The 54,712-nt window shown below is 42.4% G+C and carries 35 protein-coding genes (1 of these 35 running past the window's edge); 21 read left to right on the forward strand and 14 right to left on the reverse strand.

Features of this window, described 5'->3' with window-relative positions; genetic code table 11:
* Together O9X84_RS14860 and O9X84_RS14865 are read right to left on the reverse strand one after the other, a co-directional pair.
* Positions 1 to 2,088, reverse strand: partial view of a TonB-dependent receptor gene (locus O9X84_RS14860; RefSeq protein ID WP_269520486.1) — the 5' portion only. Its footprint begins 657 nt before the window's first position; only the first 2,088 of its 2,745 coding nucleotides appear in the window; its start codon is at positions 2,086 to 2,088; its stop codon lies off the left edge, out of view.
* An 11-nt stretch (positions 2,089 to 2,099) separates the two neighbouring features.
* Complete coding sequence (locus O9X84_RS14865; RefSeq protein ID WP_269520487.1) at positions 2,100 to 3,167, reverse strand: Ca2+-dependent phosphoinositide-specific phospholipase C; 1,068 nt, start codon at positions 3,165 to 3,167, stop codon at positions 2,100 to 2,102.
* 198 nt (positions 3,168 to 3,365) lie between these two features.
* Between O9X84_RS14865 and O9X84_RS14870 the strand changes: the two genes are divergently transcribed.
* A complete protein-coding gene (locus O9X84_RS14870; RefSeq protein WP_269520488.1) occupies positions 3,366 to 5,168 on the forward strand; it encodes a metallophosphoesterase family protein in 1,803 nt (600 codons plus the stop codon).
* Positions 5,169 to 5,296: 128 nt separating this feature from the next.
* On the opposite strand, the gene O9X84_RS14875 is transcribed toward O9X84_RS14870, so the two are convergent.
* Complete coding sequence (locus O9X84_RS14875) at positions 5,297 to 6,070, reverse strand: ThuA domain-containing protein (protein WP_269520489.1); 774 nt, start codon at positions 6,068 to 6,070, stop codon at positions 5,297 to 5,299.
* Positions 6,071 to 6,526: 456 nt separating this feature from the next.
* On the opposite strand from O9X84_RS14875, the gene O9X84_RS14880 reads away from it, so the two are divergent.
* Complete coding sequence (locus tag O9X84_RS14880) at positions 6,527 to 7,702, forward strand: Gfo/Idh/MocA family protein (RefSeq protein WP_269520490.1); 1,176 nt, start codon at positions 6,527 to 6,529, stop codon at positions 7,700 to 7,702.
* 63 nt (positions 7,703 to 7,765) lie between these two features.
* Here the strand turns inward: O9X84_RS14880 and O9X84_RS14885 are convergent, their stop codons facing one another.
* Together O9X84_RS14885 and O9X84_RS14890 are read right to left on the reverse strand one after the other, a co-directional pair.
* Positions 7,766 to 9,679: an endo-1,4-beta-xylanase gene (locus O9X84_RS14885; protein ID WP_269520491.1), complete on the reverse strand. Its 1,914-nt coding sequence runs from the start codon at positions 9,677 to 9,679 to the stop codon at positions 7,766 to 7,768.
* A 111-nt stretch (positions 9,680 to 9,790) separates the two neighbouring features.
* Positions 9,791 to 10,558 (reverse strand): AraC family transcriptional regulator, encoded by a 768-nt coding sequence (locus tag O9X84_RS14890; protein WP_269520492.1) that lies wholly within the window; start codon positions 10,556 to 10,558, stop codon positions 9,791 to 9,793.
* Positions 10,559 to 10,745: 187 nt separating this feature from the next.
* Between O9X84_RS14890 and O9X84_RS14895 the strand changes: the two genes are divergently transcribed.
* The 8 genes from O9X84_RS14895 to O9X84_RS14930 all read left to right on the forward strand — a co-directional run bounded on the left by O9X84_RS14895 (position 10,746) and on the right by O9X84_RS14930 (position 23,225).
* Positions 10,746 to 11,801, forward strand: coding sequence for a sugar phosphate isomerase/epimerase family protein (locus tag O9X84_RS14895; RefSeq protein WP_269520493.1), 1,056 nt, complete (start codon positions 10,746 to 10,748; stop codon positions 11,799 to 11,801).
* 11 nt (positions 11,802 to 11,812) lie between these two features.
* The gene (locus O9X84_RS14900; RefSeq protein ID WP_269520494.1) at positions 11,813 to 13,048 is read left to right on the forward strand and encodes an MFS transporter; all 1,236 of its coding nucleotides are present in this window, start codon (positions 11,813 to 11,815) and stop codon (positions 13,046 to 13,048) included.
* Between the two features lie 9 nt (positions 13,049 to 13,057).
* The gene (locus O9X84_RS14905) at positions 13,058 to 13,669 is read left to right on the forward strand and encodes a gluconate 2-dehydrogenase subunit 3 family protein (protein ID WP_269520495.1); all 612 of its coding nucleotides are present in this window, start codon (positions 13,058 to 13,060) and stop codon (positions 13,667 to 13,669) included.
* Between the two features lie 17 nt (positions 13,670 to 13,686).
* Complete coding sequence (locus tag O9X84_RS14910; protein ID WP_269520496.1) at positions 13,687 to 15,420, forward strand: GMC oxidoreductase; 1,734 nt, start codon at positions 13,687 to 13,689, stop codon at positions 15,418 to 15,420.
* A gap of 84 nt (positions 15,421 to 15,504) precedes the next feature.
* Positions 15,505 to 18,531 carry a TonB-dependent receptor gene (locus tag O9X84_RS14915; protein WP_269520497.1) on the forward strand — a complete coding sequence of 1,009 codons (3,027 nt, stop codon included), beginning with the start codon at positions 15,505 to 15,507 and terminating at the stop codon, positions 18,529 to 18,531.
* Positions 18,532 to 18,677: 146 nt separating this feature from the next.
* The gene (locus O9X84_RS14920; RefSeq protein WP_269520498.1) at positions 18,678 to 20,273 is read left to right on the forward strand and encodes a tryptophan halogenase family protein; all 1,596 of its coding nucleotides are present in this window, start codon (positions 18,678 to 18,680) and stop codon (positions 20,271 to 20,273) included.
* 257 nt (positions 20,274 to 20,530) lie between these two features.
* Positions 20,531 to 21,715: a hypothetical protein gene (locus O9X84_RS14925; RefSeq protein ID WP_269520499.1), complete on the forward strand. Its 1,185-nt coding sequence runs from the start codon at positions 20,531 to 20,533 to the stop codon at positions 21,713 to 21,715.
* On the forward strand, positions 21,702 to 23,225 hold the full coding sequence (locus tag O9X84_RS14930; protein WP_269520500.1) for a tryptophan halogenase family protein: 1,524 nt from the start codon (positions 21,702 to 21,704) through the stop codon (positions 23,223 to 23,225). Before O9X84_RS14925 ends, O9X84_RS14930 begins: the two co-directional genes overlap by 14 nt.
* Positions 23,226 to 23,259: 34 nt before the next feature.
* Here O9X84_RS14930 and O9X84_RS14935 read toward each other — a convergent pair whose 3' ends face one another.
* The 4 genes from O9X84_RS14935 to O9X84_RS14950 form a co-directional block, all read right to left on the reverse strand.
* Complete coding sequence (locus O9X84_RS14935; protein WP_269520501.1) at positions 23,260 to 24,978, reverse strand: GMC oxidoreductase; 1,719 nt, start codon at positions 24,976 to 24,978, stop codon at positions 23,260 to 23,262.
* Entirely contained in the window at positions 24,975 to 25,535 is a 561-nt protein-coding gene (locus O9X84_RS14940) for a gluconate 2-dehydrogenase subunit 3 family protein (RefSeq protein WP_269520502.1), read from the reverse strand. Before O9X84_RS14940 ends, O9X84_RS14935 begins: the two co-directional genes overlap by 4 nt.
* A gap of 265 nt (positions 25,536 to 25,800) precedes the next feature.
* The gene (locus O9X84_RS14945) at positions 25,801 to 27,459 is read right to left on the reverse strand and encodes a LamG-like jellyroll fold domain-containing protein (protein WP_269520503.1); all 1,659 of its coding nucleotides are present in this window, start codon (positions 27,457 to 27,459) and stop codon (positions 25,801 to 25,803) included.
* Positions 27,456 to 28,016, reverse strand: coding sequence for a sigma-70 family RNA polymerase sigma factor (locus O9X84_RS14950; RefSeq protein WP_269520504.1), 561 nt, complete (start codon positions 28,014 to 28,016; stop codon positions 27,456 to 27,458). The genes O9X84_RS14945 and O9X84_RS14950 overlap by 4 nt, the downstream gene beginning before the upstream one ends.
* Before the next feature lie 224 nt (positions 28,017 to 28,240).
* Between O9X84_RS14950 and O9X84_RS14955 the strand changes: the two genes are divergently transcribed.
* The 4 genes from O9X84_RS14955 (at position 28,241) to O9X84_RS14970 (ending at position 37,921) form a co-directional block, all read left to right on the forward strand.
* Positions 28,241 to 31,084, forward strand: coding sequence for an alpha-L-rhamnosidase (locus O9X84_RS14955; protein ID WP_269520505.1), 2,844 nt, complete (start codon positions 28,241 to 28,243; stop codon positions 31,082 to 31,084).
* Positions 31,085 to 31,134: 50 nt separating this feature from the next.
* Positions 31,135 to 33,492: an alpha-L-rhamnosidase-related protein gene (locus tag O9X84_RS14960; RefSeq protein WP_269520506.1), complete on the forward strand. Its 2,358-nt coding sequence runs from the start codon at positions 31,135 to 31,137 to the stop codon at positions 33,490 to 33,492.
* Between the two features lie 14 nt (positions 33,493 to 33,506).
* The gene (locus O9X84_RS14965; protein WP_269520507.1) at positions 33,507 to 36,548 is read left to right on the forward strand and encodes a sulfatase-like hydrolase/transferase; all 3,042 of its coding nucleotides are present in this window, start codon (positions 33,507 to 33,509) and stop codon (positions 36,546 to 36,548) included.
* 113 nt (positions 36,549 to 36,661) lie between these two features.
* Entirely contained in the window at positions 36,662 to 37,921 is a 1,260-nt protein-coding gene (locus O9X84_RS14970; protein WP_269520508.1) for a glycoside hydrolase family 88 protein, read from the forward strand.
* A gap of 165 nt (positions 37,922 to 38,086) precedes the next feature.
* On the opposite strand, the gene O9X84_RS14975 is transcribed toward O9X84_RS14970, so the two are convergent.
* Both O9X84_RS14975 and O9X84_RS14980 read right to left on the reverse strand, forming a co-directional pair.
* A complete protein-coding gene (locus O9X84_RS14975) occupies positions 38,087 to 39,346 on the reverse strand; it encodes a right-handed parallel beta-helix repeat-containing protein (RefSeq protein WP_269520509.1) in 1,260 nt (419 codons plus the stop codon).
* A gap of 30 nt (positions 39,347 to 39,376) precedes the next feature.
* On the reverse strand, positions 39,377 to 40,567 hold the full coding sequence (locus tag O9X84_RS14980; protein WP_269520510.1) for a glycoside hydrolase family 88/105 protein: 1,191 nt from the start codon (positions 40,565 to 40,567) through the stop codon (positions 39,377 to 39,379).
* Positions 40,568 to 41,058: 491 nt separating this feature from the next.
* On the opposite strand from O9X84_RS14980, the gene O9X84_RS14985 reads away from it, so the two are divergent.
* Both O9X84_RS14985 and O9X84_RS14990 read left to right on the forward strand, forming a co-directional pair.
* Positions 41,059 to 42,591 (forward strand): sulfatase-like hydrolase/transferase, encoded by a 1,533-nt coding sequence (locus O9X84_RS14985; RefSeq protein WP_269520511.1) that lies wholly within the window; start codon positions 41,059 to 41,061, stop codon positions 42,589 to 42,591.
* 97 nt (positions 42,592 to 42,688) lie between these two features.
* Positions 42,689 to 44,212: a BNR-4 repeat-containing protein gene (locus tag O9X84_RS14990; RefSeq protein ID WP_269520512.1), complete on the forward strand. Its 1,524-nt coding sequence runs from the start codon at positions 42,689 to 42,691 to the stop codon at positions 44,210 to 44,212.
* A 27-nt stretch (positions 44,213 to 44,239) separates the two neighbouring features.
* Here O9X84_RS14990 and O9X84_RS14995 read toward each other — a convergent pair whose 3' ends face one another.
* Both O9X84_RS14995 and O9X84_RS15000 read right to left on the reverse strand, forming a co-directional pair.
* Positions 44,240 to 45,661 (reverse strand): cellulase family glycosylhydrolase, encoded by a 1,422-nt coding sequence (locus O9X84_RS14995; RefSeq protein WP_269520513.1) that lies wholly within the window; start codon positions 45,659 to 45,661, stop codon positions 44,240 to 44,242.
* A gap of 187 nt (positions 45,662 to 45,848) precedes the next feature.
* Complete coding sequence (locus O9X84_RS15000) at positions 45,849 to 47,333, reverse strand: BNR-4 repeat-containing protein (RefSeq protein WP_269520514.1); 1,485 nt, start codon at positions 47,331 to 47,333, stop codon at positions 45,849 to 45,851.
* Positions 47,334 to 47,620: 287 nt separating this feature from the next.
* On the opposite strand from O9X84_RS15000, the gene O9X84_RS15005 reads away from it, so the two are divergent.
* Positions 47,621 to 49,084 carry a BNR-4 repeat-containing protein gene (locus tag O9X84_RS15005; protein ID WP_332108335.1) on the forward strand — a complete coding sequence of 488 codons (1,464 nt, stop codon included), beginning with the start codon at positions 47,621 to 47,623 and terminating at the stop codon, positions 49,082 to 49,084.
* Positions 49,085 to 49,242: 158 nt separating this feature from the next.
* The gene (locus O9X84_RS15010; protein ID WP_269520516.1) at positions 49,243 to 50,628 is read left to right on the forward strand and encodes a tetratricopeptide repeat protein; all 1,386 of its coding nucleotides are present in this window, start codon (positions 49,243 to 49,245) and stop codon (positions 50,626 to 50,628) included.
* Between the two features lie 497 nt (positions 50,629 to 51,125).
* Here O9X84_RS15010 and O9X84_RS15015 read toward each other — a convergent pair whose 3' ends face one another.
* Positions 51,126 to 52,088 (reverse strand): integron integrase, encoded by a 963-nt coding sequence (locus tag O9X84_RS15015; protein ID WP_269520517.1) that lies wholly within the window; start codon positions 52,086 to 52,088, stop codon positions 51,126 to 51,128.
* 535 nt (positions 52,089 to 52,623) lie between these two features.
* On the opposite strand from O9X84_RS15015, the gene O9X84_RS15020 reads away from it, so the two are divergent.
* The 3 genes from O9X84_RS15020 (at position 52,624) to O9X84_RS15030 (ending at position 54,584) form a co-directional block, all read left to right on the forward strand.
* Complete coding sequence (locus O9X84_RS15020) at positions 52,624 to 52,866, forward strand: hypothetical protein (RefSeq protein ID WP_269520518.1); 243 nt, start codon at positions 52,624 to 52,626, stop codon at positions 52,864 to 52,866.
* Positions 52,867 to 53,323: 457 nt separating this feature from the next.
* Positions 53,324 to 53,995 carry a hypothetical protein gene (locus O9X84_RS15025; protein ID WP_269520519.1) on the forward strand — a complete coding sequence of 224 codons (672 nt, stop codon included), beginning with the start codon at positions 53,324 to 53,326 and terminating at the stop codon, positions 53,993 to 53,995.
* A gap of 136 nt (positions 53,996 to 54,131) precedes the next feature.
* The gene (locus O9X84_RS15030) at positions 54,132 to 54,584 is read left to right on the forward strand and encodes a hypothetical protein (protein WP_269520520.1); all 453 of its coding nucleotides are present in this window, start codon (positions 54,132 to 54,134) and stop codon (positions 54,582 to 54,584) included.
* The last annotated feature ends 128 nt before the right edge of the window (positions 54,585 to 54,712 follow it).

Here is a 54,712-nt window from a genome sequence, read left to right on the forward strand (position 1 = left end):
GACTGAGGCATAACCGACTTCATCAAAGTAATACTCAACACCCGCCTCCATATTGATTGTTTCAAAAGGCTGAAGACTAGGATTACCGGCATTGATACTCAAACCACTTGAACCAAATAATGGGTCAGTATTTACCGTACCTGATACAGATAAACTACCCAGTGTAGGTCGAGTTACGTTTTTCCCTGCGCTCGCTCTCAGAACAAGGCTCTCTGTGTAATACCATGCAACATTCAGTGTAGGTAATAGTCCATCATAGTCCCTTTCTACAGTGACGTATTCACTACCATTCACTATGCCACTAGATTGAATATCGGTATCAAAATAGCGTAAACCAAAACTAGTTCTCAGCTCAGAGTCAGGCAATAGCAGGTCATATTCATAAGTCGCGTATAGCGCCATGGTCTCTTCTACGACTTCATTAGGCGCATCGCTATACATAATGTCGCGTTCAACATCGAACGCGTTTAGCACAGCGCCAACGTCAGTACTTAGCCAATCTTGTTTTTTGTGAATTGAGTTTACATAAACAAATTCAGGGTTAATCACATCGCTTACTTCGCCACTTTGCCAAGCACTTCTTAATGCATTGCCAACTTGTTCTCTGTTGTTGCTGTGTTCGAACTTTTTAAAGGAACCACCAAATTTCAAAGAAGCGTTATCAGACAGCAAGTAATCCGCATCGAGCTTAGCGATATCAAAGCTATTTTCTACCTCGTCTTCCTGAAGGTCTATCTCATGGTAACGAAACTCATTGATATCTGTTGGATCAAATCCATTGATGTAGGTATTGGTGCCATAAAAGCGGTCCTCCCTGTAATCTATGGTCATATCAGCGAAAGATTCTAAGTAGACTTTTGCACTATTACTTTCGTATTCACTTTGCATATGGCCGAGTAGGCCTGAAACCGTAAATGCATCGGTCACATGCCACTGTGCGTTTAGCACCAACTGTGAAATGTCTGTTGTTGCTTGTTGATCGCGACTTTCTGAGTGCAGAGCGGTATTTTCCCACGAAGAATATATAACTTCGTTGTTTTGGTTATATTCTATGTCAGTTAAGCCAGAGCAAAAATTGCGTGCCCCGTCATAGTCTGCACCTGTGCAGCCAAGTGCGGTAGAACTTGAACCTCTGCTTTGTAAGTGAAACTCTCCTCTATCGTTATCAAGTGTGCCGTATAATGCATCGAGTTCAAGCGAGAATGCTTCAGACGGTCTGTATTGAAGTGCCACTGTAGCGCCAACCCGAGTTTGTTCACTATTAAATTGTGAGTATCTACTGCCTCGTGAGAAACGAAGATTGCCGCTATTTACGGCTTCTTGATCTGCTTGTGATAGTGTAGATATGTCGGAGCCTTGGGCGTTGCGAGGCCGCCAACGATAGGTGTTATAACCTTGTTCAGCCGTATCACGCTTGCTAAGTGCCAGTGAGACAAGAGCGCCAAAATCACCCCACGTGTTTGAAACTAAGGCTGCGACCCTCGGGCTTACGTCGTCTGTTAATGAATTATCGCCCGCTTGCGCACTGATTACACTTTTGAATCCATCGTAATTAAATGGTTTCGCGGTATAGAGTTTTACAGTGCCGCCTATGCCGCCTTCATCCATTTCTGCAGAATAGCTCTTCTGAACGTCAATTTGGTTAAATAGTTCGGACGCAAAAATGTTAAAATCAAAAGAACGAGATAAGTTAGTCGTTCCTCTACTGTCCATTGCAGATGAGGATGTACCTAGAGCTTCCATGCCGTTTAATTGCACTTGGGTAAAATCTGCGTTAAGGCCTCGTAGAGATATTTGTCTACCTTCACCAGCTTCACGGGTTATGGTTACGCCTGGTATTCTTTGAATAGATTCCGCTAAATTGAGGCTCGGGAAGTCAGCGATATCTTCAGCAAGAATTGAATCTTGTGAACCTAGCGCGTCCTTTTTTAAATCTTTAGCTTTTATAAGTGAGCCTCGAAAACCACTCACTACAATCTGTTCTATCATTTCATCTTCTGTCTGCTGTGCTTGAGCAGAAAATTGCGTCATGCAGGTGGCAGATAGGACAGCTGTAGCTAAGAGTGTTTTTTTAAAATTAGTATGCATGGGTTTACCTTTTAATTGATCAAATTTTGATGTTTAACAGCGTTAAGTCTTTTCAAGCAGTCATTCTCGAAAGAAACTGAATAACCTCGACGTATGGATTGGGGAGACTGGTTATAGAAATCGCTAGAAATGAACTGAGCCCCACTGGCAAATGCTGCATCTCTTTGCGCTCGCAAGCTTTGTGTAGTTGCCGATAAATCAGCATCAGCACGAGTTCTCACTAGAAAACCATCTTTGACGAGCGCTTGAATGTCTTGCTGACTTTTAACTGGATCATTTCGAATGAATATTGCGGCAGCGTCGGAGTGTTCGGGGACAGAGAGAAACATGCTTTTATTCTGAAGCGTTGAACTCTGTTGAAGATATATCTCTTTTTGAGCTTTATTAGCATCGAATAAAAACAAGAATTTACCTCGAAGTGCCTCAACACTTGGCCAGCCATTCCTTGTTATTGCTGCCCTTAACGTATGGTGGCGGCCCCGAACGCGATCTGGCGTAACTAACTTGCTCCCGAATAAGTGCGCAATTTCGTTGTCTAAGCGCTTATAGTCTGAAATGGAAAAAGCGACGGGGGCCGCCTTACTAAGAAACGCTGGCTGAGACTCTTTCGCATTCACAATAACAGTAATGGGGAAGTGATTAGGGTTAGCTTCTGACCACTTTAAAAGTTGTTTTGCGCAAAGCTGTAAGGTTAAACAATGCGTCATCACATCTACGTGTGGAATATGAAGAACCTTAAACCCAGGTTCTGCCAAAATTTGGCGTTCACTCTCTGAAAACCAATTACTATTGGAAAGTGTTTCTATTTCTGGCGTGTTGTATTGATGCCCATTTGGATCGTTAACCACATCAATTTCAATTTGACGAATTCCTAAATTCAACTGTTCTTGAAGCGAAGGATGAATATAAGAAATCTTCTTTAAAAGTTCAGGTGATACATCTTTTAAAAACTGCCTAGCTTCTGGTGGTAGCGCTTTTTTGTAGCTATTGTGAGAACCAATAATTTGATACTGATCCAGTGATTTCGCGCAAGAATAAGCGCTAAGAACCAGAGTTAAAGAAAGTAAAAGATAACGCATAGGTATACATTCAAAGAGTATTTTGAACGGTAGAGCGGAGTTGTTTGAAAAAGGGGACAGGAAATTTTTGCTAAGAGATAAACTTCACAAAAGTGTCATATAACAAAACTTTTTTATTAAATTTTTTGTGAACCACTGTCCCCATTTAGAGCTAAGCGCTGTTATTAGTATTAATGACTTGCTGAACGGGGCTGCGTTATGAGTAAATATGGAAAAAGAACTAAAGAGATACGAGTATTCAACGTTAGCATATTGAATGTACTGTCATGCGGGTTGCTAGTTATATGTTACTTCTTTGCACTTATTTCTATTAGTGTCGTTGCCAAAAACGAAACTCAGCAGGTAAAGATCGCCTTTATAGCTGATATCCATCTTCATTCACCTGAAGGCGCAGCGGCAACGCTTCCTAAAAGTGCCTTGCCAAAAGACCCTACAAGCCACGCCCCAATATTACTGAGAAGTATGCGCTCTCAATTGAGTTCTACTCGTTTGTTCAATGAAAATATTATGGTGTTTAAAGAAGCGCTTAATGATGTAGTAGAAAGGAATATCAAGTTAGTAGCGTTACCGGGTGATTTCACTGACGACGGTCAGCCAGTAAATATTCTTGCATTAAAGGAAATACTAGACGAGTACCAGCAAAAGTATGGACTACGATTCTTCGCTATCAACGGCAATCACGATCCGGTCAGGCCTTTTACACGTCCTGGCGGCAAACGCGACTTTCTGAGCCGAGAAGGTGCAGAAATCAGTGTTATGAGCCCAGCACATCAAGATTGCGTGTCTGGAAAAAGTGATTTTTGCTCAGAACTACTTAAAGAGTGGGGGTATAAAGAGATTGCTCAATCACTATCTGAACATGGTTTTTCACCTTCGCCTGCAGACAAGTTGTTCGAAACACCATTTAATACGGTAGATTTAGCTAAGCGATATTGGACATGGTGTGATGGCGACGAATTTTGCGTAGATATGCCTGACATGAGCTATTTAGTAGAGCCTGTAGATGGTCTTTGGCTGTTGGCGATAGATGCAAACGTGTATAAGCCAACAGGTAGTTTGAGCAATAAACAATTTGATGGGTCGAGTAACGCCGGTTATGACGCACTAATTGAATATAAACCTCAGCTCGTAAAATGGATCCAACGAGTTGTCGAGCGTGCAAAAGAAAATAATAAAAAGTTGGTTAGCTTTAGCCATTTCCCCATGGCTGATTTCTCAGACAAACAAACGGATAAAATTATCAGTTTTCTAGGCGAAACTGCCATGCAGCTGACTCGCCAACCCTCTAATAATACAACCAGAGTGTTAGAAGCGACTGGCTTAAAGTTACATCTTGGAGGTCATATGCACCTCTTCGATATTAGTCAGTCACCAGACGCTGAATTTACGAATGTGCAAGTGCCTTCCTTAGCAGCTTATCAACCTGGATACACCATAGTAAAGATTGGTAAGGATGGTGAAACTCTAATAGAGACCGTCATCATTCGTGACGTTAAAAATTTCGCAAAATGGTTCCCTGTTTATGAAAACGAGTGGGAATACCTTCAGCGGAGTGGACAAGGGTTATGGGGAAAAGAAAACTTAGAAGCTAGTAGTTTTTTAGATTTTACTGATAATCATTTAAAACAAATTGTGACTAATAGATATCTAAAAGAGTGGCCACCAGAGTTAGTAGAGCTATTTTCATCTAATACAATTGGAGGCCTTGTGGAGATGACTCCATGCTTTTTCAACTATAAAGGAAAGCAAGAGTTTGAAGGGTTCAACGCTATGACTTTGATTTTTGATTTCTACAGGTCGAGAAATGCAGGTGGTTTAGCCCGTTTAGCTTTACCACACCACTTTTATGGCGAACTTTCGCTTTGCTTAAAAAAGCAAGCTCTTAAAAAGCCTTCACAAATTTCAGATGGCAGTAAAGATCTTAAAAGAGGGCTTGAGTTAATTACTAACACGGTCATGTCATCGCGTCAGGATAGACCGACTATCAATGTTGTGTTGTAGTGAAACTTGCCAGTCTAGATGGCAGTTTTATTTCAGTCACCCTTTATACAAAAGGGCAACGACAATTCTTTGTAATTAAATACTCCTAATCCTGCTGATGTCAGTGATTAGGAGTCGTTTAATTACTTCTACTCAATTCCCTTTCCCGTTGCCGCCCAATATATCCCCCCATACAGATGGGATAAAAACACTTCATCTCGGTAGACACCAGGTATATGGCCTAAGGCAGTATAAAAAGAACGACCTCCGTCAAATTCGTGATACCACGCCATAGGATGAAATTCACCCATACCATCTGACTTTTTATCGCCCCAGTCGGCTTTCGGACTATAGGTCGATTCGTCAACGGTAAGCAGGTATTGCAATCCCTCTATGTTGGCGGGTAAGAAGGTATATAGTTCATCTGTCCAAAGGTGCCTATCATTGAACCCTTGCATACCCGGGAATCTATTGTTTTGCTTTACTAACCTCGCTGTCTGGTTTTCTGGGTGTATTTTGAAGTAATGGCCAACGAGTTTTCCGTACCACTCCCAGTTGTACTCTGTGTCTGATGCTGAATGAACACCAACAAAACCTTTCCCACTTTGAATGAAGCGCTTGAAAGCTTGCTGTTGCTCATTATTAAAAATATCCCCTGTGGTATTCATTAACACTATCGCATCGAACTGACTTAAATAATCATCGTTCATTACTAGGCCTGCATACTCGTGCCATTCCAAGCCAAAATCATGACGTGAGGCTAATTCTCTCATGGCAGTCACACCTTCATGAATAGAGCTATGATGCCAACCTGCTGTTTTCGTGAAAAGCAAAACTTTGAATTGCGCTGCATAAGCTGAACTCATAGTCACTAACGATAGACACGCTACCGTAATTATGAATAAGTACTTCCTAATTTTCATGAGGTGATTCCTTCATTTTTTTTTAAATTAAATTATAGAAATATAACAGAAATTATATTTCCGATATTAACGACGACTTTCTCAATTATCAGCTAACAGTAAAGGCAAGTTCAGCTAGTCTAAATGCATGCACATTATTACCGCGCTATGCTGCCATGTAAAAATAATGTTAATAAGGCGTGTTGTGGTTAAGTCACTTGCGAACTGTTTTATTGTTCATCTACATTCGAAAACTCTTAAGCGAAGTGTTAAACCATTGTTAAAAAATGGCATAGCGCTTCATGATCATCCGCAGAGTTATAAACTTTCTTACACTCTACAGCATGAATATTCTATTGGCTCGCTGCGAGGGCTATGACGCTGAAAAATGCGTATTAAAGTCCGATAAATTCGTATCGGCGCATCAATGCTCTGTTTACAATGTGATAACAAAAAATGTAAACAGAGAAAAGCTACATGAGCAAAACGCGCAATAAAGTACGAATGGGCATGGTCGGAGGCGGACAGGGCGCCTTTATTGGTGCAGTGCACCGGTCTGCTGCTGCAATCGATGGCGAGATAGAATTAGTCTGTGGTGCATTCAGTAGCTCCCACGAGAATTGTTTAACAACAGGCAGAGAACTTAACTTGGCGTCTGAGCGCTGTTACTCCGATTTTAATACAATGTTTGCTGCGGAAGCTCAACTGCCGCCTGAAAAACGAATGCAGTTTGTCTCTATAGTCACACCTAACCATTTACATTATGCCGTGGCAAAGGCTGCTATTGAAGCTGGTTTTCATGTGTTATCAGATAAACCCGCAACGTTTACGCTCCAAGAAGCCATTGACTTAAAAGCTATACTTAATCAACACAATGTTTTGTACGGACTCACACATACCTATACCGGGTACCCATTGGTTCGCGAAGCTAAAGACCGAATAGCTCAAGGTGAATTAGGAACAGTCACTAAAGTTGTTGCTGAATATTCACAGGGTTGGTTAGCACAACCGCAAGACTCAAGTAATAAGCAAGCGAGTTGGCGCTTAGACCCTTCTCGGGCCGGTGTCAGTTGCTGTATGGGTGACATAGGGGTGCATGCAGCAAATTTAGCAGAATTTGTTTCTGGTTTGGAAATTACTAGGATGTGTGCTGATTTGTCTCCGGTGGTTAGCGGCCGACAGCTTGACGATGATGGTAATATTTTAATGCGATTTAACAACGGCGCTAAAGGCGTTTTGATCGCAAGTCAAATCAGTGTCGGCGAGGAGAATAACTTAAATATTCGTATTTACGGCACAAAGGCTGGACTAGAATGGCATCAACAAGAACCCAACACCCTTACTATCAGATACAACGATAAGCCTAGCCAAGTTGTTCGTACAGGTGTCGGTGGCTTTAGTCCTGCGGCGGCCGGTTCAATGCGTATTCCAGCCGGCCATCCTGAAGGGTATCTAGAGGCATTCGCAAATTTATACGTTGATTTTGCAAACCAGGTGCGTGAATTTGATAATAGCGACAAGTACGTTAATCTAGCCAGTATAATTCCCGGAATTGATGACGCAATCCGAGGTATGGCATTTATTGAAAATTGCGTCGCCGCTAGTCAAGCAAACGAGGGATGGCTAGAGTTTAAGCTGGCTAATGTTTTATAGTATTTGATAAGCACACGCTTGTTGGTTAAGTTCATCCCGACGTCCAAGTGAGTAGTCTGAGTGCTACTCTACTTGTAGCGTAAAGCGATTAGGTTTATCTGGGCCTAGCTTCATACGTGAAACTGTCTCCTTACCATCTATTTCAACCTTAATAACATAGTCTCCGTAAAACCCTCTCGCTGCGAAGTTACCACTGTCATCAGTCTTACCACTAAAATCGTTCCAAAAAGTGCTATATACAGTGTCATGCCAGGCCTTTTGGTTGAGTTTCGGTGACCAATCACGATGGTACATGGCTGCATTAGGTCGCCAATGCGCACCCGCCCAGAAACCCCATTTTTGAACTCCGACGGTTGCGGGATGACTGAAGAATATCGTTAAGAAGTCACGCGTATAATCTGCCTGCATTTGCTCATCGGACGTATCGATGTCGAACTCTGTTGCGCGTATCATCAAATTTGGAAAGGCTGAGTGATATTTATCTATGATGTCAAAAATTTGAGTTATAGGCGTAGGGGTCGCACTAAAGTGACTTTGCAGGCCGATACCGTGAACTGGCGCATCATTTGAAAGCAAATAGTCGATAGTATTGAAGTAATGGTCTTGATGAACGCTGTTCCTACCGCCACCTGAAATAATAGAATAATCATTAATAAATAGGCGCGCACTAGGATTTTCTCTTTGTGCTTGAGAAAACCAATCAAGCATAACTTGATCACCAAATGCGTCCATTAAATAGTGATTGTCGAAAGGCTCGTTTAAAACGTCCCATTCGTCAATTAGTTCGTGTGTTTTACTGCTTATATCGTGAATGTGGTCTTTAACCACACTTAAAATGTGCGGATTCGCTGCACGAGGGTTAGAATCTGGTAAGAAATGTTGAACCGAGTTAGGCATATTACGTTTTGATGGCCAAACCATAACATGTCCCCGCGTATAGAGTTGGTGGTCCTTTAACCACGCCAGTGCGGCAAGCGCTCTCGATTGGCTAAAGTTATCATTCCACTCTCCAGACCAAGCCCCCCACTTAAGGTTATTTTCTAATCCACTTTGATTAAAGTTCTCTAACAGCTTTGTTCTGTACATTTTGCTATCTTCGTCGTTCATGACTAAATGTCGAGCCGCGGCAACAGAGCCAAAGTGGTATAGATGTTTTTCGAAAGTGACACTTACCTTTGCGTCAGGCAAGGGCTTAGCGTTAGAGTCTTCGACAACTATGGAAAAGTCGCCTTTTCGAAACTTTTCAATTCTTGCTGCAGCATCTCCTCGCCATTTGGCATCTAATTCTCGTCCGACATATGTAGGTTTGGTGACCGGTAAATCACCTATATCAATGCTGTTTCCAAAATTTAACAGACGTATATTGGCTATTTGTACTCTCTGTTTTTTATTGCCGCTGCCAAATCCAAACTTAAGGAATATTTCATTATTATCAAAATTGTCTCGAATGGTCATAGGCAAAAGATATGTCTCCCACTCACCGGAGCTAACGAGTTGATGCATGAGATATTTTGTATAATCTGGGGGCGGAGATTCTACATAAGCGCTCAAAAATCCAGTGCCTGTCTCGTCTGCTGACTCTACCATTCTGAAATAAACAAGTAGCAGTACACTGTCGCCACGGCTTAGAGGCTCGATTATAGGGAAGTTAACCTGTCCATTCCAAAACTGTCCGTTAGGATTATCTACCGATATCTCAATTGCCTTTTTAAATAAAGGGTGATTAACCTCAACGGTGCGAGCATCACCAACCGGTCCCTGATTATCGCCTCTTTCTAAGCCGAAATTTGACTCTGGCAACGCGGGTATTATTGATTTTCCGCCATCAGGAATGTTGAGATTGTCAGGTGAAGCCGATAAAGCTAGTTCTGCAGCAGAGCTTGAAGCACTGTAAAAGCATGGAGCAACCGAAGTGATTAGAAAAAAGACCGCATATGAAAATTGGCTAATTTTATGTTTTATTGTTAATTTAGGCATGAAAGTGCTCTGCTTTTATTTTCTCCTAACAATACTGCTAAACATAAGAACCCGTTACTGATTAATCGGTCGAAAATATTACATATTCGGCGTTGATGTCTCAGAAAAATGTTAACTGCTATCATGTTGGCCCGTTGAATCAAGCACTTGAGATCTTAGCTGAGAAGGCAGAGTTCCAAATAGTAATTTAAACTTTTTACTAAAGTAGCTATGTTCTGTAAATCCACATTGATAGGCAATCTCCATAATGGGTAATGAAGTTTCAATGAGCATTTTTCTTGCATTTTCCAGTCTAACCTCGTTTAAAAGTTGCTTCGGTGTTTTAGATAGATATTTTTTGAATCTGCGCTCCAACGCACTTACTGACAGAAAAGACAGCTTTGCTAATTCATCAATCGAAATATCTCGGTGATAGTTTTCTCTGATAAAGTCTACGGGAGCTTTAATAGCACTGATAGTTGATAGTTCTGACGATGAACGCTCTAACTGATGTGTAAAACCGTAAGAGCCGATTATGTCACCCCGACGATTTAATAATGGGCGTTTGGTGGTTGAGAACCATGCAAATTCACCATCTATCGCTAAGTTTAATTCCACCCTATTTGTTACCAATTCGCCCGCCATTACTTTCTGATCATCTGTCATAAACTGTTTTGCTAGGTGGGGGGGAGAAAAGCATTCATCTGATTTTCCAACGACCTCTGCGAGGGATTTCAGTCCGAATTTATCCAGAAATACCTGATTAACATAGATAATTTTACTATTCTCGTTCTTTAGCCAAAATAGCGTTTCTGGTAGTAGATCGAGTAAATGTATAAGTTGCTTCAATCCGATTTCTTCAAGAAATCTCATATCTACAATTTCTTTATCTGCAATCATTTAATATTTATCCGCGTTCCGAAAAATCAAGAAATAATCATAACGCCGATTATGTTGCATGTATAACCGATTTTATATTACCCCTTGAAAAAGACCCTTGTTAACATCGTTTACATTAATTTTACATATGGTGTATTGATTGGTTAATTGCCAAGTACGCCATTTTCACAGAATTTAAGGATACTCGATGCGAGAGATAAAGGGACCAGGTATTTTCTTAGCGCAATTTGCGTCTGACGAAGCTCCTTTTAATAGCTTAGATAGTATTTGCGAGTGGGCTGCCAGTATTGGCTTTAAAGGCGTTCAAATTCCGACGTGGGATAAGCGCTTATTCAACCTTGAACTAGCTGCTCAGAGTACCGATTATTGCCAAGAAGTAACCGGTATACTTGCAAAGCATGGTCTGACGCTTACCGAGCTATCAACGCACTTGCAAGGGCAGCTTGTTGCCTCGCACCCCGCATACGATGTAATGTTTGACGGTTTTGCCGACGAATCGGTACGTAACAATCCTGAAGCTAGGACGCAGTGGGCTATTAATCAATTACACCTGGCAGCAAAAGCCAGCGGTCGTCTTGGTCTTACGGCGCATGCAAGTTTCTCGGGGGCTCTTTTATGGCAAACATTTTACCCTTGGCCTCAAAGGCCACAAGGTTTAGTGGAAGAAGGGTTTAAAGAATTAGCAAGGCGTTGGAAACCTATATTAAATGCATTCGACGATGTGGGGTGTGACGTTTGTTATGAACTTCATCCTGGCGAGGATTTGCATGACGGGATCACCTTTGAAATGTTTTTAAATGAGGTCGATAACCACCCGCGCGCCAATATTCTTTATGACCCAAGCCATTTCGTTCTTCAACAGCTCGACTACCTTGCATTTATCGACATATATCAAGAGCGCATTAAGGCATTTCATGTCAAAGATGCCGAGTTCATACCCTCTGGCAAAATGGGAGTTTATGGCGGCTATCAACCATGGGTAGATCGTCCAGGACGTTTTCGATCATTAGGCGATGGTCAAATAGACTTCAAAGGTATTTTTTCAAAATTAACAGCAAATGGTTTTGATGGTTGGGCGGTAATGGAATGGGAATGCTGTATTAAGCATCCTGAAGATGGTGCTCGAGAAGGCGCCCAGTTTATAAAAGAGCATATTATTCGGCCAACTGACAAAGCCTTCGATGACTTTGCTGATAGTGGCGCCGACCGTGTTTTGAATCGCAAAATACTTGGTCTTAAATAGGAACACACAAAATGACAAATACGGATATTAGTGGTTCGCAGGCTTCAAGACTGTTTTTGCTTAGCTGTATTGCACTTACCGTTACTGCAATGACATTTGGTATTCGAGCGGGAATTTTAGGTCAATTAGGGGTTGAGTTTGACCTTTCAAATGAACAGCTTGGTTATGTAAACCTAATGGCTTTTTGGGGATTTCCGCTGGCGACGATGTTTGGCGGAGTGTTGTATAACGCGATAGGTGCTAGGGCATTAATTTGGATAGCTTTTGCCTGCCATTTATTAGGATTAGTCCTTACGATATATGCCCAAAGTTTCTGGGGGCTAATGTTGTCATCCTTATTTATTGGTTTTGCAAATGGCTCCGTTGAGGCTGGCTGCAATCCCGTCATCGCTGATTTATTTAAAAATAATAAAACAACCATGCTCAATAAATTTCACGTTTGGTTTCCAGGAGGGATAGTCATTGGTGCTCTCATTTCTTGGTTTATGACCAACGCAGGAATAGGATGGCAATGGCAAATTGCCGTTATGTTGTTGCCCACGTTACTTTATGGTGCGCTATTAATGGGCGCAGTATTTCCTCAGCCTGACAAAGCAATACTGTCGACATCAAGTAATTTTAAGCACCTTCTTACGCCTGTGTATTTTTTCCTAGTGTTTTGTATGACGATTACGGCAACTACCGAATTAGGCACAACACAATGGATTCAAAAAATAATGGGCGAAAACGATGTTCATCCAATGATCATCATGGCCTTGATTTTTGGCATCATGTCAGTGGGTCGATACTTCGCCGGCCCGTTAGTGCATAGGTTTAACCCTAGTGGCGTGCTGCTTTGTTCTGCAATCATTTCTACCGTTGGTCTCTTTCTACTTTCTCAATTGAGTGGTTCGATGATTTACGTTGCAACGATTATTTTTGCTCTTGGCGTTACTTATTTCTGGCCGACCATGATTGGTTGTGTGGCCGAATATCTGCCAAAAACAGGTGCGTTAGGCATGTCATTAATTGGTGGTGCAGGAATGTTTGCTGTGGGTATTTGGAACCCAGTAATCGGCGGCTGGGTTGATGCAGCTGAGGCCAAAGCCATAGCTCAAGGCGCTACGCCAGAGATAGTGGCTACAGTTGCAGGGCCTGCTGTATTGCAGAATTTAATGATATTTCCTTTGGTGTTGATTGTTGCTTACGCCGGTTTTTTCTTCTACATGAAAAACCGTAATAACGCTATTGAGCCTGTAACCAACTGAGAACTATTTATGAATAATGTAAACGAAATCAATCACAGGCGCAGAGCGTTCTTACAAAAACTATCTCATACACTGGGCTCTGCAGCGGCTTTATCTGTTGCTACTGGCTCTGGTATATCAGTAGCATTTGCTTATACACCAAGGGCCGACAGTGCAAATAATCCAGGCCTACTTTTTAGTCAGATGCAGATGCAAATACTCAGTGATATTTGCGCCACTATTTTACCCACTACAACTACAAAAAGTGCTGCAGACGTAGATTGTCACGGCTTTGTAGATCATCAATTAGTGCAGTGTCACAGTGAGCAGCAGCAAAAAATATGTATCGATGCTGTTTCCCTAGTATCCGAGAATGCGCAGTCTGCATATGGCGATGTATTCAGCAATATTAATGAAAAGCAAAGAATTAAAGTATTGGAAGACATCGAAGCACGCACTTCGGCAACACGAGAGCAAAAAGAGCAGTTCAGCTTCTTAAAATCACTCATTGTTTTTGGTTACTTCACATCAGAGGAAGGGATTACCAAAGCCACGAATTTTCAACCCTACCCAGGCGGATTTAAAGGGTCAATTCCGGTTACCGCAGACACTAAGGTCTGGGGTTCGTTGAATTACTACTAAACGAGAAAATAAACGTTATGAATGAGAAATTGTACATAAACGAAACACGCGAACAGTTTGATGTACTTGTCGTTGGCTCTGGAGTGACTGGCGGGTGGGCTGCAAAAGAATTTACCGAGCGTGGCTTCAAAGTCCTAATGATTGAACGTGGCAGAGTTGTTGAGCATAGAAAGGACTATCCAACGGAGGCCAAACCCGCTTGGACTTTTCCCAACAGAACTAAAGTGAATGACTTGCTTACCGAGCAGGAGTACAGCGTCCAGTCCAAGTGCTATGCATTTAACGATACAACTAAACATTTCTTTGGAAATGATCGTGATTTACCGTATTCGACAGAAGACGGTACGGATTTTAATTGGATCCGTGGAAATCAATTGGGCGGAAAATCATTGACATGGCATCGTCAAACCTACCGCATGAGCGACTACGACTTTACAGCAAATAAGAAAGATGGGTATGGAAACGATTGGCCTATTCGTTATAAAGATTTAGAAAAATACTACGGTTATGTAGAAAAATTTGTTGGTATTTCTGGCAACACCGATGGTCTTAAGCAGCTTCCTGATAGCGATTGTTTACCACCTTTTGACATGAAAGTGCCTGAAATAGAAGCTAAAAAGCGTATGGCAGAAAACTTCCCAGATCGCCCAATGGTTATTGGACGGGCTGCGCATTTGTCAAGTCCGTCACAGTTTCACATAGAACAAGGGCGTATGAAGTGTCAAGCAAGAGACGAATGTCAGAAAGGCTGCTCTCTTGGTGCCTATTTTTCAACCCAGAGCTCAACGTTACCAGCCGCTGTTAAGACCGGCAATCTTCATATTGCTCCTAATAGTGTTGTTCACAGTTTAATTTATGATCATGGTAAAAACCGTGTTAGAGGCGTAAAAGTCATTGATGCACAAAGCTTAAGTACCAGAGAGTATTTTGGCAACGTCGTTTTTTTATGTGCATCAACTATTGCGTCAACCCAAGTGCTACTCAACAGTAAGACTAGGGCTCGTCCAAATGGTATTGCGAACAGTTCCGGAGTCACCGGACATTATCTCATGGACCATTGCTACAACGCGCGTGCTCAAGGCAAGTTGCCAGGTTGGGAGGATGAGTATTATTCGGGGCGCCGCCCAACGGGTATCTATGTGCCTAACTTCCAATATACGCCTGAAAAATACAAAAAGAATTATGTTCGTGGATATGCTCTTGGTGGTGAAGCTAATAGGAGTGACTTCAAAGGGAGAGCCACTAACGACGGAATTGGCGCTGATTTTAAAAACTCTCTGACAAAGCCAGGAGCCTGGCATTTCGGATTTTATGCCCAGGGTGAGATGCTTCCGAAATTCGACAATCAAGTATCCCTTAGCTCGAGCAAAACAGATAGGTGGGGCATGCCACAGCTGCATTTCAATGTCCGCTGGTCAGACAACGAAAAAGCGATGATGGATGACTGTGCTATCGAATCGGAGAAAATGCTACGAGCAATAGGTTGTGAAGACATTCAAACTTCCGTCTCGTATCACAATAGCCCTCCCGGCTCAGCGATTCATGAGCTAGGTACGGCAAGAATGGGCCGCGACCCTAAAGATTCAGTGCTCAATGCTTACAACCAAGCACATGATATTCCAAATCTATTTGTTACCGATGGCTCGAGCTATTGCTCGTCGGCGACAGTAAACCCTTCACTCACATTTATGGCGCTGACAGTTAGAGCTGTTGAATTTTGTGTTGAAGAAATGAAACAACGAAGGATCTGATGTTAAAGGTATTGGGTTAAGACCTCATAAACCATTTGAATATAAATGGCACAACAATAAAAACAGGATATCAAAGGACACACAATGGCTAAGAAAATACACACTGGAAGCATTACTAATGCGTTTAAGTACTCATTGGTAGCCTCTGCAATTATTGGCATGACTTCAACATCGTTATGCGCCCAAGAATTACAAGATAAAGAGGAAAGTGATGAGGAGTCACTGGAAATTATTGAAGTAAAAGGGACCAGGGGTGCGCTAATAAACGCACAAAATATGCGACGAGAAGGCGATACATTATTGGATGCGCTTTCTGCATCGGACATTGGCGCTTTACCTGACAGAAGTATTTTAGAAGCAATATCGCGTGTTCCTGGTGTAACGATTGGTCGATTTGCAGCGCCAAATGATCCTGACCACTTTGGTACTGAAGGTAGTGGACTTGTTGTACGTGGGTTAACCCAAGTGCGCAGTGAGTTTAATGGCCGCGATACATTTACAGCAAATTCTGGCCGTTCTTTAAGTTTCGAAGATATTCCTCCAGAGTTAATTGGTAGCGTTGAGGTATTTAAAAACCAAACTGCAGATATGATTGAAGGAGGTATAGCAGGAACTGTCAACCTCATCACTAAAAAGCCATTTGATAATGGCGGTGGGCGCAAAGTTTCAGTATCGGCAGACGTGACGTATGGAGATTTTATTGGCGAGACTACACCGTCATTTTTCGGTTTGTATAGCGACACGATTGATACAAATAATGGACAGTTTGGCTGGCTATTTAATGTGTCACAATCGCAACTGAAAGCGCAATCTGATGGTGTTCAAGTAGGTATCCTAGATCCACACGAAGAATTTGATAATCAATTAGTACCGCGCTCCATGCGCCTTACACGCAAAAAAGATGACCGTGAGCGTGAAGGTTATGCTGGTGTTCTTCAGTTTGAAAGCAATGATGGAAAACTAAACGCGACGGCAGAATTTATTCGTTCAGAATCGAGCCTAGCATGGACCGAGAGCGCGGTTGAATGGGGTGATGACGACTTTAATCGTTCCACTAAACCCGCTCAGGGTACGCAATATGAATTTGGCGACGATGGCGTATTTCAAAGAGGATTTATTACTACCGATGCAGGCTGGCGTGGTGCAGACAATTTACGTCAGCCAGGCGGTCAGTATGGTGGACTGCATCCACTCGTCAGTCGAGCGCGCTTAGACGACTCTCAAGTGCAAGATGTAAATTTAAACGTCGGATATACCCCTAATGATAGTTGGGCATTCAATATTGATTTTCAAAAAGTTACTGCGGAAACACAAATTCAGGACTTCCAAGTTCAAGGCGCTACTTATCTAGTATCTGGCATCGACTTAACTGACGGTAGTATTCCAAGTATCGAATTGCGTAATCCAAACTTTGCAAACGGTACTGAATCACCAAGCGAAAATTATTTTACTGATCCTCAATGGGGTTATCATCGTGCAGCTATGGATCATGTTTCAGATAATGACGGTGAACAAAATAGCTTCAGATTTGATGTGAAACATACATTTAGTGATGGACTTATTACTTCAATTACCAGTGGTGCTCGCTACGCAAAACGGGAGCAAACGTCGAGAGAGTCAACTTATAACTGGGGTAATTTGTCAGTTCCATGGTCGGGTGATACCGGCACAATGTACTGGTTTGATGACGAACGTACAAATTTACCCACGGAAAACATTAGCTTCGAAGACTTTGGTCGAGGCGGTATTCTTGATATAGAGGGCGGCAACAACATAAGAATGCCTGCACTCTCTATTGCAGAAAATTACCGAGATAGTATTAACGGATTAAAAGCTATTTCAGGAGGATGGAGGCCACTTGGCGAGCGTGATGGCGTTATTGCTGGCACTGACTTCTTACCTCAGGAGATCAATGATACATCCGAAACAACTACTGCGCTTTATGCTAAAGCTAATTTTGAAGGTGAACTTGCTAACGGAATGTATTACTCGGGTAATATAGGTTTGCGCTACGTCAAAATTGAAAATGCAACGAGTGGTTCAGTGCAATTCCCTGATAACCGCATAGACGGCCCGCTTGATTTGGATGCTTTACTCATACCGGAACAACAGGCATTTGGCAATAATGCCGCAGTTAGTAAGACTGCGGAAAACGATTATACAAATGTATTGCCTAGCTTAAATATTAAGTTAGATGTTAACGATGAATTTCTAGTTCGCCTTGGAATCTCTGAGGCCATTGCTCTGCCTCAATTGGGTTTATTGCGAAATACAGTAAACATTCGCGGAGATGAAATTATAAGAGAATTCAGTGACACCGAAATAGGTGAGGATGGCCAGCCTGAAGTGATTAGTGCACAGTTCAATCGTTATCTTGCCGATGCCGGTAATCCATTTTTAAAACCTATGGAAGCGTGGAATTATGACCTAACGTTTGAGTGGTATTTTGCAGAAGATGGCAATGTTAATGTCTCTTTGTTCTATAAAGATATCACAAATTACTTTATAAGCGGCTCAACAAACCGTGTGTTTACTAATAATGGTTCTACTCAGACCGTCGAAGTAAACGGTGCAACTAACGGTGAGAAAGGCAAGATTCAAGGGTATGAGCTGTCGTATCAACAATACTATAAAAACCTGCCAGATATACTGCAGGGTTTAGGCACACAGTTTAACTATACTTACGTAAAAGATGAGGGCTCTCCGAATTCTAACCTATCCCCTGATCAGCCTGGTTCGCCAAGTACGGGCGGCGGGGAGTTTGAAGGGTTGCCTCTTGAGGGACTGTCTGAGCATACCTTTAACGCTACCCTGCTGTATCAAAATCACGGGGTTGACGCCCGCTTAGCGTATAACTGGCGTTCGGACTACTTATTGACGACTAGAGATGTTATTACGCAATTGCCTATATTCAGTGAGGCTGCTGGTTTTCTCGACGGTTCTATTTTCTACAACGTTACGGAGAATGTTCAAGCGGGGCTTCAAATGAGTAATCTTCTAAATACCGAGTCGGTAACGCGGATGCAGTATAATGAGGCAGGGGATCAAATAACGAGGGGGGTATTTATTAATGATCGCAGATTTAGCTTTATTGTTAGAGCCAACTTCTAAATTAAAGCTCGACATGCGCTGGTCTATAGCGTAATTAAATCATTAAGCGGGGCAAATTTTAGCTGCCGCGCTTAATTTTTTACGTAATTTTAACCTTTCGTCGTTAGTCATATTCAAAATCTCCTGGAAGTAAAATCGTGTTTTCAATGCCCAATTCAAACATCAAAAAAGTCGTCATATTGGGCGGAGGAACTGCCGGCTGGATGACTGCGGCAGCATTTGCTAAATTGCTACCAAAGAACATTAAGGTCACACTTGTTGAGTCAGAACAGATTGGTACCGTAGGTGTCGGTGAAGCCACCATTCCTCATCTTCGCTATTTTAATCAGCGCCTAGGTATTAATGAAAAGGCGTTTATGCAGGCGACCAACGCAACCTACAAACTTGGCATAGAGTTTTCCAATTGGGGCCAGCAAAGCGACAGGTATATTCATCCATTTGGAGACTATGGACACAGTATAAATGGTATTGCTTTTCATCATATATGGTTATCTCAATTCAGAGCAGGAAACGCAAAGCCGCTTGACGATTATTCTTTGCCTGTTGTTGCCTGCATGGCAGGAAAGTTCGATTTTCCGTTAGCCGATAACAATCATGTTGGTTCAACGTTCTCATACGCGTACCACATAGATGCCTCTGCCTATGCTAAATTTTTACGTAATTTCAGCGAAGGACACGGCGTGCGTCGAAAAGAAGCAAGGATAGTAGACGTAATACTGCGGGCGAGCGACGGAAATATCAGTGAGTTGATATGCGATGACGGTGAGCGCCTTAATGGTGATTTGTTTATTGATTGCTCAGGTTTTAAGGGCATGCTTATTGAGCAAGTACTCAAAGCTGGCTTTGAGGATTGGTCGCACTGGTTGCCGTGTAACAGGGCAGTAGCTGTAGCGAGTAGCGCAAGCGAAGCCCCCTTGCCATACACTAAAGCGATAGCAAGAGATGCTGGCTGGCAATGGCGGATCCCTTTACAGCATCGTACTGGAAACGGTCATGTATTTTGCGATTCGTTCGTAAACACTGATCATGCTTTAAATACACTACTAAACAATCTTGATGGCGACGTGCTTTCACAACCTAATCATCTGCGCTTTCAGGCCGGTCAGCGAAAACAAGCGTGGAAAGCCAATTGCGTGGCTATTGGTTTGTCTAGCGGCTTTTTAGAACCTCTAGAATCAACAAGTATCTACTTAATCCAAGCGAACATCATGAAGTTGCTGGAACTCTTTCCTCATAAGCCGGATATGCAAATTCAGCGTTGTGAATTTAATCGTTACTTCGATAATGAGATGAGCCGCATCCGAGATTTTTTAATTTTGCATTACAACGCGACTCATCGAGAAGACACAGAATTTTGGCGATATTGTAAAAACATGGTGTTGCCAGATACCCTTCAAGAGCGATTAGATTTGTACAAGCAAACGGGCCACATCATGCCTTACAATCATGGTTTGTTTTTGTCTCCTAGCTGGGTGGCTGTTTTAATGGGACAGCGCATCTATCCAAACAGCGTTGATCCGCGAATAGCTAATTTGCATCCTCAAAAAATTGTCGACATGATGAACGTAATTGAACGCGAGGTAGCTGATTTTACAAAACTAATGCCGACTCACAGCCAAGCGTTAGCAGGCTTATCTAACGTGGATAAACGTGTATCACTCGATTCCGCCTCTCTCTATGGTGCAAACTCTACTCGTGGTAGCTACAAATATGGAAATAAGCGCAGCGAGCATACAGCATGATTAAGCACGTAGGGTTTATCGCTAATTCACCAACTCAATGCGTCAAAGCATGCATAGACGCGCTATATTGCTCAGAGAAGCTAGATACTGCAATTGGCAAATGCGCCATTATTTATCCTCAAAGCGTGCCTAACGTTACACATGGGATTACTTCTTTGTCAGAGCAATCGCTCTCTTTACTGCACACCCAAGGAATAGATACAGAGCAGTTAGTAGATATGTGCGATGGGCTGTTTCACTATTCAGATTGTGTTGTAATGAACGAGCAGACAGCAAATTGGTGCTCAATGGCTCCCTTAGGTGTCACCATGCAAGGTGTTGATTTTCATCATTTACTCGCAAGTGCGCTATCTGAAGGGCGTAACATCGATCAAACGATGGTCAAATACTCTTTGAACAACAACTGCCAGAAAAATAATAAACATGCTCTTCCCGCCTCTGACAAACACGATATTCGCTCTAGCTTAAAAGTAAACCTTTGCGTTAACAGTGACAAGTTACTCCATCTTTTAATTAGAGAGTTACCCAAAGAGCAAAGTAAGCTGATATTTTGCCCTGTTGATGACTTAACGCCCTATTTTCTATCACCAAGTGATAAAGCTCTTCATGAGTTTGACCATAACGTGTTGAAAGCGGTCGGAAATAAATCGCTGAACGCTGATTTCTTTTTCGATTACCGTCATAACAAAACCGTGAAGCATTTTTTAGTAAAACAACCGACGGTATTAGAGCCGGGCATATATGTTAAAGATAGGCATATCATTAAGGTAAAAAAATCATCGAATCGTTGTGAAATATGGTGTGTTGAAAATGAAGATACGCCGATTGAGAAAAGTCTGTCTAGTTTAGGGGTACAAGAAGTAACTCCCATAGCAACAGAAAGCGATATTCAGCAGGGTTTTACAGCGTATTGGCAAGGCAACACTATCAACATTGGAGCGCTCACTCAACTGGAGGATATAGGAGTAAGCTTGCCAAATTGTTTGAGTAGGAAGATTCTGGATCACTGGATTGACAACATGCCCAGTAATGCCACCATGCCTATTATTAGAAAACTGGCAAATCAACAATTTTCTCAGTTTGCCGAAAATCTCGCTTGTTTCGCCTTGATGCCTTTATACACTGATAATGCCAATAATGAGATTTTTGATAACATCTTAGCTGAAACACGAACAAAAACTCTTCATGCAATGCACAGTAGGCTTGGTCTTTTTGGGAAAAGCGGTGCTGAATATTTTGCTGATGTCGATCCCATTCCACGCCAAATATGGACTAACCTCATGTTGTCCTTAGGTATCTGGCCACAACAATTCGACATCGTAACAGCCACTATATCAAACAGTTATGAAGTAATTCAAAGGTTAGCAATGCAAATAGAACGAGCCACTGAACAATTACCTTTTAACGCGCAGCAAGGACGTAATTATCATGCAAAGCAGTAGCACATCATCGCACAATGCAATTAAGAACGTGGTTATTTTAGGTGGTGGTTCAGCAGGTTGGATGACAGCATCAGCATTAGCAAAAATTTTTGCTGAACAACGCCTACAAATTACGTTAATAGAATCAGAAGCCGTTGGGACGGTTTCAGTTGGTGAAGCCACTATTCCACAAATCTCTATTTTCAATCGGTTGCTAGGGCTTGATGAGAATGACTTCGTTAAATATACAAAAGGGACATTTAAACTCGGAATAGAGTTTACTAATTGGCGTGAAAAGGGTCATTCGTACATGCATCCATTTGGCTCTTACGGTCGCAACATGGATGCAATTGAGTTTCATCATTACTGGCTAAAAATGTTCAAGCGAGGTCAAGCTCCCGAGCTTGAAAATTATTCTTTGTTATGCACAGCGGCATACGAAGGTCGATTTAGTCAGCCTCAAGCAGTCAAAAACTCACCTTTGGCAAATATTCCCTATGCGTACCACTTCGACGCCACGTTGTATGCAATGTATTTAAGAGAATTTTCCGAGAAACGCGGTGTAAAACGTATTGAAGCAAAGGTGAAAGACGTATTCACTAGGTCAAGCGATGGCTTTATTGATTCGCTGTTGCTCGATGACGGTCAACGTATTGAAGGAGATCTTTTTATAGATTGTTCAGGGTTTAAAGGTCTGCTCATTGAACAGACTTTAAAAACCGGATTCGAAAGCTATAAGCATTGGCTACCGTGCGATCGTGCAGTTGCAATGCCTTGTTTGGCTACTGATAAAGTCTATCCGTTTACTCGTTCTACGGCGCAAGATGCCGGTTGGACATGGCGAATTCCTCTACAGCATCGTATTGGCAATGGTTACGTATACCCCAGTGAGTTTGTTAATGACGATAACGCTATTGAAATTTTGCGTGCGCAAATGGAGAGCGAAGCGATTGCAGAACCTAACCAACTTCGGTGGGAGACCGGTAGGCGCAAACAAGCTTGGAACAAAAATGTGGTGGCAATTGGATTATCCGCTGGTTTCATTGAACCTCTCGAATCAACCGGTCTACACCTCATACAAACAACCATTTCGCGTCTAATGGCGTTTTTTCCTAATAAAGGTTTTAACCACGTCGATATTGACGTGTTTAATCAGCAAACTCAATTAGAAATAGAGCAAATTCGCGATTTCATAATCCTTCACTATAAGCTAACTTCCCGAGATGATTCTGAGTTTTGGCGTTATGTGAAAAATATGTCGGTACCTGACGGTCTTACTGAAAAGTTGTCACTCTATGCTTCTAACGGCCGTATTTTTCGCAAAGATAACGAATTATTCGACGAAACGTCATGGTTAGCAGTAATGCATGGACAGGGTCTAATTCCTGAAAGCTATCATCCTATCGTCGATAACCTAAGTGACGACGAACTAGACTACCGACTTAAACATATTGAAAAAGTTATTAAAGCATCAGTCGATACTATGCCAATGCAAGCTGAATATATTGCGAAACATTGCGCTGCGAGCTAATAGAGGCATATTTATCAAAGGGCATAGCTTGCCTTTAAATAACATTGTTTTTAAGCAACTTGGCCGCATAGTCTGCCGCTCGCGTGGTTATTGCCATATACGTTAACGATGGATTTTGTGTAGCGCTGGACGCCATACAGGCTCCGTCGGTAACAAATAGGTTAGGTATATCGTGAGCCTGCCCCCAGCCATTGAGGACCGATGATTCTGGGTTGTTTCCCATGCACGCGCCGCCCATTTCGTGAACCTGTTTACCCATTGGAATATGTTTGTTTTCTGGTGTCGCTTTTACCTTAATGTTGGTGCAGCCGCCGGCTTCTAGTATTTCATGAATGTCTTTAGCCGCTTGTTTTATCATTTTTCTTTCGTTGGCTTTTATCTCGGCATCGATATGGAGTAACGGCATGCCCCAATCGTCTTTTTTGACAGGGTGTAACGTGGCAACGTTGTCATAGTAGGGTAATACCTCTCCATACATAAAGGCTCTAAAACGCCATGGGCCAGGTTGACCAACACTCTGCTTAGCAATAATACCAATACCTTTTTCCTTCGCACTCGGCCTAGAAAACGTGCGATTTTGAGCAGTTGTTTGAAAACCAAAACCCCGGTCAAAGTTCGCATCTGCTTGTTTTTCATGTCGATAATTCGGAATGTAAGTAGCAATAGGGCGCCGCCCGAATGCAAATTTATCTTCGCTTACGGGCACATCAGCATCTGCGACTACGCCAGTGACGTGGCCAAGTATGTAGTGACCCAGCATTCCGCTGCTATTTGCAATACCATTTGGGAATGTTTTGGATGTAGAGTTCAACATTATTTGAACCGTGCCTAATGCCGATGCACACATGAAAACAACGCGGCTTTTGTACTGTCGCCTCTCTTTCGTATTGGCATCAATGACGGTAACGCCAGATACTTTCTTACTCTCGTCGTCGTAGTCAATGCGCTCTACAATTGAATCTGTAATAACGGTTAAGTTTCCCGTGTTATTAGCTGCAGGCAGTGTGGCAGACTGAGAGCTAAAGTAAGCACCAAAACTGCATCCTCTTCTACAGTATGAGCGAGCCAAGCACTTGCCCCTACCCAATGCGATTTGATCTTGAGAGGGTGAGGTGAGATTAGCGGCTCTTCCTATAATGAGATGTCTGTCGGTATACTTTTTGGCAATATTATTGGAAATGTATTTTTCAGCATAGCTCATTTCCCATGGCGTCTGAAACTCGCCGTCAGGTAGGGTCTTCAAACCATCTTTATTCGCTGAAACCCCTATAAATTTCTCAACATAGCTATACCACGGTGCTAAATCTTCATACCCGATCGGCCATTCAATACCATGGCCGTCTTTCGCATTGGCCTGAAAGTCCATGGGACTCCATCGCAGTACCTGGCGTCCCCATGTAAGTGAACGTCCTCCTAATTGATATCCACGGGTCCACATGAAAGGTTTATCTTCAGGAAAACTGTACGGGTGCTTCTTATCGTCAACAAAAAAGTGCAGCGCGTCGGTTTTATATAAGTGTCCTTTTTTTCTAAGCGTAGCGTAGTGACCATCTTCAGCTAGCGATTCATTTGGCATTCCTCGGTTTTGCAAATCCCAAGGTGCTTTAAAATCTTTGTACTCAGGCCCTCGGTGATCTACATTTCTTCCGCGCTCTACAACCAAAGTTTTAAACCCTCGTTCACAGAATTCTTTAGCCGCCCAGCCGCCTGTAATTCCTGAACCGACAACAATAACGTCATAGTCGTTGTTCATAAGTATTTTCTCTCGTAGATAACGTTCAACTCATCTTGAGTAAGGCTGCCCCGATAACCACCAGGGACAAGAAAGAAGTTAGGGTTAGCTGATTCAGATGAGTAGTGAATATGGAAAATGAGCGCTTTGAGTCGTTTATATGCAATAGCAAAGTCGCTTTTATCCTTATCAAAAGCCCGCTCGTCGATAAGTTCTAGAAAGCTCTGCCTTTTTTCCCTACCGAGTAAAAAGTAGCTTGTATTAAATGTCGATTTTGCGCGTAACAAAAATTCGGATAAGAATTGATTGAATTGTTGCTGTGTCGAGGTTGCTGCCCAAGATATCATTAATTCATCAAGTACCTGTATGGCGTGAGTGTCCATGCTGCCGGGGGTGTCGGTACGAGGTATCATTATATCCGCAATATCGTAAAGTAACGTGAACTGATCCGCTTCGAAAAAAGTCGCATCCGATTTGAAGACAGTCAGGTTAAGCGACTTTTTTAGCTCTGATGGAAGAACGGATGCTGAAACAATGTACAACATAGAACCTAAGAATATTCGTCTATTAATTTCCACGTAATCCTCTTAATGATATCGGCTAGTGAAATTTGATGTCGTTGATAGTACCTAGAAAAGCCAGCCAAAATCAATCATAATCAGTCATAGAAGTTAACATTATTTTGACATCGTTGTTTCAGACAAATATATGAAAGTCGTAGGATAGTGAAAAAACCGTTAAAACAACGTCGCAAGAGTTTGGTGATAATCATATAAGTTTCTAGCTACAGGCTTTGCAAAGGTCAGTGGGCATGTGCAGCACTTGAGTGGCTTTTAGCTGAGCTTATTTCTTTGGCTCGTTATGACCGTCGCGCTCAGGTAAGCCGGTGGTGTTGTTTAGCGTTAGTGTTTTATTAGGAGAAAGCTCGATATAGCTTTTTAGAGGCAGCGCTTCTGCTGATGGCTGGGTGCCGAAATAGTTAAGGCCCATAACAACATTTTTGTAGTGAAGATTTATTACAAAGGGGGGAAGGGAAAAATCATAAAATGCTACCTCGTCTATGGTTCCCGCATAGGCCTCAGCAGCATGTCCCTGAGCATTGGGAGAATTCCCAATATTGGCTAAGCCCGCTCCACCGCTCAATACTTTAGAGCCAGGTGGGTATTGGTAAAATGCACCTACTTTCCCGTCGATATAAATTGCTTTTACTCCACTTTTAACGTCATAAGTTGCTACTACATGGTGAAGGTTTCCATCTTTTAACTGCTGAAGCGTTGGACGTCCATCTCTGCCGTCTAGTGGTAGTTTGAGTTCATGGTACCCTTGGCCTAAAATGTACAGCCCGAAGCTTAGCGACTCTGTATAGTCGCCAGCTGGTACTACTATTGATTTATTACGGTCATTTTGAAAGCTAAGCAGCATTCTATGATCTTTATCACTTTGATCTTTTCTGAAAATCTCATCAATTTCACCGTATCGGGTCGTAGTGGGGCCTTCTCCACTGTATAAAGGCTTAATCAATGCTTCTATAGTGACACCATCAATAACAGAGAACGAACCTGTTGCGGGCGCACTTCCACCTCCGCTGCCCACGTTGATTCTTGCATCCTTACCGTTATCAAAGTAAAAAGCGCCTTTCCCGATAAGCCCATCAATGCGTTTAGCCCCATCACCCGCAACACCGACAGCGGTTCCTGCGAAGTCCATCACTCTGTCACCAGCATCATCGAAGTTCCAAAAGTGTCTTGGTCGCCATGCTTTAGGTATCATTTTAGCGTCGATATCAGTTGAGACTGTGGCTGTATCGTCCACTATCTTGACGGTCAAGTTACCCGAATGCATCTCAATATCAAAGACATCAGTTGAAATGGTGATATTCTTATTTGAATTGGAGGTAACGCTAATTTCTCCGCCCTTTAGCTTAACATCGGTAATATTGAACAGTTTGAAATGTGAATGTGAAGCAAATACTAAGCTATCACCTGAGCGTAACCTAAGTTCAACAGGGCCCTCGCTTTTATACATACCGGGATAAACATAGTCGTTATAGACATTGCCATTGCCGTCGACCAATAGCCTTCCACTGACTAATTCTGCTACAAAATATTCATCAGCGAGTGGATCTCCCTGTGTGTTTATGTATATCAATAATAAAGATAAGAAGGTAAAAAACACTGCAAAATAAAGCATGTGTTTTGATTTATTCTTTTTCTTTGGTGAAACTGTATCGAAAGGCGGAGGTTCGTGAAGCTGTTTAGACACATATGTGGGACGAACGACAACTTCATCAATGACGGTCTTGCGTCTTACTATCTCTAAATCCGGAATAGTGCTTGATTTTAAATGGACATGAAATTCGATGTAATCAAGGTAAAATTGTCGAGCTTGCTCGTCATTAGCTAACAGGATTTCGAGTTTTTTGAGCTGCATTTGAGTCACTGTGCCAGCACAGATTTCATCTGCAATGGTACGAACTTCACTAAACTCTTCAGAGCGATTCAATTGTCGTACTCCGCTTTCTCTTTATCAACGCAGTCGAAGAGCGTGCGGCGAAGCAAGTGGATAGATTTGCGAATACCAAAAATCGAACGACCGGTCTTGTCTGCAAGTGCCTGGGCGCTCAAATTTTCTATATAAAACCCGAAATAAAGTTGATATGCAGAATCAGAGAGATGGGAAACGCAATGTTGCAGTGTACGCCACTTTTCGTCTGAATTTTCTTGATGGGAACTTGAAGATATAAGCTGCTCAAGTAATTCATCACTCAAGCCTAAAACTAATTTCTTTTGTTGCCGACGGTAGGTTCTTACGCAATTAAACACGATGGTATTTGACCATTTTCTAAAGCTTGTTCCTTGCTCAAAGGTCTCAAATTCCTTCCACAGGATAACGCTTGTTTCCTGAAAAATATCATCGGCGGCGGCTTTGTCTAAGACAAATGCATAAATGTATGAGTACAGCCGCTGTTTTTCTGATTCAAACAACGTTGCAAAAGCGTCTGAAGCTTGTTTCAAAGAGCCTTGATTAGAATGGGGCGACGGCATGCTTTGAGACACCATATCCTCTCTTTTCCGCTTCGATAAGACATTTCATAATGTTAGTTCAAACTACCCCAGCAGCACTAGCATCAAGTGGAGCGTAAATAGTTAGCGCAATGACATTTTACGTAAAGTTAACATTTAAGACTTTATTTGACTATATTTGATTGAATTTAAATTTTAAGGGTATCAATAATCAAATTAGGTGCCTTTTCTAATTATATAACTTCTGATTTGGTTCAATAATGTCTTATTACCGATACATGCTACTTTGCATGCTCACTATCTTCCTTAATGCTTGCCAACAAGCAGAGCCAGAAAAAACCAATAACGACGAAAAAATGGTTTTACCCGCCCCAATAGCACTTACGGTGGGTGAAGGATTCGTTAATCCAATTGGTCACTATGAGAGCTCACCGCGGTTTAGCTGGCAAGTTCCCGCCGAGTCTACTCAGTTAGCTCAACATAGTTACCAAATTCAAGTGTCTACCTACGATACATTCGACCCAGAACACATTTTATGGGATAGCGGAAGAGTTATGTCATCCAAAAATGCGTGGGTTAGTGCTGAGAGGTTAACTCTAGACTCTAGGCAACGTGTATTTTGGAGAGTAAAAACGTGGGATGCAGCGAGCAATAGTTCACGATGGAGTGAAACGCAGGCTATTGAGACTGGTTTGCTTACAAACAGTGATTGGCACGCTCGTTGGATAGGGCATCCAGACACTAATGAGCGAACTATAGTCCATAGTCCCAACTCCATTGAGCAACCAGATAATCAGTATTTTCGTCCTCAATATTTACGTAAAACCTTTAAGCTGAATAAGCCCATTAAACGCGCTCGTCTTTATATCACCGCCAAAGGGGTATTTAAGCCTTTTATCAATGGCCAAGCAGTCAGTGAAGATGTGATGACTCCAGGGTGGACGCCCTATCATAAACGTATTGAGACACTGACTTACGATGTAACTACGCTATTACAACAAGGGGCTAATGCTATTGGTGCTGCGCTGGCTGAAGGGTGGCAAGGTCGTATTTTCCATCCTGTAAAGCAAGATTATGTTACACCACTGCGTCTTATCGCACAGCTAGAAGTCACCTTTGAAGACGGAACTAGTTCGCGAATTGTAACTGATGATAGTTGGCTTTCAACGGACCAAGGCCCTATTCGCACAGCAGGAAATTATGATGGTGAACGATACGATGCGAATTACGAAATGCCTGGTTGGAGTACGCCAGAGTTTGATAGTAATGAATGGCAACGTGTTTACTCTGAGCCTCATGAGCCTGAAGTTAAGCTTCGGCCGAAACGTCATGCGCCAGTAAGGGTAACAAAAACAATTCCTGCTATCACAATTGTGAGCGTGAAAGATGGTGTAGCCGTTTTCGACATGGGCCAAAACATGGTAGGTGTGCCCGAAGTAACTTTACCTGTACAAAATGGTCAAGCAGTAAGGATTCGTTTTTCTGAAGCACTACAAGGTGAGGAATTCTATGTTAAAAATCTACGCTCGGCCGAAAGTACCGATTGGTACGTTCCTAAATCTGATGGCGTAATTACTTATCAACCGACATTTACGTTCCATGGCTACCGTTTCGTGGAGGTGTCTGGTTACGACAAAACAGCAACGCCAGCACCTAACTGGGTAAATGGTAAGGTGCTTCACTCTGATTTCGATGTCTATGACAATTTTTCAAGTAACCATAGCAAACTCAATACGCTGTCTAGCAATGTATCGTGGGGATTACGGGGTAACTTTCTTGATATTCCAACCGACTGTCCGCAGCGTGATGAACGTTTAGGCTGGACGGGTGATGCTCAAGTTTTTGTGCGTACATCGTTATACAAAGCAGACGTTTACGCATTTTGGGCATCATGGCTAGAGAGCATGCGAGAAGAGCAAGGCATTGATGGAATGATCCCCAAATTTGTGCCATTTCGCCCGTTTCTTACTGAAGGAACCGCCGCTGCTTGGGGAGATGCTGCAACCATCGTTCCGTGGGAATTGTACCAACATACCGGAGATATCGCTGTTCTCGCTGATAATTATTCTATGATGAAGCGATGGGTGAAATTCACTGAGTTTAATAGCTTTGACTATATTTCCAACATTGGCACTTACGGCGACTGGTTACAGCCTTTTACAGAAAACGAACGAGCTTCGGGTGATACGCATCCTGATTTAATTGCTACCGCATATTACGCCCGCTCTGTGGACATTTTGGCCAAAACTGCACAGATATTAGGGTATGAATCCGACGCAAACCAATATCGACGTTTGTTTAATAACATTAAGCAAAAATTCAGAACATTCTTTTTTGATGACACGCTCAATCTTGTGAGCTCAACGACTAAGCAAATTAAACGGGAGAAAGGTAAACGGCTCAAGTCGCCAAAAACCGTTGAACTCAATGTTAAAACTACTCAAACAAGTTATTTGTTGCCGCTGGCGTTTGGATTGTTTTCAGAAGATGAGCAAGCTACAGCAGTTGAAAAGCTATTAGCCTTGTTAGAAGAAAGTGATCGGCATTTACGTACTGGTTTTTTAGGCACACCAATGCTACATCAGGTGCTACAAAAATATGGTCATAGCGAACTAATGTACGATATTTTGCTTCAGGAAACCTATCCGTCGTGGTTTTACTCCATCAACAACGGTGCAACGACTACCTGGGAGCGTTGGAACTCATACTCTCTCGAAGAGGGCTTCAATAAAGCTAACATGAATTCACTTAATCATTATGCTTACGGTGCAGTGGCTGAGTGGTTCTACACAGGTATGCTCGGAATTCGATCACTAGAGCCTGGATTTAAAACCTTTCAGATTAGCCCGCAGTTCACTACTAGGTTAAATAACTTGCAAGGTACAGTGCCAACGATTAATGGCGATATTAAAGTGGCTTGGTCAATTGCCGCCAACCAATTATCAATGAGTATTACGGTACCGAAAAATACTCGCGCTGAACTAAAGCTTCCGTCCCTTACTGGACTAACACTGACCCATAATGGTGAATCTTTACCTGACACTGACCTGTGGCTTGAGCCTGGCTCTTATCAGGTATCGGGCGACATCAGCGGGCCAATGTAGTGTTTTAGAGTTTATAAATTCATTTTTTACAGTTTCAATGGACAATAAATATGCGCATAAGAAAAATAATAATTGCTAGCTTTGTGCTACTTGGTTCTACTTTTTCGCTTCCTGCTACTTCGGTTGAGTGGTCTGCAGAGTGGATTTGGGCAAAAGAACGATTTACAGACCCGAATAGTTGGATGGCATTTCGTAAAGAAATTAGTTTGGATGAACAACCAGAAGCAAGCGTTGCCTATATCAGCGCTGACACCAAATATTGGTTATGGATTAATGGCAAGCTTGTTGTTTTCGAGGGAAGCTATACGGGAGGGCCGTCTCCAGTAACACCAGCGCCACGTACCGACTTTTTCCCTATTGCATCGAACAAGTACTACGACGAAGTTGATATCAGTCAATACCTGACTGAAGGTACTAACACCATTGCAGTGTTGGTATGGTATTACGGTGATAACGGGCAAAAGGGCACCCATATTTCGTCGAATAAAGGGGGCTTTATTTTTCAGGCTGACGCCGGTGATAGCCGAATTATTTCTGATGATTCATGGAAGGTAAATCCTCACTCGGCTTATAACGCTAAAGTAACTAAGCAGTCGCCCTATCGAGTAGCGGCATGGAACATTGATTACGATGCCAGAAATAGCATGGGAGATTGGACGGATGGTGCTTGGTATAAAACCGAGTACGATGATACTAGCTGGGCGAGCGCAAAGAGCCTACACCGTCCGCCGAGAGCACCTTTCAATGCGCTTTTTCCAAGTGAAATCCCCATTTTACACAACTATGGTTTGACGCACTGCGAGAACTATCCCGCATCCAAATTTCCTTTTGAGAGCAATGGTGAAACTATTAAGTGCGTGCTCGATTTTAATAAAAATATTACACCCTATTTCGATATTGAGGCTGAGCAGGGCTTGCAGGTTCATATTGATTCTAATATGCGACTTAACACCATTGAGACCGAGTACACCACGAAAGAAGGTCGGCAGCAGTTTGAGTCGTACTCATGGTTTAACGCTAGGACTATAGAATATACTTTTCCAAAAGGTGTCACTGTGCACGGCCTAAAATACCGCTGGACAGGAGTGGGCGAAACTCCTGGGCACTTTGAGACTGACGATAGCTGGTTTACACGTATTTGGCAGATGGCTGAGAATACTTTATACATTTGTGCTCGCGATAACTTTATGGATACGCCGGATAGAGAGCGAGGTTTGTGGATTGGTGATGTAGCTGACCAGGCAAGCTACTTATTCTACTCCATGGATAAACCCGGGCGCGACCTACTGAAAAAAGCGATCAAAGTAACGCTTGCCTTCAGCGACAGCGAAACGGGTATTTTCGCAGGTTTAGGGCCTGGAAGATTCAGAGAGTTGCCTGCACAGAGCCTACAGTTTATCGAACAAGGTATTTGGCACTATTACTACAATACCGGCGATCGTGAAACGCTTGAATTTGCCTATCCGTACGTTCATAAATACCTCACATTGTGGGATCTCCGCGAGAATGGCTTAGCGACATTTAGAAGTGGTGCTTGGAAATGGACTGACTGGGGCCCGCAGGACACCATAGACTACGACGTTATTCAAAATGCGCTGTATTACAGTGCGTTGGTCTCTGCTCGCAAAATGGCTAGGACGCTAGATGACGATACTCATCTTAGTTTCTATGATAGCCGCATTGCTGCGCTAAAAACCGCATTCAGGGCGATTTTTTGGCAAAACGGTTTTTACAGCAGTGACCCGCAAGCATTTAAAGATGATCGTGCTAATGCCGTCGCTATCTTGTTTGGTTTAGCGGATGAATCACAATATGATCAAATCGTAGACAACGTATTAGTCCCCAATCACTTTGCCAGCCCACACTTCGAATGGATGGTTTACAACGCGATGGCAATGGCTGGGCGTTACGATGAAGCTCTGGCGAGAATGAAAAAGCGCTATGGCAAACAGGTAGCCAACCCAGTTAGATCTACGTTGACCGAGTACATGAACGGTGGTGGCACAGAGAACCATGCTTGGAACGCACCTAGCACGGTACTTAGCAAATATATTGCAGGTATAGCGCCAACTTCCGTGGCCTGGGCGACATATCAGGTCATGCCCAACATGGTGCATATGAAACGCATTGAACAACGGGTGCCAAGTGTGCAAGGGGACATTGATTTTGTAATAACTCGAAGCTCTGAAAACATTACGCTTGAACTCACTTCTCCTGTCAACACTTTGGCCTTAGTCGGCGTGCCCAGGGAGTTTTTTGATATCAGCAAAATATCCTTTAACGGCAAAGTAGTGTGGCAAAACGGACAAGCAAAAAGCAATTTGAGTGGTGTGAAGTTTGTTTCAGAGACACCGAAATACATTAATTTTAAAGTTGACCCAGGCACTTGGGAAATAGATGCTAATTGAGTTAAGAGAATAAAATGAAATTAATATTTAAATATCTGGCCACGCTTATCCTCGTATCTTCAGGTGTACTTCTTAGTACGATGACGTATGCAAGTCAAACTGAGGAATCTCCTAATATCGTCGTGTTTCTGGTTGACGATCTTCGACCTGACCTGGGCGTTTACGGTAACACTCAGGTGCATACCCCCAATATCGACCAGTTAGCGAATGAGGGCGTAAAGTTTACTCGGGCCTATGCGCAACAAGCTATATGTGGCCCTTCTCGCGTAAGTATTATGACAGGCTTGCGGCCTGAAACCACGGGGCTGTACACGATTAGACACGACGGGCGACTTAGACCTAATCAACCTGATGTGATGTCGATGCCGCAGCTGTTCAAAGCAAACGGATATAAGACAATTAGTATTGGTAAGGTTTATCACAGTACGACAGACGATGCCGAAAACTGGTCTACTCATATTAAAAAGCTAGATAATTTTTACGCTATTGACGGTAACAAAGAAAAACGATTTGCATATGAAGCTGGCGAGGTAGAAGACGACTTTTACAAAGATGGTAAAGTAGCCATTGATGCTATACAGACACTAAAAGAGTTAAAAAACGACAAGTTCTTAATGTTTGTTGGCCTTAGTAAGCCTCACCTTCCTTTTAACGCCCCTAAACGTTATTGGGACCTATATGGCAGCAGCGAGTTTGCCGTGCCAAGCCGAAACAAGCCAGAGGACATGTATCGCCTTGCACTCACAAACTGGGGCGAGCTTAGAATGTATGGTGGTATTCCAAAAGAAGGCGACGTTGATGATGAACTGACCAAAAAGCTTATTCACGGTTATTACGCATCGGTTAGTTATATGGATGCACAAGTGGGCAAAGTCATGCAGGCGCTCGATGAGATGGATTTGCGAGAAAATACCATGGTTGTGTTAATGAGCGATCATGGTTACAAGCTAGGTGAGTATGGCGCGTGGAACAAGCATACTAATATGGAGCTGGATACCAGAGTTCCACTGATTGTCAGTCGAGAGCTTTCTCACAGTGCACGTGTATCAAATCGAACCTCGTCGGCGTTAGTCGAAAACATCGACATTTTTCCAACGCTAGCTGAAGCTGCAGGTCTTACTATACCTAAAGTGGATGGAGAAAGTATGCTGTCTCTTATAGACAGCCCCGACGATTCATTCAAACCTGCTGCCTATAGTGTCTTTAATCGAGGCAAGATAATGGGTGTAACAGTAACGAACGGACAATGGCGATATACCCAGTGGCGAGAAGCCGCTACGCAGGAAATAAAGTTCACAGAGTTATACGATCACACAGTGTCTGAAATTGCACGTGTCAATGAGTCTGGAAAGCCAACGGTTCAGAAAATAGAAAAAAAGTTACGTGAACTTTTGCTGGCAAAATTCCCTCTCGATGCTCCATCGTTTTATCAAAAGCGAAACATTAATAACACAAATATTCCTGTAACCCTTAGTTCGGATTTTACGGATGACCAAGTACAGATAGGGAAAGTGTATGATTTTTTTGACGTTGCAGTAAGAACCGAAAGGGGGAGCCCAAATTCAAAGCCAGCAACGTTTGGACGCAGGCCTAAGGTTAATACAGTTAGAATGTTAGGTGGCTGGTTTAATCAGGATTTATCAGGCGATACTTATTTATGGGACGGTGAGAAATACGTATATAACTTTGAGGCTGCATTCGCCAAGCTCGATAGTTGGTTAGACGGCGAATGGGATATATTTCAGATTGTATTGGATAACCCGCCTTGGGCCTTTCAGCGCGGTTACAAATTTGTTGAAGAGCCCGACGGTAAACACTACTTATTAAAAGATAGAGTGGGCGTGTATGGAAATGGGCTGCCACCAAATGATTCGACAGCATGGAGCAATTACATAAGCGCCTTTATGAGCGAACTGGTTAAACGATACGGAAAAGAAACAGTACTTAACTGGCGATTTAGAGTGGGGTCTGAAATAGACACCCGACCGCAGCACTGGGCGGCCACCCGTGAAGCGTTTTTTGAACATTATCGAAATACAGTCGCGGCAGTTAAATCTGTTCTTCCCAGCGCAAAAGTAGGGGCGCACTTCAGAGAAGCGTCTCATAAAAGCCGGTATATTGACTATACTGGTAACAAAGAAGATGCTTATGCACCTTATTTCGTTTCTTGGGCGAAAGAAAATAATGTGCCCTATAACTTCTTAGCGATTTCTTATTACCCCCATATAACCCATCCTCACGAAATGGATATGGATAAGGTATATGCTGATCAGATAGCCCCTATTTTGGAGCATGCAGATTACAATCCTGAAGCTAGCTTTGAAATTCATGAGTATAAATTCATTGTTAAAATGAAGAGGGCTGGTTTCGTTAGTGTCGCAACGTCACATAACTCAGCGTTTTTTGCCATGCTCGCCAAAATGATGCTAACCCACAACATAAAGGAAGTTTTTCAGTGGGGAAACTTCCATGAGGGGTCATATAGCCCAGAAGCGCTAACGCAACTCGCACTGTTTCCGATGGTGGGGAACAGGCTGTATGAAAATTCCGTTAGCGCTAAAAAAACACCTCAGGGAAACACGGTAAATGGAATATTCACAGAGCGAGAATCTGATGATGGAATCGATGTGCTTGCCTTTAATTTTAATAACGAAAATATGGATGCTTTAACGCCTGAATTACTTCATCTTCGTGTTCGGGTGGACAAGCCATCTGGCACTAAGTACCACTATCGAGTAGCGCAAATTGATGACAAAACCAATATCGAGCAGCAGTTCATTAATGATTTTCCTAAAGCGATGCTCACTGAAAGAGAAGGTGGATGGCGGAAAGCCGATGCACACTCTACCGCATCTTTGCGCGATGCTTTAAACGAAGCGGGGCGGAAAGCTTTTCGTGTACATAAAGAAAGCTATGGAAAAGTCACCTCACTAAAATGGAGTGACTGGATGGAGGGGAGCACCCAAGAAAATGATCGGGCTTCAATAGTTTCCATTGATGCGTCTATTCCGTCTTTTTCCGTTCAGAAATACGAAATGCGATGGGCGAATGAGTAGTACACACGAACCTGCCTAAGATTAAGTGTGACCTGTTATGATTGTTTTTGATGATTTTGGCGGGTTTATTGTTTAATCTATACAGCTAAACTAATTAACACGGTAAGTATCAGATGACCAAAAACCAGCAGACTATAGCCGCAATTTTAGCCGCTTGTACTCTTTCTGCTTGCAGCGCAACCGAGAAGCAGGCGAGTGCACCGGCAGTAAAAGAAAAAGTACCCAATACAATCAGCTATTCTAAAAAGATTGATTGGCCAAAGAATAACACTGAGTTTTGTAGCGCTGCGTTAGACCACGCAACTATGCAGTACGATGGGTTTCGGCAAGCCTATACAGATCCCAAAAATGTGCCTAGGTCGTTCAGTCAAGGAAAGCCAAGGTTAGAGCCGATGTTGGGCTGGACTACAGGGTTTGTTGCCGGTAGTTTTTGGAATTTGTATGAGCATAATCAAGACCAAAGCTGGTTGGAGTCGGCAACTAAATGGACAGAGGCCCTCGAAAAAAACCAATTCAATCGTAAAACCCATGATATTGGTTTTATCATCTATGATAGCTTTGGAAATGGTCTTCGCTTAACTGATAATAAAGAGTATGAGACGGTTATTGTAAACGCGGCGAAAACGTTGATGGAACGTTATAACCCAAAAATCGGAGTCACCTATTCTTGGAGTTGGGGCACGTGGGAATTTCCAGTTATCATTGATAATATGATGAATTTGGAATTGTTGTACCGCGCATCAGAAATAACCGGTGACCCTGTATATCGCGATGCCGCCGTCAGTCATGCAAGCGTCACTATGGAGCATCACTTCCGTGACGATTTTAGCTCATTTCATTTGGTGAATTATAGTAGAGAAACGGGTAAGCCCAATTGGAAACAAACTTTCCAAGGTATTGCAGATGATTCTTCTTGGTCTCGTGGGCAAGGGTGGGGGCTGTATGGTTACACCATGTCATACCGATTTACTAAGGAAGAGAAGTTTCTAAATCATGCGCAAGGTATTGCCAATTACATTTTAAATCACCCTAACATGCCCGATGATCTAGTCCCGTATTTTGATTATGACGCCCCAAAACATGAGGGTACGACATTATACAGAGATTCTTCAGCGGCATCATTAGCTGCAAGTGCCTTACTGGAGCTATCTACGTTTGTTGAAGGGCCTGAATCTGAGCGTTACTACAATGCTGCTATGAAAATGTTACGAACACTATCGTCACCAGCATATCTTGCTGAAAAAGGAGAAAATGGTTACTTCCTGTTGAAGCAGGCTACGGGTAACTTCCCAGCAAATGATGAATTGAATGCGTCATTGAATTATGGCGATTACTACTATTTGCAAGCATTGAATCGCTGTAAAGCAATATAGCGTTCTGTGGGTCAATCACTGTCCCGTACTTTTTAGCACGGGACAGTGTTAGAAACAGACTGCTAGCAGTGCAAGTATGTAAGCTCATTATGAAATAGGAAGAGAACGGACATAGCACCGAATTAAAGCTTGAAGAAGCTACTTGTTCGGTGCGGTATCGAACAACTACAGATACTTGCTCCATTTGTCTAGATTAGAAAATGTATTATTAGACTTGATGATATTTTCAGTATTACGTCCTTCATAGCTGCGGTGTACGATACCCCACGTAGTAGTGAGTTTTTCTCGAGAACCAGCGTTAACGCCTCTGATTTTATTATTTTTTATAGTGTTGTTTCCTTTAACGCCGTTTAGCGAAATTCCCTCAAATGCATCGCTATAAGCGTTGAAGTTAGCCTTGGTAGCCGAACTCTGGTCAGCAACAATGTCACCCAGTGCGTTTATCTCGTTATCTTCAACTTTCACATTGTTTGTTGTTTCAAGGCTGATAGCACGCATTGCATTGTCAATTGTGTTGTCTAGAATTTTTACGTTTGTTGCTTGCCAGCCTTGATAAACACTTTTAGTGCTTAGCCCAACAACCACATCTTTAAGAATATTGTTTCGCATTACTATATTGTCAGCACCTCGTTTCGACGTGAAGCCATCAAACGCGCGTTCCACATAATTATCATGAATTGTAAAATAGTCACCAAACTGTCCTTTATCGCCTCCTGCAGATAAATAAACAGCGGCATCGCGAACACCGTAGAAGCTGTTATATCTGATAGTTGCCTTTAGGGCTCCTGTCATCAAAATGCCGCTATCGCCACCTGCTTCATAGAAAGGATCGCTGTTGCCTCTGGTTCCTATAAACGTGATTCGTTCAATTAAAAGCTCGTTCAGCTTGTGATAATTCGTACTATTTACGACACCCCTAATAGAGAGAGCATCGGCAGTTTTATCCAGTCCTTCCCTTCCATTTGGCGTTAACCGAGTGATGGGGACAACGGTTGAGACCTTAGCGCGAGACATATCGAACTCGCCGCCAGTCCATTCAAAATTTGCTTTTTGGTTGCGGTTGTTGCACACGTTGTCGTTATTTTTAGTGTCAAAACTAAATAGGTCCCCATCTAGATCAGCTTTTGCAATAAACCTTGCACCAGTAGCGTCAACAATTAAATTCTTACGAAGCGTAATATTAACGCCCTTCAAAATGGTTTTACCGTCGTTCGCATTTTTATCTGTACCGATATAATAGGTGCCAGATAGCCTGATTGGCCTTCCCGTATTGGTAGCCTGCTGCAGAGCGTCTTGAAGTTTAGAAGCTTTTCCATTCGGGTTTGCTGGGGTGCTGCTGCAGTCTGCAGCAAGTCCATGGCCCGCCCATAAAATTGTGCTACACGTGGCAAATATGCGAAGTGAATTTTTTATACTTTTTGTCATTTTTATTCCTTTCACTAGTTAAAAAGTAGATTAATTTTTCTCTAACAAGTCATATACAGCACTTCCTGCGAGCAGATATGCGCCTACCCCGAACAACTGGGAATCATCTTTGTTTACCACATCAGGTTTTTCGTTTACGCCTTGAACCCAGCCAAATCTGCCGTCTGGGTGAACTGCTGCTGATAACACTTGCCATCCTTTTATCACGGAAGGCAGATATGTGGTTTCGTCGAGCAATTGATTGTTGATGCCCCAAGCTAGGCCATAAGTAAAAAAGGCGGTTCCACTTGTTTCTGGTTCAACGTACTTTTCTCCAGCCAGCAATGACATTGGCCACGCACCATCTTGTTTTTGCAGTTTCACTATTACTGATGTGAGCTCTTGGTAGAGAGACTCATAGTAAGAACGATATTGATGGTTGTGAGGAAGATTTTCCAAAACATGTACAACGCCTGCATATACCCACCCCATTCCTCTAGACCAAAAAACTTGCTCACCGAATTTGCCTTTTTTCTCAAAATAACGAGAATCTCGGAAAAGTAATTTGGTTTTAGGATCCTGCAAATAATCGATGGTTGCTTGAAACTCTTTATGAGCGTAGTCAGCATATTTTGGATCGCCCGTAATAGCAGAAAGCTCGAAGAGCACCGGAGGGGCCATAAACAATGCATCAGCCCAGCACCATCGCCATTGGCAGTTGTGTACGTTATCTTCATTCCTACCCGCTACAAATTCGAGACTGTTGTCTGGGGCTTGGTCAATTAACCAGTCAAAGGTTTCTTTCACCGACGCTAGCGCTTGTTCATTCTTATGTCTTCGGTAATACCAAAGATTGGTCTGTCCTATGACATGGTCATCAGCAAAGTATTTAACTTTGCCCATTTTCCAGTTGTGAGCTTTACCCTCATAACCAATCCATGTTTCATAAAACGGGTTGCTAGAGCGCTCTGCCAGTTTCGTTAGCCCTTTATAAAACGCTCCTTGGATCCATCTTCCGTAAGTTTCTGAGCCTTTCCTTGCGCGACCAACATGGGTCATATGCTGTGTGCGTGCGACCTGCCAATTCGCTACTTTTTCCATTTGCGCCATAACGTGCGTCTTCGTTGGCAAATCAGACCTCATTTCCTTTGCATATAATGACGCTTGTGGCAAAAAAACGATGGCAAATAGGACCATGGTTTTTCCTATAAACTGATTAATTGCGCTTAAGTATGCGTTCATGGACCATCCTTTTATGTATTGGCACTATACGATTTCATGCCAGCGAACTATTGAGTTACTGATAATCATTAGCTGGATTCTACATTGAACCAGTTTACATTATCAATCAAATATACTCACAAATAGTCTGTAGCAGTCATTTTTCTAGATAGCGCAGCCGGTAATAATAATGAATGAGAATATTTAATATCCACTATAAAATCAATGACCTGATGCTATTTTGTAGTCGGTTTCCACACAGCCATTATTATGTTTCTAATTGTTAAATATTTGTTTTGCAGGTGTTCGTATGATTAGATGGTCAAAATCGGTCATCGTGAAATTTTTCTCAGACTCGTTTTACCAATTGCATTTTTAAAGCAGGTTGAAGTATGTCGAGATGTTTGTTCGACATTGAGAACGGCCTAGTTTTTATAAAGAGCTAAAAGTTTACCGCTTTTCACTCACAGTGAATCGTTAAAGCTAGTCTTCTATAACAAGGTTAGGAAAAAATGTTGAGTTACCCATTACGACGTATGGCATTAGGTTTATTGGTACTTATTTTAGGTAACCACGCTACGGCTGAAATGAATTTAGCTAAGAAGCCTACGTTGAATGGTGAAAACTTGTCGCCAAACATTGTTTTTATTTACACCGACGATCAAGCTCCTTGGGCCATTGAGGGTAAAAATCCAAACGCTGTAACACCCAACCTCAACCGATTAGCAGAGCAAGGCATGTCCTTTCCTAATGCATACACCACTACACCCGTATGCAGCCCATCCAGAGCAGGGCTACTCACCTCTCGATATGGTTTCGAGTTAGGTATAGACGATTGGATTAATGATCATCTTAAAAGCAAAACACTTACTGGCCATCAGTTAGACTTAGGCCTGTCTTCTGAATTTGACTCTTGGCCGAAGCAACTGCAGGACAATGGCTACTATAATGGTCTTATCGGTAAGTGGCACCTTGGTAAAAAGCCTGAATACCATCCCAATAATTTCGGCTATAACGAGTTTATTGGTTTTCTAGGAGGAGGGACTACGCCTATTGACCCTCATCTTACCGTGAATGGAAAAAAGAAGAGTGAAACAGGCTTAACGGTTGACGTACTGACTGACCACGCCATTGATTTTTTACAAAGAAATAAAAACAAAAAGTTTCTTTTGTCATTGCATTACAGGGCACCGCATTATCCATTTGAGCCCGTGTCTGAGAGCGATCGTAGTGCCATTGCTGAAGATGTAGCACTGTTACACCCTGACTATCCAGATCTCAATAAGCACCGAGCAAAGAAGTTATTACGCAGTTACTTGGCATCAGTTAAAGGTATTGACCGAAATGTAGGTAGGTTGATGGCACACCTAGACACTTTAGGTCTTGCTGATAATACCGTAGTTATTTTTACTTCTGATCATGGTTATGCCATCGGGCAAAACGGCATCTGGCATAAAGGGAATGGATTTTGGTTGCTAAACACCCCCCCTGAAGGAACCCCTACCATACCTAAAGGCCAGCGTCCCAATCTTTATGATTCCGTTCTTAAGGTGCCGTTGATTGTCAGGTGGCCTGACAAGGTCCCTGCGGGGGCGCAAAACCTGTCTACTGTATCTAACTTAGACTTCTACCCAACTATCATGGATATCGCAGGATTAGACCTTCCTGAAGAAACCACCATCAGAGGCCAAAGTGTCATCGATGCGCTTAAAGACAAAAATGTGCTGACAAGCACAGACTACTTCGCTGCGTATTCGACTTTGCACCAATCCATTACTGGAATGAGGATGTACAGCGACGGCAAACACAAACTCGTAAGGGACTTCAAAAATACAGGCCGTGATGAATTCTACGATTTAGAACGCGACCCCCATGAAACAAGTAATCTATTGGAAGGCACACTCTCAGACATTCAATTGGCTGAATTACTTAGATTAGACACAACGCTTAATACAAAAATGCGAATGTTAAGCGACCCCCTCATAAGCAAATTTACACCGGTAATTTCCGAGAGCAAGTCAGTTAGGTCACCTTATGACGATTAGAGAAAAGAGAACGCTCGTCGGCATGTTAACTCGTGTTATACGTGGGTAGAAAAATTACACATTTTGAATTGATAATTAATATATGGATAGTCGAAACATGACAAATAAGCTCTTGCTACTAATGATGATGGTATATCTTTGCGGCTGTCAGTCCGCAGCAGATGAGAACACAACGTTACTACCTCGAAGCAAAACGCATAATTCTATGTCGATATCATTGAGCCAAAAGCCAAAACTACTTAGCAGTAGTCTTTTAGTCGGCAAGTCTCACACCTCTGATGGTTCAGATCGCGCAATAAATGGGAAACCTCACTTTTCCGGCGTTATGGGAGCGCAAGCCGTTACCTATAATGGCTACCAATATGTTATTTATTACACGGCAAAAGATAGAGGAGGCTATGGGGATCTTTTCGCCGAGGTGGTCGTCGCGCGTCGAAAAGTTACGGGACATGACTGGCAATACTCTACTTTACCTGTTTACCGATTGACGTCCGATGATGCACACAACCGTCAAGCTATCGAGATTTCAAAGGGCGATGGCGTTATTCATATTTCGTTCGACCATCATAATTTAGATCGAATTAATTATGCGCGCACAGCTGTAGGAGTTGCAAACCATCCAGAAACTGTAGATTGGAACGACGATGTTTTTAAATTCGAGCGTAACCTCGGTTTTCCTGATGATGCGGTAGGTCGTGTTACCTATCCAAAATTTTATTCGTTAGAGAGTGGAAATGTACTGATGTACTACCGAGAAGGTGGTGCAGCAAAAGGTGAAATGCAGCTCGCACTGTATGATGCAGAGCAAAACGATTGGGAATTTATTCGAAACATATCTTCAAGTGAAGGTGTTTATATTCAAAATGTAAACGGCAACAAAGAACCTTCAACGAGAGGGCCTTATCTAGCCGGCGGTGGACCAAAATTTGACTCAAATGGTCGCATGCACATTAGTTGGGTCTTTAGAGAGCGCCCAGTCAATTGTAATCCTGGTAAAACCAACGGCTTAGATTGTAATCATGGTATCTACTATACCTATAGCGATAACGAAGGGCTTACTTGGTATAACAATGCTGGAACTCTCGTCGCTGATACGCGAAAAGGCGAAGTCTTGTCTATTGCAACACCTGGATTAGAGGCTGTTCACGTACCCACGACGCTTAGACCTTCTAACGTTTCGCATAACTCTGTTATCGATACTAAAACAGGTGACTATCACCTTTTACTTAGCCACAATATTGAAGCTGGTGGTCCGGCCCATGTACATCATTATGTTCGCGGCACCTCAGGCACTTGGCAAAAGCGAGTCTCTAGTTTTACGGCATCAAACGTAACGTTAAAGTTTCTAGACGACAGGTTAGTTGCGTTTGCAGGGCGAGAGAGCGCTGATATCTACTATTCTGATAGAGCCGACGATTTTACAACATGGCATAAAATCGACATGCCCAATGTAGACAGTGAGTTAGGTAAAATCGAAGGTGGCTACATCACGTGGGATCTCAGCTTATTAAAGCAAGGTATCGCAAGTGTTATATGGCAACATGCACCAGATTCGATCGGTGAGCCAAGCCCCATTTACGTTTATGACTTTGAAATAGGCACTGTTATTGAAAGTCAGTAATACCGAGATAAATCATTAAGTGTTTTCTCAATTTTTAGCAGCCGGATCTGGCTCTCTGTAAATCCCTGGCTCTATCCTAACATTTATTATTGCCTCGTCTTTAGGCCATGCTAATACAACAAATTGTTGCCTATCAGCATCCCAGATAAAATCGCTAGGCTTAGTATTGGCTTTAGATGAATGCACGCGAAAGCCGGTTCTCATAGGACTGTGCGTAAGAATTATGTCGTCGCCTACGTGAATTGAGAATCCATCAGGGTAGTGCCGATCTGCGCCCACGAATATTCTTGAAGCCCCTTTGCTGTTATCGGTTTTGATATTAAGATCTAATGTGCGTGTTGCGAAATGAAACATAAAGTTTTTAATGTCGCCAGCAATATACTGCGGATAGGGGCGGGCGATAATATCGGTAATATATTTTCGCTCTACTGTACCATCAGCATGTTTATCAGAGAAAATCGCCCATGTCGATTCTCCGCCTGGCAAAAAATTCTGATAGCTACGGTTGCCTAGAAACCACGCTTTGATTGAACCAATACCCATTTGGTCAAAAATTTCTGCGGTGCGAATATAAAATTCAATATAATGCAGTTGTTCTTCTACTGAGTTGTCGGTGGTAAGTAACGTTGGAAACCCCCACTCTCCAACTAAGATTGGCGCTTGAAGTAAGTCAGCTTCTTTATCAAACCTTTCCATAGTAGGTGCGATGTAGTCGATATATTCTTGGTATATGTGTGGTGCAAAAACAATGTTTTTGCGATTCACTCTTTTCTTAATTTCCGCGTACTGATTTTTGTTGATTGCCTCACCTTTGTTCATAAAAATAGTTTGAATTAAAAACAATTTCTCATCGCTGTAAGGCAGTGCGGCATCAATAATTTTTTCATATAAAGGGATTAAATAGTCGCTGGTTAGTTCATCATAAGATTGTGTTAGTTCTTTTTTACGTGGTTCGTTTACTAAGTCATAGCCGATAACTGCATCGTTGTCCTTAAACGCATCCCATATATGTCGCCATGCATTAATATAAGTTTCTTGCGTATTATTTCTGTCAAAGTATAAGTCGGGCCAAGAAAAACCTTTGGCGCCATACACCGTCAGTTTAAACATAGTTTTAATGCCAGCTTCGCGACCAAGGCGAACTGCATTTCTTAGACGTGCCAGATATTCTGGCTGAAAGGTCGAGTTCCCAAAAGTACTCAATTTACCTAATTCCAGCCTGACAACTTGTACGTTGGCGCCCATTCTTACCATGCGTACATAGTCTTCTTGCGTGAAGTTAACTTCTCCACCCGCATCATTGGTGTTTACGACAAAGCCGCGTGGGATCATGTGTCGTCCTGCGTCGTCACGTAGGCCATGCTTGATGTCTTGTGCTAGCACTTCATTATTTACAAAAAGCGAAAGCAGCGATGTAAATAGCAGTGCTCTGAACAGTGATTGTTTCATTTAAAAACCTCGTGTCGTTTCTGTTAGTTTTACAATGGCACCGCACAATTGAATGGGCGATTGCCATATGTGCGATGCTGGTAGAGTAAATAATAGTGTTATACTTCAGAAAAAGGCCTGCCATCTACAGCACTCATAAAGCTCTCATAAAACGCTCTAGCATGCTCTCAGGCGAGTTAGGATTTCACTATTTCAACGAAAATATCTGTAGAAATAGACTGCGCTTGTCGCCAGAGCCTTCGGCTTTTTTAAGATAATAGTAAGCCTTGCTATCTTTAAAAAAGACCACGGCCTTATCGAAGTGTGGTCCTTCACTGTGTTCGTAAATCGTAGTGAAGTTTTCTGCCTTGCCTTTAGCTTTTGCAATTACAACCCGCCCATTTTTCAAGCCGGTAAGATAGACATCATCGCCATTGCTAAAGAGTTGCCCGCCAAACGGTATCCGAACTGTAGTGAAATCTTTCTGGCCAGCCTTACGAAATGTGTGAAGGTTGATCTGTTCATTAAACTCAAGGTCTTCTACTTTACTTACAAAGTGCTCATCGCCGCTGTTTGTTACCGTGAAGTCAAATCCATGAACAATGGACACTTGGTTCTTTTTCTGTGTTTTAGCCCAGTCTCCAGGCTCTTCAATTTGGATTTGCTCAGAAATAGCGAGAGGAATTTCAATTGGTGCATCTTGCGCGTTCTTCCAGTTCAAGACGCCTTGTGGATCGTCAGAATAAGCGTAGTAAATACCGTTTTGGTAAAGATATTTATCTGAGGTATTTTTAGAACGTCGCTGAAAGGCTATGCGAAACTTACCGCCTGTATATTTGAAGTCGCCGTACAAGCCCCAGTTGTATTCACTACCATGCTCTGACGCTAGAACCCGATTGAAGTCATTATAGCCCTGCCACTTTTTGCCATCGTAGCGGGCAAAAAGCATTTTTCCATTCGCTGAAAAGCCATAGCGCATTTTCATAAATAAGTCGCCATTATCCCCAGTGAAGAATGCAGGGTAGGTAAGCAGCTTTGTTGTATCGACATCTTCAATACCAGAAAATTCTAGGTGCTTATAGTGGCCTGCAGGAGAATTAACGAATAGTGGAAGCGCAAAATCTTCGTCGGGAGCGGACGCTGCACCTTCTATAGAAAATGAGTAACGTAAGTAATCACTAGAAAATGCTTCCACTCTTCCATTGCGATGCATGTCATATAGCAAGTGTATAGTATCGTCAGCAGGGCTTATGCCCACCGCAATGGTATTGTGTGTCTCGCCTAGCCACCATTTGCCTCTGAAGCCGGTGTGCCGGTGGGGAAACTGAATGGTTTTAAGTACTCCCGTTTTCGTATTTAGGCGCGAAAGCATAACATGCCGGTTGTCCTTACCTCCCTGATACCATGTCATAAAAACGAAGTGTTTATAAACTTTTATGCAGTCACCATGGGGAGACAACGCATCGCCAAAAATGTAATCGTAGCCCTCCGGGTTATTTTTAGAATACGAGCCTTTTACCTGGTTACCGTTAAAAAATATGGCTTTGTCAGTCACTAATGTCTCAGTATCCAAGCTAACGGAAGCACTGGCACTAATACTGAACAGAAGTGAGTAAACAAGAGACAGGGATACAAGATTTTGTTTGATGGAGACCAATGACGCACGTAAGTCTTGCGCTGAATGTGAAAACAAACTCTGCCCCTTATTTGGTATAGCTAATGTATTAACCAGTAATGCTGCGTACCAAAACGGGTACAGCTTTCAATCACCTCAAAATGATTGTATTTGGTTAATATTGAGTGAAAATGGTTTTAATTAAATGTACACTGCTTGTAAGTGTATAGCGAGAAAAACCGATGAAAATAAATCTAAGCATGCGTGAAATGGTAAGCCGACTAAGTACGACACTGAAAACAGCAATTGCGCTATCAGTGCTAACAGCCTGTACAGCAAATGATAGCGTGTCGTTAACCTCGACCATGAGCAATACAAGCGGAGTAATGCTGGAAAGCCAGACAAAAATTACTGACGGCGCACTCCATTTTGATGGCAAGAAACTCAATCACAACACTTTTGAAAACCCTTCAAAAAGCCAAGCGTATGACTATTTTTTTGGCAGGAATATCTCAGCCCACGGTGACGCTGTTAAACCTTACAAACACTTTGTTTTTATGACGTGGTACAAAGGGGGCAAAGAAGAGCGAAACGTTATGCTAACGCGGTTCAACACAAAGACTGGTATTGTTAAAACGATTCAATTTCCTCATAGGCATACCGGATTTAGAGGCGATCCGCTGGTTGGTGAATCGCACAACACCATTGGTTTAGCAGTGAGCCCGTTAAACGGAACCATTCATATGGTTTACGATATGCACGCCTATGTTGATGATGATGAAACAGGCAGATTTAAAGGAAGGTTTATCGACGATTTCTTCCGCTATTCCTTTTCTGTGGCTGGTGCAGCAGATGTGCCTGACGATGAATTTACACTGGAGCAATTTGTTAAAGATACTAGCGAGTTGAGTCAGGGCGCAGATGATTACAAACACTTGACCATGACCGGTAATTTACAAGACAAAGAAAATTTTTCTGCGCTAACCTATCCTAAATTTTACACGAGTAAAGATGGGGAACTGCTTCACTATATGCGCTGGGGTGGCAATAACAACGGCGCTTATTACTTCAATAAATATGATGCAAAAAACCAGAAATGGACCCGCTTTACGCCGTTTAATCACAAGGATCAAAAGACTCACGGCAACGCATACAATTGGGGACTGTATGGCCAAATGAAGTATATAAACGGTAAGTTGCGCGTAGGGTTTCAACAGCGTAGCGCAAATAATGATGACCGTTTTAAATATCAAAATGGTGTTTATTATGCCTACTCTGATCATCCTGATGGTTTAGGGAATTGGAAAAATGTAGATGGCGAAGACATGACCTGGCCTTTGGTTAACTCTGATGAAATAAAAATATTTGAGCCTGGTGATTACATCGATCATACAGCACCTAATTCTGTACACATTGTAACGGGCTTCGACTGGACGGTTACTGAAAACGACGATATTCATTTCATAACTCATGTTCGTTCTACGGATACTAAGCGAAGTGACTACAAGGAAGTATCGATACACGCCTTTAAACCGGCCAATGCAGCAGACTTTACGATTACAACTGACTTTACCGGGGCCGATTCTATTTACACGTCGGGTGATAGTATTTTCATAATCGGGCTCAAAAATGGTTATCCGTTTGTTGAAAAAGCAAAGGGAGGTTCTAACGATTTTGAAGTCATTTATCAGCAAACCTCAGGGGTTAAATTTGACCACGGCACCATTCATATCGAAAACGGCAAAGCGTATTACTATTTGATGGAGAAAGGAACAGGTAACGCGCTCCCGCTGCATTTACAAGTTATCGACTTGGGTGTTACTGAGTAAATCAATAGCTAAATTAAATGTTTGATGGCATTACCCTGAACTGAGTAGAGCCGCGAATGTTGTAGTAACAGAGAATCTATATGTTCTACTTAAAAAAGTGTTCTACCGCATTAATAGCGGGGGTTTTGAGCTTCAATAGTTATGCTGTGAATGTGCTAATGGCTAACACAGAGTTTAAGAAAGGAAATTACACAGTTGCTCTACCTCTTTATGAGGAAGGTGCGAAGTTAGGTAGTACGCATGCGCAGTATCAACTTGGTGTGATGTACTTAAAAGGGCTTGGGGTTGAGTCTAGTGCAGTTTCCTCTATGATCTATTTATCGATGGCAGCAGAGCAGCGCTACCATAATGCGCAAAGCATAATTGAAAAATTGCGCTCGTCATTAAATGAACGGGATCTTTCGCTTCTCACTAAAGCGATAGAGGAGCAACGAACTACTCACAAAAAGTTTCAGCAACAGCGTTTACCCGAGGTTAATCTAAATACAATTAACCAAGAAGTTACTTTTGGCGATAAGAACTTGCTTGAGCAAAAAATTTACTTCGAAGAACTCAGTGAGTTTCAGAATTTCGGTGACGAGCTCCAAAGTTCTGTTAGCGGTTTTGATGATGAAGGTGGCGGGGAGTCATTAGATGTCGCGATAGTGGTTAATAACCCGGGCTTTTTAGTCGTAGAGAACGATGTTGCAAGTGACGGTTCGGTTAGGTACGTGCGCGAAATTCAAAAATCTGGGAACACTAGACGTTTTCTTGATGCATATAAGCTATTTCCATTGGGACAACCTGAAATAGATAACAAGTCTACAGAATTTGTACATCGCGCCTACATGGGGGCGGCAATCGATGACCAGTTTTATTTAAACAAAAACTTGCCACGATTGTATCGAGAAACTCGCCGTGTTCTGCGAGCGGCCAAAGATAATCCAACACTAGAATCATTGTATCAATACGCAATGGCGATGATTATCTTCCCTTGGATGGAAAGTGAAGACAACGAAGCGGAAATTTTGCTCAAACAGCTTGCTGAAAAAGGACACCCAGGGGCCATGTACGAATACGGTTTTCAGCTGTATATGCACCAAAAGGACATACCAGAAGCAGTCAAATGGATAGTGCAGGCTAGCAAGTATGGACTCTCAAGAGCAGAGTACCGACTGGGCAAACTTTTACTTGCAAGCCCTTGGGTTATTAACGACGAGAAAAAAGCACTTTTCTGGTTTGCTTCTGCCGCGGAGAAGGGGGATGACGCTGCAGCTTTGCATGTAGCAAAAATAAAGCTTACCGCTGATGATGAATCGTTAATTGATGTGCCTGGTGCAATACAGTATTTAGATACTATCGCCAGCGCGCAAAATCTCAACCCCGAATACCAATACTTGCTTTCGATATCTTACAGACTTCGCAAAGAGCGAGACTTTAAGAAGTCGGTTGAGCTATTAGAGAAAGCTATCTCAATGGGAATGCGTACCAACTGGGACACTTCTGAGTGGCAGGCATTATTGGCTAAATTGCTGCAAGGCAACATCTCGGTAACTGACTTATAAGGTCAGTACAAACGTTCCTCAAAACAGAACAAGCAGTGGTGGATGAGTTGACGGTTACTACTGGGGAAAGCATACGAGCAACATTATGTCCAAGCGGCACATACGTAATGCGTATCGGCATGAAAAAAAGAAAAAGTATGAATAGCCTATATTCCGAACGGTGAGCAGCGTAAAAACGCGGTCAACGCTTTTTCGAAATAATTACTCCACACCAAGTGGTGGGTGAGTTCTCTTTCGAGCGTTAATCGGACGATTTTCGGATTGGCTATAGTAGTCCGCTTGAGACAAGGAGCAGACGTTAAGGTCTTCGTATTTTAGCTTCCGGTCTGTCTCACTGGTAGACACTGGATGATGTTTAGATAAGTGGCAGCAAACGACCTAAAGCCGACATTAGCAATAGAGCTTAAAAAGCATCCCTTTTTTGCTACGTAAGTAACATTCGTTTTCAGTGTTTAATGGGTTTAAGCTGCTGGAAAGCGGACCCTTGTCCGCGTGATTTAATCGATATCAAATGGACTGATTACGCCTGACGAATGCTGACCAATCACATGTGTGTATATTTGCGTTGTTCTTAAATCGTTATGTCCTAGTAATTCCTGAACAGTGCGAATATCTGCTCCTGCCATCAGCAGCTGAGTATCAAAGGAGTGTCTAAATGTATGTGCGGTGACATGCTTTGCCACGCCAGAGCTTTTAACTGCTACCTTTAACTCCCGCGCTAATGCGGTGCTATGAAGATGATGCCGACAGAAATATCCGTCATAAGGATGCTCGCAACGAGTCGTTGAGGGGAATAAGTATTGCCACTTAAACTCTTTAATGGCATGTGGGTACTTTCTCGCTAAACTGGGCGGCAAACTCGTCATCCCACTTCCCTCAGCAATATCCTTGGTATGAATTGCATGTACTTTTTCTACTTGTGTTTGTAATGGATGAAGCAACTTGTTGGGTAACATAGTAGTTCGGTCTTTACCGCCTTTCCCCCGAAATACAAATATGTTCTTAGCATCAAAATCGATATCTTTAATACGCAGTTTAAGCAATTCTGCTTTTCGTAAACCGCTCCCATATAGCACTGAAAACATCAGTTTATATTTGGGCTTCATGAGTCCAATAATCGATAACGCTTCTTTGTGCGAGAGTACGGTAGGAACTCGAGTAGGTGCTCTTGCCCTAATTGCATCTGGCAGGAGCGTCAATTCCCGTTCGAAGATATGTTTGTACATAAAAACAATTGCACACAGCGCTAAGTTCTGTGTGGATGATGTGACTTTTCTGTTTACTGCGAGGTGAGTCAGGAATTGTGTTACCTCTTGCTCGCCTAAGTCTTTAGGGTGACGTTTTTGATTAAATAAAATGAATCGTTTTATCCATAATAGGTAGGTTTTCTCCGTTTGTATTGAGTAGTGTTTCGTTCTCATTACATGACGAATGCTTTCTAAAAACGGTGAGTTGGCCATTTATGCTTCCTTTGTTATTAAGTGGGATGACTGAAAATATCCAGTCAATCGCATTTTACGGAGAGCCAGCCGACCTACAGAGCAGATTAGTCATGAACTACAAGACAGAAAAGACAGTGTTATTACTATGCGTGCATAGTAATAACAGACCTTGAACGTACCATCATCGCTAGATATATGTTTTATATAAATAAATATAAAATAAGTATGCGGCGTTACTATGCATGCATAGTAAAAACACTTAATTTCCTAGAAATAATCATTAGAAACAGGGTAAGCTATTGAAAAGAATTAACTATGAGGCGTTTGAAAAGTGGCATTAAACCGTTATTTCAATGAAGTCTTCATAATAAGTTGTTAGAAGGCGTCAGCCTAAACTGCGTTTCGCTTAATACAAATAACAGTTCAACCGCCCTCACCTGCTGTTTCGAAAATCGCTCTGGCTTTTGGTGGTTTTAACTTCGCCGCTTCAACTTCATAGGTTGCGCATTAGGCGCTTTATCGCCAAGTTCTTATTTACCGCTAGTAAGCGCCAATGCGTTTGGCAGTTCAAATGGCGGCTTACTTCTGTCAAATCAAAAACATCACTGCGCTGTCGTTTTACTTGTTTGTGTTAATAATCAATCGTATGCTGGCTTCATTAGTTTTTAATAAGGCCAAAGGAACAGGCTCTGCTTCTAACAAAGCGCTCAAGTTCACTCCCTTCGGTCGCTGGGACGCTAACACGCGGGCTGACTCACTTCGTTCGGATTTTAGCCCACGCGCTAGCGCCCCTTAGCTTAAAGTTAGAAGGCGTCAGCCTAAACTGCGTTTGGCCTAGTTAAAAAAGTAAGGTAACTACCTTCGCCTGTTTTCATCAGCATCGCTTTGGCTTGTGGTAGGTTTAAATCCGCCGCATTACCTTCAAAGGTTGCGCATTAGGCGCTTTATCGCCAAGTTCTTATTTACCGCTAGTAAGCGCCAATGCGTCTGGTAGTTCAAAGGGCGGCTTGCTTCAGTCAAATCAAAAACATCACCTCGCTGTCGTTTTACTTGTTTGTGTTAATAATCAATCGTATGCTGACTTTATTAGTTTTTAAAAAGGCCAAGGGAACAGGCTCTGCTTCTAACAAAGCGCTCAAGTTCACTCCCTTCGGTCGCTGGGACGCTAACACGCGGGCTGACTCACTTCGTTCGGATTTTAGCCCACGCGCTAGCGCCCCTTAGCTTAAAGTTAGCTTCCCAGAGGTTTTAAATTGAAACTTGTATTTTTTTTAAGTCTATGTCTTTTATTAGTCGGATGTTCAAGCACATCTGAACCAGTTTCTTTCAAAAATAGTCGAATCGGTGTTGACTACAAGCTAAATGAAACTTTAAAACTATGCCACACCCACCTTGGCAAGACAGTATTCCAAAACACTGAAGAAATTTACCCTATTACTGAAAATGTCAATACCTTAGTCACAAAAGGCTATGTTAAAGGAATTAAAAACACTTTTAACACTCCTGTTCAAATAGACTCTAGTATTGATTGGAGCAATTATTTAAGTTACTCATCCTGGGACGCTAGTGCCAAATTGATGCCACAGGGATTAAATAAGCTTAGAGAAATTCAAGCTAAGTATGACTTAGACTTTCTCCTTGTCGCGAGAGACTACGAAAACTTTTATAAAGGCGAAGCTTGCAGTGGCGCATGGTTCAAGACTCAAATGAGCGACGTCAGGAGTTTTGTCCCTATTTATGTAGCGCTAGTATTTGACGCTAATTCTGGAAAATATGTCGGTAGTACATTTATTACAAATGACCACCATAGCTCTGTTTATCAAAATTTTAACGACGTTTCGAAACTAGAACACAGCGAAGTCTTAAAACTTATTTATTATTCTGAAGATGCAGCAACTAAAGCAGCAAGTATGTTCTTCGAATAACAAGGAAGCTAACAAACGCATTAACACTCGCTACGCTCGCTAGGGACAAAAATACGTAGGCTCCCTTCGCTTCGCTCAGTATTATAGCCTACGTATTTTTGCCCGTTATGCGGGTGTTAGGTGCCAAGGAGTTAGTTTGCCAACTTGGGTATATTTTTACGTTCTACTCATCGTGCTTGGAACGTTATTTAATTTATTTGAACAGAATCGACTTAAGGCAATTTACCAACCATTTGGAGAAGTTTTAAATGCTTCTTGTTGCATATTAATATTTTTGCTCGCATACAATGTGGTTGAATCGGAGAGCAAAGTAGTTGTTAGCTCTCTTTGCTTCTTATTTACTTTCGGGTGGTCTGGCTGGGCATACCAAAAATCGTTTAGCCGTAAAAATTTTATTGATGAAATACATAAGGCTGAACTTGAAACAGAACAAGAATTAAAAGACAAACTAGGTGATGACTTTGAGCCTCAATATGATTTTGATAGAGTTCAGTTAACCGCAAATTTATTTTATGTTGGGGCAATCCTACTGGTTATTGTTATTGGTTCACCATTGCTCTATGCATATTGGTTAACAATTCAAGTATAGGCACCTAACACATATGAGCCTCCGGGCTGTCAATGAAAAAAGATAGCCCTTTGACCGCTATTTCAAGATCAATACCGTTGCCTTTTTAGAACTCGTTTACTTCGTCTGTCATGGTTGATGTTAGGCAA

It is taken from the genome of Alteromonas sp. BMJM2, from assembly GCF_027257845.1.
Lineage (GTDB): Bacteria > Pseudomonadota > Gammaproteobacteria > Enterobacterales > Alteromonadaceae > Alteromonas.

What these genes read in the sequence shown, in the direction of transcription:
- O9X84_RS14900 (WP_269520494.1), top strand. Translation starts at nt 11,813, where the DNA reads ATGACAAATACGGATATTAGTGGTTCGCAGGCTTCAAGACTGTTTTTG.
- O9X84_RS14980 (WP_269520510.1), bottom strand. Translation starts at nt 40,567, where the DNA reads ATGAACGCATACTTAAGCGCAATTAATCAGTTTATAGGAAAAACCATG.
- O9X84_RS15020 (WP_269520518.1), top strand. Translation starts at nt 52,624, where the DNA reads ATGCGTTTGGCAGTTCAAATGGCGGCTTACTTCTGTCAAATCAAAAAC.
- O9X84_RS14895 (WP_269520493.1), top strand. Translation starts at nt 10,746, where the DNA reads ATGCGAGAGATAAAGGGACCAGGTATTTTCTTAGCGCAATTTGCGTCT.
- O9X84_RS14970 (WP_269520508.1), top strand. Translation starts at nt 36,662, where the DNA reads ATGACCAAAAACCAGCAGACTATAGCCGCAATTTTAGCCGCTTGTACT.
- O9X84_RS14880 (WP_269520490.1), top strand. Translation starts at nt 6,527, where the DNA reads ATGAGCAAAACGCGCAATAAAGTACGAATGGGCATGGTCGGAGGCGGA.
- O9X84_RS14960 (WP_269520506.1), top strand. Translation starts at nt 31,135, where the DNA reads ATGCGCATAAGAAAAATAATAATTGCTAGCTTTGTGCTACTTGGTTCT.
- O9X84_RS15005 (WP_332108335.1), top strand. Translation starts at nt 47,621, where the DNA reads ATGAGCAATACAAGCGGAGTAATGCTGGAAAGCCAGACAAAAATTACT.
- O9X84_RS14865 (WP_269520487.1), bottom strand. Translation starts at nt 3,167, where the DNA reads ATGCGTTATCTTTTACTTTCTTTAACTCTGGTTCTTAGCGCTTATTCT.
- O9X84_RS14910 (WP_269520496.1), top strand. Translation starts at nt 13,687, where the DNA reads ATGAATGAGAAATTGTACATAAACGAAACACGCGAACAGTTTGATGTA.
- O9X84_RS14990 (WP_269520512.1), top strand. Translation starts at nt 42,689, where the DNA reads ATGACAAATAAGCTCTTGCTACTAATGATGATGGTATATCTTTGCGGC.
- O9X84_RS14995 (WP_269520513.1), bottom strand. Translation starts at nt 45,661, where the DNA reads ATGAAACAATCACTGTTCAGAGCACTGCTATTTACATCGCTGCTTTCG.
- O9X84_RS14925 (WP_269520499.1), top strand. Translation starts at nt 20,531, where the DNA reads ATGAACGAGCAGACAGCAAATTGGTGCTCAATGGCTCCCTTAGGTGTC.
- O9X84_RS14885 (WP_269520491.1), bottom strand. Translation starts at nt 9,679, where the DNA reads ATGCCTAAATTAACAATAAAACATAAAATTAGCCAATTTTCATATGCG.
- O9X84_RS14965 (WP_269520507.1), top strand. Translation starts at nt 33,507, where the DNA reads ATGAAATTAATATTTAAATATCTGGCCACGCTTATCCTCGTATCTTCA.
- O9X84_RS14930 (WP_269520500.1), top strand. Translation starts at nt 21,702, where the DNA reads ATGCAAAGCAGTAGCACATCATCGCACAATGCAATTAAGAACGTGGTT.
- O9X84_RS14950 (WP_269520504.1), bottom strand. Translation starts at nt 28,016, where the DNA reads ATGGTGTCTCAAAGCATGCCGTCGCCCCATTCTAATCAAGGCTCTTTG.
- O9X84_RS14935 (WP_269520501.1), bottom strand. Translation starts at nt 24,978, where the DNA reads ATGAACAACGACTATGACGTTATTGTTGTCGGTTCAGGAATTACAGGC.
- O9X84_RS14975 (WP_269520509.1), bottom strand. Translation starts at nt 39,346, where the DNA reads ATGACAAAAAGTATAAAAAATTCACTTCGCATATTTGCCACGTGTAGC.
- O9X84_RS14920 (WP_269520498.1), top strand. Translation starts at nt 18,678, where the DNA reads ATGCCCAATTCAAACATCAAAAAAGTCGTCATATTGGGCGGAGGAACT.
- O9X84_RS14875 (WP_269520489.1), bottom strand. Translation starts at nt 6,070, where the DNA reads ATGAAAATTAGGAAGTACTTATTCATAATTACGGTAGCGTGTCTATCG.
- O9X84_RS15015 (WP_269520517.1), bottom strand. Translation starts at nt 52,088, where the DNA reads ATGGCCAACTCACCGTTTTTAGAAAGCATTCGTCATGTAATGAGAACG.
- O9X84_RS15010 (WP_269520516.1), top strand. Translation starts at nt 49,243, where the DNA reads ATGGCTAACACAGAGTTTAAGAAAGGAAATTACACAGTTGCTCTACCT.
- O9X84_RS14915 (WP_269520497.1), top strand. Translation starts at nt 15,505, where the DNA reads ATGGCTAAGAAAATACACACTGGAAGCATTACTAATGCGTTTAAGTAC.
- O9X84_RS14890 (WP_269520492.1), bottom strand. Translation starts at nt 10,558, where the DNA reads ATGATTGCAGATAAAGAAATTGTAGATATGAGATTTCTTGAAGAAATC.
- O9X84_RS14985 (WP_269520511.1), top strand. Translation starts at nt 41,059, where the DNA reads ATGTTGAGTTACCCATTACGACGTATGGCATTAGGTTTATTGGTACTT.
- O9X84_RS14905 (WP_269520495.1), top strand. Translation starts at nt 13,058, where the DNA reads ATGAATAATGTAAACGAAATCAATCACAGGCGCAGAGCGTTCTTACAA.
- O9X84_RS14870 (WP_269520488.1), top strand. Translation starts at nt 3,366, where the DNA reads ATGAGTAAATATGGAAAAAGAACTAAAGAGATACGAGTATTCAACGTT.
- O9X84_RS14955 (WP_269520505.1), top strand. Translation starts at nt 28,241, where the DNA reads ATGTCTTATTACCGATACATGCTACTTTGCATGCTCACTATCTTCCTT.